Origin of the sequence: Aquimarina spongiae, assembly GCF_900141785.1 — a bacterium.
Taxonomy (GTDB): Bacteria; Bacteroidota; Bacteroidia; order Flavobacteriales; family Flavobacteriaceae; genus Aquimarina; species Aquimarina spongiae.
Window position 1 is genome coordinate 115,343 of record NZ_FQYP01000005.1, and the last position, 57,671, is coordinate 173,013.

Annotated in this window: 42 protein-coding genes (2 of these 42 running past the window's edge); 24 read left to right on the forward strand and 18 right to left on the reverse strand. The window is 35.7% G+C overall.

The window, feature by feature from the left end; all coding sequences use genetic code 11:
• Both BUE24_RS12255 and BUE24_RS12260 read left to right on the forward strand, forming a co-directional pair.
• On the forward strand, positions 1-2 hold a 2-nt sliver of the coding sequence (locus BUE24_RS12255; RefSeq protein WP_084549506.1) for an amino acid adenylation domain-containing protein. Its footprint begins 3,709 nt before the window's first position; a 2-nt sliver of its 3,711-nt coding sequence is all that appears in the window; the start codon falls outside the window, past its left edge; only part of the stop codon is in view: it crosses the left edge, with 2 bases visible at positions 1-2.
• 216 nt (positions 3-218) lie between these two features.
• Entirely contained in the window at positions 219-2,195 is a 1,977-nt protein-coding gene (locus tag BUE24_RS12260) for a tetratricopeptide repeat-containing sensor histidine kinase (protein ID WP_073316317.1), read from the forward strand.
• Between the two features lie 17 nt (positions 2,196-2,212).
• Here the strand turns inward: BUE24_RS12260 and BUE24_RS12265 are convergent, their stop codons facing one another.
• From BUE24_RS12265 to BUE24_RS12290, 6 genes are all read right to left on the reverse strand, one after another.
• Positions 2,213-3,505 (reverse strand): HlyD family secretion protein, encoded by a 1,293-nt coding sequence (locus BUE24_RS12265; RefSeq protein ID WP_073316318.1) that lies wholly within the window; start codon positions 3,503-3,505, stop codon positions 2,213-2,215.
• A 1-nt stretch (position 3,506) separates the two neighbouring features.
• Complete coding sequence (locus BUE24_RS12270) at positions 3,507-5,711, reverse strand: peptidase domain-containing ABC transporter (RefSeq protein ID WP_073316319.1); 2,205 nt, start codon at positions 5,709-5,711, stop codon at positions 3,507-3,509.
• Between the two features lie 199 nt (positions 5,712-5,910).
• Positions 5,911-7,362 (reverse strand): alpha-amylase, encoded by a 1,452-nt coding sequence (locus BUE24_RS12275; RefSeq protein ID WP_073316320.1) that lies wholly within the window; start codon positions 7,360-7,362, stop codon positions 5,911-5,913.
• A 24-nt stretch (positions 7,363-7,386) separates the two neighbouring features.
• Positions 7,387-8,535: a SusE domain-containing protein gene (locus tag BUE24_RS12280; RefSeq protein ID WP_073316321.1), complete on the reverse strand. Its 1,149-nt coding sequence runs from the start codon at positions 8,533-8,535 to the stop codon at positions 7,387-7,389.
• Between the two features lie 33 nt (positions 8,536-8,568).
• Positions 8,569-10,233, reverse strand: a complete 1,665-nt coding sequence (locus tag BUE24_RS12285) for a RagB/SusD family nutrient uptake outer membrane protein (protein WP_073316322.1) — start codon at positions 10,231-10,233, stop codon at positions 8,569-8,571.
• 12 nt (positions 10,234-10,245) lie between these two features.
• Positions 10,246-13,170 (reverse strand): SusC/RagA family TonB-linked outer membrane protein, encoded by a 2,925-nt coding sequence (locus BUE24_RS12290; protein ID WP_073316323.1) that lies wholly within the window; start codon positions 13,168-13,170, stop codon positions 10,246-10,248.
• A 329-nt stretch (positions 13,171-13,499) separates the two neighbouring features.
• Between BUE24_RS12290 and BUE24_RS12295 the strand changes: the two genes are divergently transcribed.
• The 9 genes from BUE24_RS12295 (at position 13,500) to BUE24_RS12335 (ending at position 25,627) form a co-directional block, all read left to right on the forward strand.
• Positions 13,500-14,531, forward strand: coding sequence for a LacI family DNA-binding transcriptional regulator (locus tag BUE24_RS12295; protein WP_073316324.1), 1,032 nt, complete (start codon positions 13,500-13,502; stop codon positions 14,529-14,531).
• Between the two features lie 124 nt (positions 14,532-14,655).
• Positions 14,656-16,008, forward strand: coding sequence for an MFS transporter (locus BUE24_RS12300; protein WP_073316325.1), 1,353 nt, complete (start codon positions 14,656-14,658; stop codon positions 16,006-16,008).
• A 12-nt stretch (positions 16,009-16,020) separates the two neighbouring features.
• Positions 16,021-16,683 carry a beta-phosphoglucomutase gene (pgmB, locus tag BUE24_RS12305; RefSeq protein ID WP_073316326.1) on the forward strand — a complete coding sequence of 221 codons (663 nt, stop codon included), beginning with the start codon at positions 16,021-16,023 and terminating at the stop codon, positions 16,681-16,683.
• 15 nt (positions 16,684-16,698) lie between these two features.
• Positions 16,699-19,005: a glycoside hydrolase family 65 protein gene (locus BUE24_RS12310; RefSeq protein ID WP_073316327.1), complete on the forward strand. Its 2,307-nt coding sequence runs from the start codon at positions 16,699-16,701 to the stop codon at positions 19,003-19,005.
• A gap of 100 nt (positions 19,006-19,105) precedes the next feature.
• Positions 19,106-20,962: a glycoside hydrolase family 13 protein gene (locus BUE24_RS12315; protein WP_073316328.1), complete on the forward strand. Its 1,857-nt coding sequence runs from the start codon at positions 19,106-19,108 to the stop codon at positions 20,960-20,962.
• Between the two features lie 30 nt (positions 20,963-20,992).
• Positions 20,993-22,375, forward strand: coding sequence for an alpha-amylase family glycosyl hydrolase (locus BUE24_RS12320; protein ID WP_073316329.1), 1,383 nt, complete (start codon positions 20,993-20,995; stop codon positions 22,373-22,375).
• Positions 22,376-22,647: 272 nt separating this feature from the next.
• A complete protein-coding gene (pfkA, locus tag BUE24_RS12325) occupies positions 22,648-23,634 on the forward strand; it encodes a 6-phosphofructokinase (protein ID WP_073316330.1) in 987 nt (328 codons plus the stop codon).
• 48 nt (positions 23,635-23,682) lie between these two features.
• On the forward strand, positions 23,683-24,684 hold the full coding sequence (gap, locus tag BUE24_RS12330) for a type I glyceraldehyde-3-phosphate dehydrogenase (protein ID WP_073316331.1): 1,002 nt from the start codon (positions 23,683-23,685) through the stop codon (positions 24,682-24,684).
• Between the two features lie 73 nt (positions 24,685-24,757).
• Positions 24,758-25,627, forward strand: coding sequence for a BadF/BadG/BcrA/BcrD ATPase family protein (locus BUE24_RS12335; protein WP_073316332.1), 870 nt, complete (start codon positions 24,758-24,760; stop codon positions 25,625-25,627).
• Positions 25,628-25,646: 19 nt separating this feature from the next.
• Here the strand turns inward: BUE24_RS12335 and BUE24_RS12340 are convergent, their stop codons facing one another.
• The 5 genes from BUE24_RS12340 to BUE24_RS12360 form a co-directional block, all read right to left on the reverse strand.
• The gene (locus BUE24_RS12340; RefSeq protein WP_073316333.1) at positions 25,647-27,461 is read right to left on the reverse strand and encodes a sensor histidine kinase; all 1,815 of its coding nucleotides are present in this window, start codon (positions 27,459-27,461) and stop codon (positions 25,647-25,649) included.
• 7 nt (positions 27,462-27,468) lie between these two features.
• Positions 27,469-28,053: a DUF4202 domain-containing protein gene (locus BUE24_RS12345; RefSeq protein WP_073316334.1), complete on the reverse strand. Its 585-nt coding sequence runs from the start codon at positions 28,051-28,053 to the stop codon at positions 27,469-27,471.
• 72 nt (positions 28,054-28,125) lie between these two features.
• The gene (nirD, locus tag BUE24_RS12350) at positions 28,126-28,503 is read right to left on the reverse strand and encodes a nitrite reductase small subunit NirD (RefSeq protein WP_073316335.1); all 378 of its coding nucleotides are present in this window, start codon (positions 28,501-28,503) and stop codon (positions 28,126-28,128) included.
• 10 nt (positions 28,504-28,513) lie between these two features.
• A complete protein-coding gene (gene nirB, locus BUE24_RS12355) occupies positions 28,514-31,030 on the reverse strand; it encodes a nitrite reductase large subunit NirB (RefSeq protein ID WP_073316336.1) in 2,517 nt (838 codons plus the stop codon).
• A 163-nt stretch (positions 31,031-31,193) separates the two neighbouring features.
• Positions 31,194-32,516: an alginate export family protein gene (locus tag BUE24_RS12360; protein ID WP_073316337.1), complete on the reverse strand. Its 1,323-nt coding sequence runs from the start codon at positions 32,514-32,516 to the stop codon at positions 31,194-31,196.
• A gap of 252 nt (positions 32,517-32,768) precedes the next feature.
• On the opposite strand from BUE24_RS12360, the gene BUE24_RS12365 reads away from it, so the two are divergent.
• Complete coding sequence (locus BUE24_RS12365; protein WP_073316338.1) at positions 32,769-33,458, forward strand: response regulator; 690 nt, start codon at positions 32,769-32,771, stop codon at positions 33,456-33,458.
• A gap of 12 nt (positions 33,459-33,470) precedes the next feature.
• Here BUE24_RS12365 and BUE24_RS12370 read toward each other — a convergent pair whose 3' ends face one another.
• Positions 33,471-34,298: a type IV pili methyl-accepting chemotaxis transducer N-terminal domain-containing protein gene (locus BUE24_RS12370; RefSeq protein ID WP_084549509.1), complete on the reverse strand. Its 828-nt coding sequence runs from the start codon at positions 34,296-34,298 to the stop codon at positions 33,471-33,473.
• A 381-nt stretch (positions 34,299-34,679) separates the two neighbouring features.
• On the opposite strand from BUE24_RS12370, the gene BUE24_RS12375 reads away from it, so the two are divergent.
• The 7 genes from BUE24_RS12375 to BUE24_RS12405 all read left to right on the forward strand — a co-directional run bounded on the left by BUE24_RS12375 (position 34,680) and on the right by BUE24_RS12405 (position 45,136).
• Positions 34,680-36,083 carry a CmpA/NrtA family ABC transporter substrate-binding protein gene (locus BUE24_RS12375; protein ID WP_073316340.1) on the forward strand — a complete coding sequence of 468 codons (1,404 nt, stop codon included), beginning with the start codon at positions 34,680-34,682 and terminating at the stop codon, positions 36,081-36,083.
• Between the two features lie 59 nt (positions 36,084-36,142).
• On the forward strand, positions 36,143-37,240 hold the full coding sequence (locus BUE24_RS12380) for an ABC transporter permease (protein WP_073316341.1): 1,098 nt from the start codon (positions 36,143-36,145) through the stop codon (positions 37,238-37,240).
• Positions 37,241-37,250: 10 nt separating this feature from the next.
• Entirely contained in the window at positions 37,251-38,114 is an 864-nt protein-coding gene (locus BUE24_RS12385; RefSeq protein WP_073316342.1) for an ABC transporter ATP-binding protein, read from the forward strand.
• 15 nt (positions 38,115-38,129) lie between these two features.
• Positions 38,130-38,951, forward strand: a complete 822-nt coding sequence (locus tag BUE24_RS12390) for an ABC transporter ATP-binding protein (RefSeq protein WP_073316343.1) — start codon at positions 38,130-38,132, stop codon at positions 38,949-38,951.
• 506 nt (positions 38,952-39,457) lie between these two features.
• Complete coding sequence (locus tag BUE24_RS12395) at positions 39,458-42,979, forward strand: nitrate reductase (RefSeq protein ID WP_073316344.1); 3,522 nt, start codon at positions 39,458-39,460, stop codon at positions 42,977-42,979.
• A gap of 2 nt (positions 42,980-42,981) precedes the next feature.
• Entirely contained in the window at positions 42,982-44,427 is a 1,446-nt protein-coding gene (locus tag BUE24_RS12400; RefSeq protein WP_073316345.1) for a rubredoxin, read from the forward strand.
• Positions 44,428-44,806: 379 nt separating this feature from the next.
• Positions 44,807-45,136, forward strand: a complete 330-nt coding sequence (locus BUE24_RS12405) for a hypothetical protein (protein ID WP_073316346.1) — start codon at positions 44,807-44,809, stop codon at positions 45,134-45,136.
• A gap of 125 nt (positions 45,137-45,261) precedes the next feature.
• On the opposite strand, the gene BUE24_RS12410 is transcribed toward BUE24_RS12405, so the two are convergent.
• Positions 45,262-45,774: a lipocalin-like domain-containing protein gene (locus BUE24_RS12410; protein WP_073316347.1), complete on the reverse strand. Its 513-nt coding sequence runs from the start codon at positions 45,772-45,774 to the stop codon at positions 45,262-45,264.
• Between the two features lie 145 nt (positions 45,775-45,919).
• Here BUE24_RS12410 and BUE24_RS12415 point away from each other — a divergent pair, with 145 nt between their 5' ends.
• On the forward strand, positions 45,920-46,108 hold the full coding sequence (locus tag BUE24_RS12415) for a hypothetical protein (protein ID WP_073316348.1): 189 nt from the start codon (positions 45,920-45,922) through the stop codon (positions 46,106-46,108).
• A gap of 9 nt (positions 46,109-46,117) precedes the next feature.
• Here the strand turns inward: BUE24_RS12415 and BUE24_RS12420 are convergent, their stop codons facing one another.
• The 4 genes from BUE24_RS12420 to BUE24_RS12435 form a co-directional block, all read right to left on the reverse strand.
• Positions 46,118-47,578, reverse strand: coding sequence for a S41 family peptidase (locus BUE24_RS12420; RefSeq protein ID WP_073316349.1), 1,461 nt, complete (start codon positions 47,576-47,578; stop codon positions 46,118-46,120).
• A 194-nt stretch (positions 47,579-47,772) separates the two neighbouring features.
• Positions 47,773-49,059 carry a carboxypeptidase-like regulatory domain-containing protein gene (locus BUE24_RS12425; RefSeq protein WP_073316350.1) on the reverse strand — a complete coding sequence of 429 codons (1,287 nt, stop codon included), beginning with the start codon at positions 49,057-49,059 and terminating at the stop codon, positions 47,773-47,775.
• 127 nt (positions 49,060-49,186) lie between these two features.
• The gene (locus BUE24_RS12430; protein ID WP_073316351.1) at positions 49,187-50,587 is read right to left on the reverse strand and encodes an ATP-binding protein; all 1,401 of its coding nucleotides are present in this window, start codon (positions 50,585-50,587) and stop codon (positions 49,187-49,189) included.
• A 219-nt stretch (positions 50,588-50,806) separates the two neighbouring features.
• A complete protein-coding gene (locus BUE24_RS12435) occupies positions 50,807-51,340 on the reverse strand; it encodes a hypothetical protein (protein ID WP_073316352.1) in 534 nt (177 codons plus the stop codon).
• A gap of 528 nt (positions 51,341-51,868) precedes the next feature.
• On the opposite strand from BUE24_RS12435, the gene BUE24_RS12440 reads away from it, so the two are divergent.
• Positions 51,869-53,926 carry a M13 family metallopeptidase gene (locus BUE24_RS12440; protein WP_073316614.1) on the forward strand — a complete coding sequence of 686 codons (2,058 nt, stop codon included), beginning with the start codon at positions 51,869-51,871 and terminating at the stop codon, positions 53,924-53,926.
• Between the two features lie 50 nt (positions 53,927-53,976).
• Here the strand turns inward: BUE24_RS12440 and BUE24_RS12445 are convergent, their stop codons facing one another.
• Positions 53,977-54,621 carry a hypothetical protein gene (locus tag BUE24_RS12445; RefSeq protein WP_073316353.1) on the reverse strand — a complete coding sequence of 215 codons (645 nt, stop codon included), beginning with the start codon at positions 54,619-54,621 and terminating at the stop codon, positions 53,977-53,979.
• Positions 54,622-54,734: 113 nt separating this feature from the next.
• Here BUE24_RS12445 and BUE24_RS12450 point away from each other — a divergent pair, with 113 nt between their 5' ends.
• The 3 genes from BUE24_RS12450 to BUE24_RS12460 all read left to right on the forward strand — a co-directional run.
• Positions 54,735-56,069 (forward strand): aspartate kinase, encoded by a 1,335-nt coding sequence (locus tag BUE24_RS12450; RefSeq protein WP_073316354.1) that lies wholly within the window; start codon positions 54,735-54,737, stop codon positions 56,067-56,069.
• A gap of 569 nt (positions 56,070-56,638) precedes the next feature.
• Positions 56,639-57,391: a hypothetical protein gene (locus BUE24_RS12455; RefSeq protein WP_139241989.1), complete on the forward strand. Its 753-nt coding sequence runs from the start codon at positions 56,639-56,641 to the stop codon at positions 57,389-57,391.
• Positions 57,392-57,394: 3 nt separating this feature from the next.
• Positions 57,395-57,671, forward strand: partial view of a TonB-dependent receptor gene (locus BUE24_RS12460; protein ID WP_073316356.1) — the 5' portion only. Its footprint extends 2,480 nt past the window's final position; 277 of the gene's 2,757 nt are visible here — the first part of the coding sequence; it begins with the start codon at positions 57,395-57,397; the stop codon falls past the right edge of the window.

Sequence of the window (57,671 nt, forward strand, 5' to 3'; positions counted from 1 at the left end):
AGATCAATTAAAAGATTAGTGGTATTAAATATTTATAAGTGGGTTAAAAGCCTTTCTCTTTGAAAGAAAGGCTTTTAACCAAATTAAAATTCTGTTTTTATGGTAAAACCACAAAAAAATGAAAGAATAATACTACAAAATTATAAATAATTGTAAAATTTGTGTATTTTGTGGACTAAATATGCTTTTTATCATGTTTAACCCCCAAAATGAACACAATGAAGAAGATAACTTATCTACTAATCTTGTTATGCCTTGCATGCCAATCTGGTTTCGCCCAAAACCAATGGTCTGCGGTAGACCTTTCCGAAATAGGGAGTGTAAAAGATTCCGTACTCTACGACACAGCAGTCAATAATTTACAAGAGTTTGTAACTCAAGACCAATTGGATAGAGCACAGCCTCTCGCAGATCAGCTGATTCAGTTAGGTTTTGATATCGACTATAAAAGAGGACTCGCTATGGTGTACCGACAAAAAGGACTGATTAGCGATAAACTATATAGAACTACAGAATCCGAAACCAACTTCGAAAAAGCGTCTAAATACTTTAAAGATATAAATGACCTTAACGGTTTAGCCTCGGTTCGTAATGATAGATTTATTATTGAGCAGAGTAAAGGAAACTTGGAGAAGGCTGCTGATTATCTAATGGAAGCGAAGTTATGCAGAGAACAGCTTAAAGATAGCATCGGATTATCTAGTATTTACAACAACTTGGCTATTGTATATAAGGATCTGAAAGATGTTGCTTCTTCGGAGGAGTACTACTTAAAATCTATAGCTCTTAGGAAAAAATTAGGCTTGGGAGGGCTTGGTTTGGTATTGAATAATTTAGCACTATTATACACTGAAAATGGTAAGCTTTCTGAAGCTAAAAAATTACTTTCAGAATCGCTCCAAATCAATAAAAAAGAAAAAGATCTTAAACATGAGGCTCAATCGTATAGTATTATGGCCAAAGCTGCTATGTATAGCAAAGAATATACAACAGCAAAAAAGTACTATGATACTACACTATGCGTTGGAACGCGAGCTGACTATAAGTTGATCGTAACTAATGCCAAGCAACAGTTGGGTATCATTGCTTTGGAGCAGGGAGATTTTGTAAAATCAGAAGCTTTATTAAAAGAAGCAAGAGCCAATTTTGAAAAAGCTAACATTACTGCATTAATCTTAAAAAACTATAAATATTCCTTCAAACTGGATTCTACCAAGGGGAACTTGCTAGGTGCCTTGGGGTGGCAAAAGAAATATCTGGAACTTTCGGATAAGAGAATGTATGATATCGCTGCAAAGAAGATCGAAAAAACAAAGGCGCACTACAAGGCAGAGTTAGAACAGCTTAAACTAATTGAAGAACAGGAAAAAAGAGAACGAGAAACTGCGGCCCAACTTTTTCAATTTCGTTTGATCGCATACATCGCTAGTGCAGTAGTATTGGTGGTTCTTATCTTTTTGATAATGATTGTAAGAACAAGAAACGAAAGAAAAAGACTCATAGCCAAGTTGGATAATTCTAATCAGGTAAAAAATAAACTATTTTCGATTATTTCTCATGACCTTAAGAATGAGATTAGTGGTCTGGAAGGAACCTTAAATCTTTTGAAGGAAAATTCTATTAGTGATAAAGAATTTAAAGAAGTGGTTCCGCTTTTGGCAAGTGGCGCCCATCAAACTTCTATTTTATTGCATAATCTATTGAATTGGTCAAAGTCTCAATTAAAGGAATTAAATGCTAATCCTACTACTTTTGATATTTCTGAAGTGATTTCGGATAAGTTTACGTTTTTTGAGCAAAAAGCCAAGCAAAAGAATATTCAGTTGATCAATAACTTGAATCCAACAAAGATTTATGCCGATCGGGATATGTTTGGTATTGTAGCCCAAAATCTTATTGCCAATGCTATCAAGTTCTGTAATCCGGGAGATTCGATTTCCTTACTTTCAGAAGATAAAGACAATCATTACGAGATTCGATTTAAGGATACAGGCGTTGGGATTAATCCTCAATTTATTGATAAGTTGTTTGCCGAAGACACTTTTACCACACCTGGGACACAAAATGAAACTGGTACCGGTTTGGGATTACGTATTTGCAAGGAATTAATAGAGTTAAATCGAGGTAAGATCGATGTAACCAGTGCTCCCGGAGCAGGAAGTACATTTCTGATTTCATTACCTAAAGCTGCATAACTATTGCGCGGGAGAAATTATTTATCCATTAAGTTTCTGAATTGATAGAAAAAGCGTTCTATCAATCGCAGATCCTCGGTAACAATTTCTACAACACCTCTCATTTCTTGCCTAAAAGGAATCTCCTTGTCATAAGTAGTAATGAGTTTGTCCGGCAGCGCAACATCAATAAGATATAAACCATCTTTGTCTGGCAATAGTGAAATATAACTCACTTCACCTTTTAAGGTTCCAAATTCGTCGTCTGGAAAATTTTCCAATCGAATATTGGCCGTTTGTCCGATTTTGATTTTTCCAGAGTTTTGCGAAGGAGCTTTTATCCTAGCCAAATAGGATGATTCTTCTATAGGAACTACCACAAAAACGACATCCCCAGCGGTTACGGTTTGGTTGGGATTACGGTAATTTAGAAATGAAACACGACCATCCATATCTGATTTCAGAACATATTGCAACTCCCAATCTCTTATACTTGTTTTTAATTGATCAAAAGATTGAAGTACTTTCTTGAATAAATTAATTTCTTCCTTTTGTTTGTTGATTTCCGTTCCTTTGGAATTTTTGGTGGCATTACTAATGTTCTCAGTGATTTGTGATATTTGAACGTCATTGTTTTCATAGTCACGTTTTGCTCTCAAATAATCCAATTCTTTGTTTTCATAGGTTTGCTGAGAAATCACCCCTTTGTCATAAAGATCTTTTTGTCTCCCCAAATCTTCCTTTTTTAAGTTGAGCTCTTTACCACCTATTTTCTTTTGTGCTTTAAGGCTTTCCAATCTTCTATAGGATTCTGATAGGGCTGCCGCATTGGCAATAACTTCATAATTAAAGGGTTGATACTTCTTATTTAATCTATATTCAGAATAACTATTTTCAAACAAGGCAAAATTGGTCTCGATATCCCCAAGAAAAAGTATTGGTAATTGATCCACAGGGAAATAGAATGACTGATTGTCTAATTTTGTAGTATCAATAATAGATTTTAAGTAAAAAACATCCTGGTAATTGGCTGTACTTCGTAATATAGCCAGAGGGGTATCCTTTGGAACAATTTGATTGTCCTCTACCAATATGGATTCTATTTTTCCATTGATCTTGGCATACTCTTTTTGAGGCGGGATTTGAGTGGTTACAATGGCCTCTGCGGGAATCACATCAGGATACTTGATTAACCAGGATAAAAACAACAAAAGTATCACCAATCCCAGTATCAATAGATTTCCCCATCGAATCATCCAATGAGGAACTCGAGTTAAAATTTCTTGTACTTCTTCGCTTCTTAATTGTATGTCGTCTAAGTCTTCTGGCATCTTACTTTCCGAGTTCTAATTGATTTTTAACTAAATGATAATAGTTTCCTTTGTTTTTGATCAGTTCTTCATGGTTTCCAACTTCTACTATTTGTCCTTTATCCAGAACCACAATTTGGTGCGCATTCTTTACGGTACTCAATCGATGGGCAATGACCATTACAGTTTTGTTTTCGAAAAAGGCATCGAGGTTTTCCATAATTACCTTTTCATTATTGGCATCTAGAGCAGAAGTAGCTTCGTCAAAGAATAAAAACTTGGGGTTTTTGTACACCGCACGAGCAATAAATAAACGCTGCTTTTGCCCAGTACTTAATCCAACACCTTCCATACCGATTTTGGTATTATAGGATAGGGGAAGAGACTCTATAAATTCTTGAATATTGGCCACTTTTACCGCATGCGCAAGTTTTTTCTTATCTACATAATCTTCTCCTACTGCAATATTATTGGCAATAGTATCATTAAATATATATCCTTCCTGCATCACCACTCCAAAATGATCTCTCCAAGATTTTTGTGAAACTTGTTTTAAATCATACGGACCGATAAAAATCTGCCCTTCATCAGGTTCATAGAATTTTAGTAATAGTTTCATCAGAGTCGTTTTTCCACTACCACTAACTCCCACGACCGCAGTGATCTTGTTAGCAGGGATCGAAAGGCTTAGTTTTTCTAAAACAGGTTTATCTGATCCAACATATCTAAAATCTACTCCTTTTACCTCAAAACTTGAGTTTTCGGGAATTTCTCTAATCTTTTCATCACCAACTTGTTCTTCATCTTCCTTGTTATGGATTTCTCCCAAACGTTCTAAAGAGATTTGGGCATCTTGTAGTTCTCGTAAAAAATTAATCAATTGGGCTATAGGAGCATTTAACTGACCTACAATAGCCGTAATAGCCAACATCATCCCCAAGGTAATTTCTCCATCGATGACGAGTTTGGCAGAAAATACGGTAATAATGATGTTTTTAAGTTCATTGATGAACGATGATCCAACACTTTGGTATTGCTCAAGAGCCAGATTTTCTATAGAAATTTTAAATAATTTGGCTTGTACAAACTCCCAATTCCATCGTTTTCTTTTTTCGGCATTGTGCAGTTTTATTTCCTGCATTCCATTAACGAGTTCAATCACTTTACTTTGTTCTTCACTAATTTGTGAAAATCGCTTGTAATCTAGTTTTTTTCGTTTTTTAAAGAAGATTAGTATCCAGGCAAAGTAAAACACACTACCAACTGCAAAAATCCCAAAGATAGTTAAGCTATAATAGATAAGTACAATGCTGAATACAATGAGGTTTACCATCGAAAACAACACGTTTAATGAAGACATGGTAAGTATCTGTTCAATTCTTTTATGATCGTTGATACGTTGCAACAAATCCCCGGTCATTTTTACATCAAAATAGGAGATAGGTAAATTCATCAACTTGATAAAAAAGTCAGAAATTAGTGAAATGTTAATACGAGTACTTAGATGTAATAAGATCCAACTTCGTAACACTTCAATTAAGGTTCGACCAATAAATAAGGATAACATTGCGATCAAAACTAGATACACAAAGTTGAGGTCTTGATTTTTGATACCGACATCAACTATACTTTGTGTTAAAAAAGGAGTGATAAGCTGTAATAAACTTCCGGCAGTTAATCCTAAAGCTAATTGGAAAAGAAACGCCTTGTATTTGAAAATGTATTTGGATATGAATTTGAAACCAAATTTTTCATCATTTTCATCGATATTATCACTGTAAAAATTTGGTGTTGGCTCTACCAGCAGGGCTACTCCTTCTTCGGTAGTTTCATCTGCATTGTTTCCAATCCAGGCACGGATAAATTCTTCTTTTGTATAAGTAATTAAACCATGGGCGGGATCTGAGACATAGATAGTCATTCCACCATTTCTATGGTTTTTGATTTTGTATACTACAACATAATGTACTTTGTTCCAATGTACAATGCAGGGCAGGGGAACTTCATCTAGTTTATTTAAAGATAACTTCACGCCAAGAGATCTAAACCCAATTGCTTCTACTGCTTCACTAAGTCCTAACAATGAACTTCCTTCACGAGTGGTTTCGCTTAAAGTTCTTAGTTTTTCGGTATTAAGAATTCTTCCATAATGCTTAGCAATTATCTTAATACAAGTGGGTCCGCAGTCTTTGGATTCGGCTTGTTTGTAAAAGGGAAACTTTGGCATTAAGTACTTTTAAATTAAATTGATTTTGTGTAATTCATGATCTACAAAGTAAAGTAAATCTTTTTGATTTTACTATCTTAATGAGAATAGTGGGACAAAAGTCAGGACTAATGAATAATATATCTCCTATAAAATGAATAAAGAGCGCAAAAAGCGCTCTTTATAGTATTAGCTAACTATTAAAAAAAGAATCTAAGTATTATTCTTTTGTAATGGACCAAACTGTATAACTTCCTGGAGGAGCACTCAAAGTAGCATTTCCTTGAGCATCAGCGGTAGGCGTAGCTCTAGAGTTATCAGTATAATCTACTAATTGTTTACCTGCCCAGTTGGTTTGCACAGTACGTTGTTTTGTCTGTCCACTAATATTCATGTAAAGAATCAATCCTGGATTATCTCCACTACCACTTCTTTTCATGATGTACTCATCTTTGTTGGCTTCAATAATTTCTACGTCACCAACGGCTAATGTGTTGTAAATTTCGATCAAGGTATTTAGCTGACCTTTGAATGCTTGGTAATCCAAATAGAAAACCGTAGGGTATCCATCATGAGTTAGAATATAAGAATATGCTAACAGTTTTTTACCATAACTAATCCTATTGTCTGGATTTGGATCCTTCTCTGTATCATGATTTGCGGTAAAAGTAACGGCATTGCTAGGATCCAATTTTCTTAACATATTGCCTGCGTCTCCCAAAGCGGTAAGATCATTGGCTCTATCCAAGGTTTCATCCAGTCTGTAAAAGCAAGCAAAGTCAAATGCTGCAGATCCAGAAGCATCAACCCAATCTTTTAAGACTTGCTGGTTGCCATCAAAATTTTCTCCTACTGAGAACCCTCCAACCTTATCGTTCCACGCTGTTACCCATTTTGGAGCAAAACTCTTTACGTAGTCAAAACGCCATCCGTCAAAACCAAGTGATCTATAGAATTCTGCTACAGAATCATCTCTACCCCATAACCATTCTTGTACATACGGTACAGCATGACTAAGATCTGTTTCTGGGAAAAATAGAGCTTCTTCATCAGCATCGACAACCCCATTGGGATGAAAATGATCAAAATTTCTATTGAATTTACCAGAGGCATTTCCATTTTCTTCATTGAATAATGTAAACACTTCTGCGCCACCTCTAAATGGGTTTGCTTGTAATCCTCCACCAGAATTATGACCCATAACAACGTCTGCAATAACCTCAATGTCATTGGCATGTGCTTTTTGGATTAGGTCTTCTAATTCTTGTCTTGAACCAAAACGAGTTTCTACATTTTCAGAACCTCTTTGGCTGAATTCTCCTACATCAAAGTAGTCCATTGGGTCGTATCCCATAGAAAATTCTCCTGAAGCTCCTTTACTAGGAGAAGGTAACCAGATTCTATTTACACCCGCGTTGGCCCACTCTTCAATTTCTGAAGCAACCTGATCATACCATCCTCCAATGGGTTCTACATCCCAATAGAAAGCTTGCATAAATACTCCGGCATCTTCTTTTTGAAATTGAGAGAGATCCATTTTTAAAGATTGACTGGTAATGATCGGTTCTCCTGTGTTGGGGTTATCATCATCTTCACTACAGCCTGTGAAACCAAGAACCATTCCTCCGATTAGGAGGATGGTTTTGGCTGATATGTTTTTAATTTTTTTCATTTCAACGGTTTAAATTTCTAAAATTTAATTTCTAGGAACGAAGATGTAACGTCCATCTAAGTCATTGAACCAGATGTCATACGTTCCAGCGATAACTGGAGTATCAGGAGGATTTCCTTCTGTAGTCGCTTGTCCTGTAAGTGGAGTAGAACCACCCCAGTTTCCTGGCCAGTCATTACTATGTCTAAACTTAAGTGCACCATCGAAAAGTGTTACATTTTCGGCGTACCAAATGTGAGGATTGAAAGGAGATTGGATCAAGTCTGTATCATCTCCACCCCATCCGGTATCATCTCCTGTTCTTGCAGAACCAATGAAACCGATAGTTGTATATTCTGTTGCTCCAGTAATATCAATAGCATTTAATTCGTGAGTAAGCTCATCGATATTCACGATTAACTCATAGTATCCAGAGGATCCGATAGTAAACGCTCCAGGATCACCACCAAGAATATCACTGCTGGTAAATCCACCACCATCAAGACCCCATTGTGGTTGCCAAGCTCCTTTGTTTTCTAATAACTTGAATTCGTTTTCACCGTCATTAAATTCAAAGAAACCTCTGAAATAGAAAATGTTTGAGTTATCAGGATCTCTAAATAAGTAAGTATTAGTAGCTCCGTTATTCCAGTCATCGTTGTTAGCAACACCATCTTTATTGGTGTCAACAGTATTTCCTACTAAAAATAAGTTCCTTGTAACAATTATCGTAGAATAAGGTGTTACGGTTAAAGCTACTGGATTAGAGGTGATTGAAGCTCCTCCATTAGTTCCTAATGAAGAAACAACTCTTAGTTCAAAAGAAGCTTCATTATCTGGTTCTAATTCTAAAAGGATTGCCAAACTGTTTAGCTCACCGATAGTCCAAGAGTAGAAACGATCTGTAGTTACAGCTACTTCTAATGGGTTGGCAAAATCTGTTCCTGCAGCAGCAGCTTGAATGGTATAACTAATCGGTGTATTTACATTATACTGAGCGTCTTCCCATACTAAAGTGAATCCTTGTAAGTTCTCATTCTCTTTGGTTAAGGCAATAGTAGAATTTGCAGATACTATAAGTGGTCCTTCGGTTTGTTCTTGTTCAAGAACAAATGTTGGGTCTTCATCTTCGATACATGCATTGAAGCATAATGCAGCTACAAATGCAAAGAGTAAAATTGATATCTTTTTCATGACTGTATAATTTGAATTTTTCATAGTTTAATTTTAGAATCCAGGGTTTTGTCCTAAGTTAGGATTTGCAGACCTGCTCGATTCTGGAACAGGGAATAATCTTAAGTTTTCAGAGATAGATGATCCATTTTGTGGGCCACCTTTATAAGACCAGTTATAGGTTCCACCCGTGTAAAGGCCAAAACGTATAAGGTCTTGTCTTCTGTGTCCTTCCCAATGTAATTCTCTTGCACGCTCGTCAATAAGGAAATCAAGTGTTAAATCAGCATCAGCAATGTTTCCTGAAGCATCTCCGAAGGCTCTTTCTCTTAGTTGATTTACCAATCCTAGCGCAGTAGTACGATCACCACCGCCACCTCTTAGTTGTGCTTCTGCATACATTAAGAATACATCCGCCAATCTAAATAATGGGAAATCAGTATCCACAAAAGTAGCATCCTTTCCAGGCTCTCCTGTAGAAGTAATGTTAGAAAACTTAGCTAATAAATATCCTCCGGAAGTGTCAGAAATATCTGCAATTTCAATTGGGCGTTCTTCATCGGTAACCACATTTCCGTCATCATCCAATTCTATGTCTCTAGAAACTACTGTATTTCGGCCATCATTGTTAAAAAGAGCATCATTAACGAATAACTCTCCAAATTGTCTTCTTATACGATATAAGTTTCCAAATCCACCAACACCCAGTGATTCTGGAGTAGGTTGAAACCCTGCTCTTGCATTCTGTTGTCCCTGAATAAGAATACCAGCACCTCCAAAGTTTCTAACCGATGTACCATCGGCGATTACAGGGAAAATAACTTCATTTTGAGCACCATTAGTATCGTTATCTGCGTTAAAGTTGTTCAGATATACAGGATTTAATGAATATCCACTATTGATAATTTCTTGACATGTCGTCAAACAATCTGCAAAACGTTGGTTTTCTGCACCAAGATAAACTCCTGCATTTAAGTATAACTTTGCAAGAATCATTTTAGCCACTCCTTTATTCGCTCTTCCGTATTGAGAAGTATTCCCTGGAGCAGCGTCTAATAGATCAGCATCTACAGCTAGCAGCTCAGATTCGATATAATTGAATAATTCTTGTCCAGCGATTTCCGGTACTCTTGTAAATCCAACGGCATCATCTTCTGTAGCAAAAGGTGCTCTTCTGAAAAGATCTAATAAATGATAATTAGCCAATGCTCTTAATACCCTAGCTTCGGCTCTGTAGGCTCTTATTTCATTTCTTAACTCACCAGATACTCCTCTTTCATCAAGTTTGGCATCTGTAGTTTGACGTAAAAACTCATTAGCTAAAGAAATCTGGAAAGTTGCTCTGGCCCAAAAACCAAGAACTACTACATTATTAGCATCCCAGCTATTTCTTTGTACCTGACGAATTCCTGGGTCATTTTCAAAAGTCCAGATCGTTTCGTCAGTAGATAAGTTTTGAAGGTTAAACAACCCTCTTATATATTGTCCGGTTCCTGCATCAATCCCTGCAATGTTAGACTGTCCAGGACCATCTAAACCTACTACAGAAAGGTTTGCATACACACCGGCGATAGCACGATCATAAGCGTCAGGAGTACTAAATACATCCTCTGCTAGTAAATCATCATCATCTTCTAATTCGATATTCAAATCGTCTTCACAAGAAGCGAACATACCGATGAAAAGAAATGCGTATAAAAATATCTTATAAAATTTCATTTCCTTAATTTTTTAGTATTTATAGTTAATTCCTAACAAGTACGTACGTCCTCTAGGGAAGATCGTATTATCGACACCATTGTTCTGTATTTCTGGGTCTAGACCAGAGTAGTCTGTGATTACAAATGCATTTTGTACACCTGCCCAAAAACGAAGACTAGAAACACCTTTCATAACATCTCTAAGCGTATATCCCAGAGTGATGTTATCCATTCTTAAGAAAGAAGCATCTTCTACATAAAAATCTGATAGGATTACATCTGATGTGTTTTGGAAATTAGTGTCTAACACACTCACTGGAGTATTGTTGAATACATTTCTAAATACATTTCCTAATTGCGCGTTTGAGGAAGCTACGTTATTGTAAATTTCGTTTCCTAAACTCGCTCTCATATTGAAACTAAGGTCAAAGTTTTTGTAGTTAACAGTTGACTGTAGTCCCATGGTTACGTCTGCTACTGCGTTTCCTGAAACGTAACGGTCATTGTTATTAATGACACCATCTCCGTTTAAGTCAGCATAAGCTCCTTCAATAGGTCTTCCGTTTTCATCATAAACTTGCGCAAACGTAAAGAAAGAGAAAGGATCCTCACCTTGTCTCTGGATCTGGATGGTGTTTCCAGTTCCTCCGCTAATACCAGTAGTTAAAATATCCTGACCAAATGCTAATTCTTCAATTTCTCGGTCAATGTAAGTCGCATTAAAACTCACATTCCAGTTGAAATCATTTTTTCTAATAACATCTGCGTTGATAGCAAATTCAATACCTTCTGTAACGAACTTACCAATGTTTTGGAATCCTTGGTTGGTAAAGTTAGCAGCATCTGGTACTGGTGCTTGAGAAAGTAAGTCGTCTGATTCTTTTCTAAATACATCTACAGAACCACTAATACGATCATTAAAAAAACCATAATCTAGTCCAATATTATATTCTGAAATTTTTTCCCATTCGATATCTTCATTTCTAAATTGAGCTTGAACTATGTTCACTACTTCTCCATTAAGAATGTATTGTGTGTTTGGACTACTACCTCTATATCTTTCTAAAAATTCGAAAGCAGAAGGGATGTCTTGCTGTCCTGTAATACCGTAACCTAAACGAAGTCTTAAGTTACTCAATACATTAGAGTTTCTAAGGAAATTCTCTTCACTAATCTGCCATCCAAAAGAAGCAGAAGGGAAGTAACCAAATCTATTGTCTTCACTAAATCTAGAAGTACCATCACGACGAATAGATCCAGTAATAAAATATCTATCGTTAATTTTGATATTGGTTCTTAAGAAGTATGCCAATAGAACAACATCTGGGCTAATCGTTTCTTCTGGTTCGATATTAGGATCTCTTTGATCGCCTGTCGTAAAGATTTCTGTTTCAAATTTTTGATAAGAATAACCACCAGTGGCTTCGATATCGAAAGCACCTACTTTTTTGTTGTATACTAAATAAGCATCTAATAATCTGTTTTCTGTAAGAAAATCGGTGTCCGATTTAAAACCGTTGAATTCTCCTTGTGCAGAGTTAAATGTATTCGCACTTTCTGTAGAACGTTCTTCAAATCTGTCCGTTTCACTAGAATCTAAACCTAAGTTTAATACAGCACGTAGGTCAGGAAAGAAATGCAACTGATAGTCAAATTTTGCATTACCATAAAACCTTCTTACGTTGGCTATATCTCTGGTTTGTAAAAGCTGAGCTACTGGGTTTCTTTGTACGTTTGCCTGTGCAAAACCTTCACTATTCAGGTATTCAAAAAATCCTCCATAGGGTGAAGTAGCATCAAAAACGGGTTGTGTAGGATCAAATGTAATCGCAGAACCTTCAACACCAGGTGCAAATCTGTTTTTCTCAAAACTTAAATTTGCATTCACATCAACTTTTAAATGATTATTGAACAATCTTGGGTTTAATGCAAGAGACATTGCAGTTCTTTCAAACTTTGATGTTCTTCTTAATCCTTCCTGATCAGATCTACCTAATGTGAAACGGGTAGGTAGTACCTGCATGATTGATCCACCAACAGACAAGTTATGATTTGAAGAGAATGCATCTCTGTAAATCTCATCTTGCCAATCTGTACTTGCCGATCCAAGATCAGCTAATCTATCTGGAAAATTTTCTGCAATAAATGCTCGGTACTCATCAGCAGAAAATACATCAACTACCTCGTTTGCTGTAGTAATGTTTGTTTGTGAATCCAAGCTAATTTGTAAATTCTTTTTTCCCTTTTTAGTAGTAATAATAATTACCCCGTTTGCTCCTCGGTTACCATAGATGGCAGCTGCAGAAGCATCTTTAAGAATCGAAAATGATTCGATGTCATTTGGATTAATTGCAGATAATACAGATCGTGAACCATTATTAGTGTCTCTCGGGTCGTTTAATGGTAAACCATCTACTACAATAAGTGGATCGTTTGATGCGTTTAAAGAGGCACCTCCTCTAATTCTGATTTGTGAGTTTCCGGCAGGACCTCCGTTGGTGTTAATGTTAACACCGGCTACACGACCGTTAAATAAATTTTCTGCGGTTACGTTATTACCAGTATTAAAATTCTCTGATGTAACAAGAGCAACTGACCCCGTAAGATCTTTCTTTCTTGCAGCACCATAACCGATAAGAACAACCTGTTCTAATTCCGCAGCATCTTCTTCTAAAACCATGTCTATGGTAGCTTGACCTGTATACGTCACTTCCTGAGGTATAAAACCTACATAGGAGAATACGATAACATCCCCATTGTTAACATTGCTCAAAGAATAAAGACCATCAAAATCGGAAGAAGCTCCGTTTGTGGTCTCTTTGACAATGATATTTACACCCGGAATGGGTTGACCACTTCCCGCGTCAGTAACTGTTCCCGAGACAGTCGACTGGGCAAAAAAGCTCATTGGTATCAACCACAATAAAAACAATGCGCTTTTAGTTAATGTTTTCATAAAATTAAATTAGTTTTTGATTGTTTTAAGTCTTATATTTTCACTTTCTGCATCCAAAGTATGTAAATTTTACGTTAAATCTTCAATGCCAGTGTAGTCGAAACCTTACGAAAACGTTTGCGTGTGGAAAACTTTTAAAATTCCCTTAAAATTTTAAGTTTTATTGTGCTCATATAGCATAATTTCGCCCCAAAATTTAGGGAGTAAACAAAAAAAGGAAGAAGGGATAATAAATATTAGAACGTGTTGACGCTTTTGATATCTTTAAATACGTAAATGGATTGGGATCATTTTAAAGGGGAAATAAACGCTAACAAAAAACAAAAACAATGAAACAAAAAGTTACACTAAAACAAATTGCAAAAGAACTGGATGTTTCCATTTCTACAGTGTCCAAAGCCCTAAAAGACAGTGTGGAAATTAGTTTGGACACTCGTCAAAAGGTAAAAGCTTTCGCCAAGCTGTATAACTACAAACCAAACAACATTGCATTAAGTCTTAAGAACAGAAAAACTAAAACCATTGGAGTTATCATTCCTGAAATTGTGCATCACTTTTTTACAACAGTAATTGGAGGAGTTGAAAAAGTGGCTAATGAAAAAGGGTATAACGTAATTATATGTTCTTCTAATAATTCTTTTGATAAAGAGGTTATCAATATGGAAATGTTGGCCAGTGGTAGTGCAGATGGTTTTATCCTATCGGTAGCCAAAGAAACCCAACTCAAAAAAGATTATCACCATATAGAAGAAACGATGAGTCAAGGGATGCCAGTGGTACTCTTTGATAGAATTATTGATGAAGTGGTATGTGATAAAGTGATTATAGATGATGCCAAAGGAGCGCAAACAGCCACAAATCATTTACTCTCATTAGGGTGTAAGAAAATTGCCATCTTAACTACAGTAGACTACATAAGCGTAGGTAAGCTAAGAACAAATGGGTACTTAAGGGCTCTCAGAGCATATGACATTGAAGAAAATGAAGAGCTTGTGTTGAAGATAGAGGATATTGATAATTGTGAATCTGAAATTCACGATTTTCTTGAAAATAAAGAGGTGGATGCGGTCTTTGCGGTGAATGAACTATTTGCAGTTTCGGCAATCAAAGTATTACATGCGCAAGGTAAGAATGTCCCAAATGATGTAGCTGTTATAGGATTTACAGATGGGATTCTTTCAAAACATTTTATACCAAGTTTAACTACAATTAGTCAACACGGAGAAGACATGGGGATACGAGCGGCCAAGCTGTTAATAGATAAGTTAGAAGGAGATGAAACCATGACAGAGGAGTACCGAACGGTAATTATTGATACGAGTTTGGTCCAGAGAACATCCACAAAAAAAAGTAATGACTAACGATTTATAATTAAAAAAATGTAATATCTTTGGAGCCTATCAGAACTTATATTTTCACTTTCTACATTTAAATAAGTTTTGATAAGTCTTGCGCTTATCAGTGTAATAATTAAATATTCACTTAATGAACAAGCGTAAATTAAGTTTCTGGGAAATCTGGAACATGAGTTTCGGTTTCCTAGGGATACAAATGGGTTTTGCTCTTCAAAATGCAAACGCCAGTAGAATTTTACAGATTTTTGGTGCTGATGTACATGAGCTGTCCTGGTTTTGGATTGTTGCTCCTCTGACGGGATTAATCGTTCAACCCATAATAGGATATTACAGCGATAAGACATGGACCAGATTAGGTCGCAGAAGACCTTATTTTCTTACTGGAGCTGTCTTGGCATCTTTAGGACTATTACTTATGCCTAATGCCGACATGTTTACAGCCTTTATGCCAGCCTTATGGGTAGGAGCAGGAATGCTAATGATCATGGACGCTTCGTTCAATGTTGCTATGGAACCTTTTAGAGCATTAGTAGCAGATAATTTGCCATCGGATCAAAGAACACTTGGGTTCAGCGTTCAGACGGCACTTATCGGTTTTGGAGCTGTAATTGGGTCGTGGTTACCCTATGCATTTGTAAACTGGTTTGGGATTTCTAATGTTGCCGAGGTCGGAAAAGTACCTTTTCATTTATTACTGTCCTTTATTATAGGAGCAATTGTTCTAATCGGGAGTATTTTGGTAACAGTTTTTACTACCAAAGAGTATACGCCAGAAGAACTCAAAGCTTTTGAAGAAGAATCTGATAATGAGAAGCCGGAAGAAACGTCTTCTTTACTAAATATCTTTTCTGATTTCAGAAAAATGCCTTTGACCATGAAACAATTGAGTTGGGTGCAATTCTTTTCCTGGTTTGCATTATTTGGGATGTGGGTCTTTTCTACTCCGGCTATAGCACATCATGTATATGGATTACCTATAGAAGATCATAGTAGTAAAGCTTATCAAGATGCCGGAGACTGGGTAGGTTTCTTATTTGGTGTATACAATGCGGTTTCTGCAATTTTCGCTTTTTTCTTACCTGCAATAGCCTTAAAAATAGGAAGAAAGCTTACACATTCTGTATGCTTAGTTATAGGAGGTGTCAGCTTCATATCCATGTATTTCATTTCTAACGAAATGTTATTGATCATTCCTATGATCGGAATTGGATTTGCCTGGGCCAGTATTTTGGCAATGCCTTATGCTATTTTGGCGGGAGCGATCCCAGCGAGAAAGATGGGAGTGTATATGGGGATCTTTAATTTCTTCATTGTATTACCTCAAATAGTAAATGCATTAATAGGAGGCCCATTAGTGAAATACTTTTATAATGGTAATGCCATGTACGCCTTGGTAATAAGTGGAGTGTCCTTTATTATAGCAGCCTTGTTGGTGAATAGAGTAAAAGATGTAGATGATAAAGTAATTTTAAATAAAAGCTAAGATAAAAGAAACATGAAGAAAGCATTTATTTTTGATTTGGATGGTGTTATTGTTGATACAGCAAAATATCATTTTTTAGCCTGGCAAAATCTAGCCAATAGCCTAAGTATTTCTTTTTCTGAAGAACAAAATGAACAACTAAAAGGAGTTAGCCGAGTACGATCTTTAGAAAAAATTTTAGAATGGGGGAATAAGACCATTTCAGAAGAAGAATTTACAAGATTAATGGCTGAAAAGAATGAGGAGTACCTAACCTATATTTCCAGGATGGATACCTCAGAAATTTTGCCAGATGTCCCAAGAATACTTAATTATTTGATTTCAAAAACTCAAGCAATTGCTTTAGGTTCAGCAAGCAAAAATGCACGAATAATTTTAGACAAAGTAGAACTAACCAATAAATTTAATACTATCGTAGATGGTACAGATGTATCCAAAGCTAAACCAGATCCAGAAGTGTTTTTGATCGGTGCAAAAGCTTTAGACATTGCTCCAGAGGATTGTGTGGTTTTCGAAGATTCTGTTGCAGGTGTACAAGCTGCAAATATTGCCAATATGATCAGCATTGGAATCGGAGATGCCAAAGTGCTTCATGAGGCAGATTACGTTTTCAAAGACTTCACCGAAATCAAAGAAGAGTTTTTGGATACATTACTAACTACCGAAAAAGTTTAACAATTTTAGAAGAAGATGAATCAGGATTATATAAAACCAGATAACTGGTCGATTATTGAAGAAGGATTTGATGTAGAACGAGTTAAATCCTCAGAAAGCCTTTTTAGTATCGGAAATGGTGCTATGGGACAACGAGCAAATTTTGAAGAAACTTATACAGGTCCCACTTTCCAAGGAAGCTATATTGCCGGGGTATATTATCCAGACAAAACCCGAGTAGGATGGTGGAAGAATGGGTACCCAGAGTATTTTGCAAAAGTGCTTAATGCACCCAACTGGATCGGTATTGATGTCGAGGTGAATGGAGAAAAACTGGACCTACACCAATGTAAGTCTGTTACCAATTTCAGGAGAGAACTTAACATGAAAGAAGGATGGTACCAGCGCTCATTTACCGCAGTACTTGCTAATGGCACAGAAATAGAAGTAAAAGCAACACGATTTCTTAGTCTGGATCTAGATGAGGTGGGTGCTATTCGTTATAAGGTAACCCCAATCAATCAAGAAGCTAAAGTGGTATTTACACCATATTTGGATGCTGGGATTACTAATGAAGATACCAATTGGGATGATAAGTTTTGGGATACCTATGACTTGTCTCATAATGGCAATACCGCTTATATTCTATCAAAGACCATGAAAACAGAATTTCATGTGTGTACAGGAATGTTAAATCAGTTGTTTGTTGCCAACGAACAAGTAGATGCTAGTCCTAAAGCTGAAACTAGTGGTACCTCTGTAAGATTGTCTTATGAAGCTCAGGTAGCCAAGGGACAAAGTACACATCTGGTGAAATTTGGAGGATATACAGTATCCTTAAATCATAAAAACGAAGATCTGGTCTCAGCCAGTGCAACGGTGCTGAAGCAAGCTTCAGAATCTGGTTTTGATGCTTTATTAGATTTGCAAAAGAAAGCCTGGTCCAAGATTTGGGAAATGGCAGATATTGTTATTGAAGGAGATGTAAAAGCACAACAAGGGATTCGTTTTAATATATTTCAGCTAAACCAAACCTATTTAGGAAAAGATCCTAGATTAAATATTGGTCCAAAAGGGTTTACAGGCGAAAAATATGGAGGAAGTACCTATTGGGATACCGAAGCGTATTGTCTTCCATTTTATATGGCTACCAAAGATCAGATGGTGGCCAGAAATCTGCTTACCTATCGTTACCATCATTTGAATAAAGCAATAGAAAATGCAGAAAAACTTGGATTTACCAATGGTGCAGCCTTGTACCCGATGGTGACCATGAATGGAGAAGAGTGCCATAACGAATGGGAAATTACGTTCGAAGAAATCCATAGAAATGGCGCAATGACTTTCGCTATTTACAATTATGTGCGATACACAGGAGATTACAGTTACATCCCAGAAAAAGGATTGGAAGTAATGATAGGTGTAGCACGTTTTTGGCATCAGAGAGCAACGTTTTCTGAGGAGAAGGAGAAATATGTTATTTTGGGAGTAACCGGTCCAAACGAGTACGAAAATAACATCAACAATAACTGGTATACAAACTATTTAGCCAAATGGTGTATCGAGTATTGTATAGAAAACCTCAATAAAGTAAAAGGAGAATATGCTGTAGACTACAAAAGGATTATAGAGGCTACGAATTTGCATCAGGAAGAAATTGATGGAATGTTGAAAGTAGCAGAGCATATGTATTTCCCTTACTCAGAAAAGCATCAGGTATTTTTACAGCAAGATGGATTCTTGGATAAGGAACTTATCACAGTATCCAATCTAGATGCTTCTCAGCGACCAATAAATCAATATTGGAGTTGGGATAGAATTTTACGTTCTCCTTATATCAAACAAGCGGATACGTTACAAGGGATGTATATGTTTGAGGATAAGTTTACTAAAGAAGAAATGGCAAAACACTTTGATTTTTATGAACCATATACGGTTCACGAATCTTCTTTGTCTCCTTGTGTTCACAGTATAATAGCGGCTTATCTGGATAGAATGGATCAGGCATATACATTTTACTTGCGTACATCCAGACTAGACCTTGATGATTACAATAAAGAAGTAGAAGAAGGACTACATATTACTAGCATGGCGGGAACCTGGATGAGTATTGTTGAAGGTTTTGGAGGATTAAGAATTAAGGAGGATAAGCTTTCTTTTACTCCAAGAATTCCTAAAGAGTGGAAAGGATATACTTTTAATGTGAACTTCAGAAATCAAATCTTAAAAGTAAGTGTTTCTCAAGAAGGGACATCTTTTACTTTAGAAGGAAATCAGGAATTGACTATTTGTGTGGGTGGTAAAGAATTTACCATTTCCCCAGATAGTTTAATAACGGTGTAATCAATACCAATTGATTGAATATAAAAACACCTCAAGAGCTTTGGTTTTTGGGGTGTTTGTCTCTAACCAATTACCTTAATCATTTTAAAAACTTAAAACAATGAAGAATATAGTACTAGTTCTATGCTCTTGTTTATTGTTTTCAATTACTTACGGACAAATAGACAAAATAGAACCTCCTTTTTGGTGGAGTGGAATGCATCTTGACCAACTACAATTAGTGTGTTACGGAAAAGACATTTCTAAATATGATATACAGATAGAGGGGCTCACAATAACAGAGGTTAAAAAGACAGAGAATCCGAATTATGTATTTGTTACTATAGATACAAAAGGAGTACAACCGACTACTTTTTCTATAGATTTTAAAGAAAACAATAATACTGTGTTTTCTCAACCTTATGAATTGAAACAAAGAAGAGAAAACTCCAAAGATCGAAAAGGCTTTGATAGTAGTGATGTTATGTATTTGATCATGCCAGATCGATTTGCTAATGGAGATTCCAAGAATGATTCTCATCCAGATACTGTTGAGAAGGCAGATCGATCAAATCCAGGTGGGCGCCATGGGGGAGATTTACAGGGGGTAATTGATCATTTGGATTACCTCAAAGATCTTGGAGCGACGGCTTTGTGGAGTACTCCTTTGTTGGAGGACAACGAACCCGTGTACTCATATCATACTTATGCGCAAAGTGATCTGTATAAAATTGATCCAAGATACGGTACAAATGAGGATTATAAACGCTTGGCTTCAGAAATGCATAAGCAGGATATGAAACTAATTATGGATTATGTTACCAATCATTGGGGATCGAAACACTGGATGATTCAAGATTTGCCAACCAAAGATTGGATTCACCAATGGCCAGAAGGTTTCAGAAGAAGTAATTATCGAATGACTACGCAGTTTGATAAGAATGCTGCTCAAGTTGATGCTAAAGGCTGTATGGATGGCTGGTTTGATACCACGATGCCGGATATGAATCAAAGTAATCCTTTACTGCTTAACTACATTACACAAAATGCTATTTGGTGGATAGAGTATGCAGATCTTGATGGGTTTAGAGTAGATACCTATTCTTACAATGATAAAGACGGTATTGCACAATGGACCAAAGCAATTATGGAAGAGTATCCTAATTTTAATATTGTAGGTGAGGTTTGGATGCATAACCAGGCTCAGATTGCGTATTGGCAAAAAGACAGTAAAATTGGAGCAATTAATGGCTTTAATTCATATTTACCGTCGGTAATGGACTTTACCCTGCACGATGCACTAATGGTAGTGTTTGATGAAGATGAAGGCGCTTGGGACAAAGGTATGATCAGAGCTTATGAGAATTTTACAAATGACTTTTTATATCCAGACATTAATAATATTCTGTTGTTTGCAGGTAATCACGATACCAATAGAATCAATGAGATCTATCAAGGAGATATTGATAAGTATAAAATGGCCATGACCTTGGTATTTACCACACGAGGTATTCCGCAGATTTATTATGGAGATGAAATCGGAATGTTAGGAAATCGTGATAAAAAAGGGGATGGTGATATACGCAGAGATTTTCCAGGAGGCTGGGAGGGCGATCAACAAAATGCCTTTTTGCCAACGGATCAAAATATAGGAAGAACCAAAGATCAGGAAGCTTTTCATTCATTTACCAAAAAAGTATTGAACTGGCGTAAAAATGCTTCTGCCATTCATAATGGACAATTACTTCAGTTTATCCCATTCGATAATGTATATGTGTATTTCAGATACAATAAGGAGCAAACCATCATGGTCATTATAAATAATAGTACCAAGGATCAGAATATCAATGTAAACAGATTTAAGGAAGGAATACAAGCTTTCAAAACTGGGACCGATATTATTACCGATAACAATATTGATATTACTGAGGATTTTAATATTCAGGCTAAAAAATCCATGATACTAGAGTTGAAATAAAAGAATAAACCTAATAGAATTAAAGAGATAATGAAAAAACTAGTAATAAGTTTAATCACCCTGGGAGTATTGTTTTCCTGCGGAAAGGAAAAAAAGGAGACAGTAGTAGCCAAAACCGAAGTAAAAGAAGAAGTAAAACAAGAACTTCCTCCAGTAGATAATGCAATGATGGAGAACGCGGTGATATATGAAGCTAATATTCGTCAATATTCTGAAGAAGGATCGTTTAAAGCATTTACCAAAGATATTCCTGTATTGAAGCAATTAGGAGTAAAAGTGCTTTGGGTAATGCCTATTTACCCTATTTCTACTACCAAAAGCAAAGGGCCTTTAGGAAGTTATTATGCGATTTCTGATTACACCAAAGTAAATCCAGAATTTGGAACTTTAGAAGATTTTAGAGATTTGGTAAAAACAGCACATGATAATGGTATTTATGTGATTTTAGATTGGGTAGCTAATCATACGGGATGGGATCACGTATGGTTAAAAGAACACCCGGATTACTATACCAAAGATAAAGAAGGAAATATTACTCATACAGTAGATACGGACTGGACAGATGTTGCTGATCTCAATTATGACAATCAGGAGATGCGTGAACAGATGAGAAAGGATATGATGTATTGGGTAAAAGAGGAAGGCGTAGATGGCTTCCGATGTGACGTAGCAGGAATGGTGCCTGTAGATTTTTGGGAAAAAACAGTAACTGAGCTAAAGAAAATCAAACCTGTATTTATGTTGGCAGAAGGTTGGGAACCTGAATTATTGAACAACGCCTTTGACATGGGATACGGATGGGATACACACCATAAGATGAATGATATTGCACAAGGAAAAGCAGATGCCAAAGAATGGGATAAAAGAATGGCGCAAATTGACTCTTTGTATGAAGAAGATGATATTTTGATGAACTTTACTTCCAACCATGATGAGAATTCCTGGAATGGTACTGTAGATGAAAGAATGGGAGATGCCAAAGAACTGTTTGCAGCACTTTCGTATGTTGCACCAGGTATGCCTTTGATCTATTCGGGTCAAGAATATGATATGGATAAAAGGTTACTCTTTTTTGAAAAAGATACCATTATTAAAAAGAAGGGGAAATTCTTTCCATTATATGAGAAACTAGGAAAGCTTAAGAATACCAATCCTGCATTACATGGAGGGAAAGAGGCTGCATCCTATACCAGAATTAATACCTCTGATGATAAAAAAGTGTTAGCTTTTGCAAGAGAAAAGGATGGTAACAAAGTTGTATTTGTAGCAAATATGACCAAAGAGTCTGTTTCATTTACCTCGGATTATGTGGGTAAATTCAAAGACTACTTCTCTGGAGAATCTATGGAAGCAACGGCAGACCAAAAATATGAACTGAATGCCTGGCAATATTTAATTTTGATTCAAGAGTAATCAAAAAACGAAGTGTTAATTTATCAAACGGTCTGTTTTTACAGACCGTTTTTTGTTATTTATACATTTTTGAACAAAAGTTAAGGTCTATAGATCAAAATAATAGTAAAAAACGATCCACTTTGATATATTACTTTAATCTTAACGATATTCCTGAAAATGTGTTAAAATATCCTCTTTATTGTCGGTAAATACTGAATTTATTAACCGAAAACGTTTTAGTTTTTTAGCAAATTAGGTTATTATGGTCATTAACGATAGTTTTGGCTGTAATGACAAAAAAGGTTAAAAATATCGCAGTATTAACTTCGGGAGGAGACGCTCCCGGAATGAATGCAGCCATTCGTGCAGTGGTCCGTTCTTGTAGCTTTTACCAGATCAATTGTTTTGGTATCTATAAAGGATATGAGGGATTAATTCATAATGAAATTGAAGAGCTGAATGCACGTTCGGTACGAAACATTATTAATAAAGGAGGAACTTTCCTGAAATCGGCGCGATCTGCAGCATTCAGAACTGTAGAAGGAAGACAAAAAGCGTATGACAATCTGGTAAAGAATAATATAGATGCTCTTGTAGTAATTGGCGGAGACGGAAGTTTTACCGGAGCGCTTAAATTGTCTGAAGAGTTTAATTTTCCTGTAGTAGGTATTCCTGGAACTATCGATAATGATATCAACGGTACTGATTATACGATTGGATATGACACAGCATTGAATACCGTAGTAGAAGCCATTGATAAAATTCGTGATACGGCAAGTTCTCATAATCGTTTATTTCTTATTGAAGTGATGGGAAGAGATGCTGGAGATATCGCTCTTAATGCAGGTATAGGTGCTGGAGCAGAAGAAATCCTTATTCCCGAGGAAGATATGGGGGTAGATCGATTAATAGAATCCCTTAAGAAAAGTAAAAAGACTGGAAAAACTTCTAGTATCATCGTTGTAGCCGAAGGAGACAAATCTGGAAAAAATATTTTCGAACTCGGGGAGTATGTAGAAGAAAACCTTGAAGAGTACGAAGTAAGAGTTTCGGTTTTAGGGCATATCCAAAGAGGAGGAGCACCAAGTTGTTATGATAGAGTACTTGCCAGTAAACTAGGGGTAGGTGCCGTAGAAGCCTTACTAGAAGGTAAAAGTGAAGTCATGATAGGAATTGTACACAAGCAAGTGACTATTGTTCCGTTGACCACAGCATTGGATAAAAGGCTTCACAAACATGATGGACTAATTAAAGTAGCAGATATCACTTCGGTGTAACTATATAACCACATTTAAATCAAAATTAAAACAACTAAATTATTAGATATGAGTACGTTAAAAATTGGAATTAACGGTTTCGGAAGAATTGGAAGAATTGCTTTTAGAATAGCTTCTAAGCGAGATAACGTAGAGATTGTAGCCATAAATGATTTACTAGACGTAGACCATTTGGCTTACTTATTAGAATATGATTCTGTTCATGGTAAATTTGATGGAACAATTGAGGTGAAAAATGGAAACCTTGTTGTAAATGGAAAAGAAATCCGTGTAACAGCAGAACGCAATCCGGAAGATTTGAAATGGGATGCAGTTGGAGTTGATGTAGTTATGGATTGTACAGGAATATTTACTACGCTGGGAACGGCAGATGCTCACCTTAAAGCAGGAGCGAAGAAAGTTGTGATTTCAGCACCTTCAAAAGATGCTCCTATGTTTGTAATGGGAGTAAATCATAACGACGTAAAAGATTCTGATACTATTGTATCTAATGCTTCTTGTACCACCAATTGTTTAGCACCGTTAGCCAAAGTTATTGACGATAATTTCGGAATTGAAGAAGGACTAATGACTACAGTTCACGCTTCTACTGCGACACAGTCTACAGTAGATACTCCTTCAAGAAAGAATTATAGATTAGGTCGTAGTGCTTTAAATAACATCATTCCTTCTACCACAGGAGCTGCAGTTGCCGTAACCAAAGTAATTCCAGCGCTTCAAGGAAAGTTAACCGGAATGGCATTTAGAGTGCCAACTGCAGATGTTTCTGTAGTGGATCTTACGGTAAAAACTAAAAAGGCAGTGTCTTACGACGAATTGAAAGCTGTAGTAAAAAAGGCTTCAGAAAATGAACTAAAAGGTATTTTAGGATATACAGACGAAGATGTTGTTTCTCAAGATTTTGTGGGAGAATCACAAACGTCTGTTTTTGATGCTAATGCAGGAATTGCGCTTAATGATAATTTCTTCAAATTGGTGTCTTGGTATGACAACGAATATGGGTATTCTACAAAATTAGTAGACTTGTCTACTCACGTAGGTAACCTATAGGACATAATATTTTCATGCCCCAAACCAATTTTTGGGGCATTATTTTCTTGCTAACAACAAATAAATTTTCAAAATGATTTTATTAGCCGACGGAGGTTCTACTAAATGCGATTGGATTCTGCTAGATGGATCCGGAGAAATTGTTTTTAAAACCCGAACAGAAGGGTTGAATCCAGCTGTATTCGAAAAATCTCTTCTCGAAAAAAGAATTCGAAGTAATAAAGAACTTTCTTCTAATAAAGAAAAAGTTGATACGGTGCATTTTTATGGAGCCGGTTGCGGTACTGTAAAACCAGCGGCTATGCTCAAAAAAGTGTTTGAAGAATTTTTTGTTAATGCAGAAGTTGTTGTTAAAGAAGATATGGTGGCTGCGGTCTATGCGGCTACTACAGAACCAGGTATTGTTTGTATTTTGGGTACGGGTTCTAATAGTTGTTATTATGATGGGGATGATATCCATATGTCTGTGGATTCTTTAGGATATATCCTTATGGATGAGGCTAGTGGTAATTATTTTGGAAAAAAGTTGATTAGGGATTACTATTACAAAAGAATGCCTCCAGAAGTTGCTGCAGAGTTTGAGAAACGTTTTGACTTGTCTTCTGATGCGATCAAAGAGAACTTATATAAAAGAGAAAATCCAAATACCTATTTGGCGTCTTTTGCAGAGTTTATTTTTACCAGCGAACGTAATGGATACTTTTACAAGGTGCTTACCGAAGGTATTCAGGAGTTTGTAGAGAATAGAGTATTGTGTTTCCCTGAAGCTCAAAATGTACCTATTCATTTTATTGGCTCTATAGCACATTTTAGTGAAGATATTATTCGTGCTGCGGTATGGCCTTACCATCTTACCGTAGGTAATATTGTAAGAAGACCGATTGATGGGATTATCGATTATTATCGCAACGAAGTGATCAAAACCAAAACAGATAAAGTATAGAAAGAGTATTACTTTTCTATTATAATGAAATAGGGTAGTTGAGGGTAACTCTGGTTCCTTGACCTGGGATAGAGTTTAAGAAAATGCGGCCATTGATATAATTCATGCGTTCTTTCATAAAAAATAGGCCCATACCTCCTTCAGCGTTGTTCACTGGTTTTGTAGGTACTTTGCTGATGTCAAATCCTTTTCCATTATCATCAATGGTAATACTCAATAGGGCTTCAGAATGATTGAGGTTAATCATTACAAATTCAGAGTTAGCATACTTAATAGCATTATTGACTGCTTCTTGAGTAACCCTATATAAATTGGTTTCTACTAAGGTGTCAAATCGTTGATCAAAGTTAGAAGGGTTTTCAAAAATAATGTTCTTACCAGTAAGTTTAGAAAGCTCTTTCGCCATTTTTTGTAGGGCAGTAGGGATGCCATAATCCTTCAACTCTGGGGGAGTAAGGTTAAAAGTGGCCATTCTGATTCCCTGAATCAGATCATTTGATAATTGTTTTAGTCCTTCAATTTTTTGCTCAGATTTTTCAATATTAGATAGATTGATAGACTCAATATTCAGTTTAAGAGCTGTTAGCATTTGCCCGATGCTGTCATGGATTTCTTTTGCAATTCTTTTTCGTTCTTCTTCTTGTGCCTCTACGATTTGACTGGCATTCGATTTTTGAAGTTCTTCTTTTTCTTTATAGCGGGACGCGTTAAGCCTTTCAATTTCAATTTGAGCTTCTTTTCTTTTTGAAATATCAGAGCATAATACCAATCGTTCAGAATTTCCAGATTCCTTAAAGACGGTAAGTATGGAAACATCTAACCAGATTTTTTGTTGGTTGTAGGTTTCGAATTCAAATTCTTCATTGAAGACACCTCCTTTATTTTGAGCTATAAGCCGTAATAATCTATTTTTTTGCACTTCATTTAGTCCAATAAGATCTGCTAAGTTTTTCTGCGAACTATCTTGTTCGACGCGTAAAAGTTTGGCAAAGCGATTCCCTATATTTTTGACCATACCTGATTCATCCGTTCGAGCATAGAGTAAGGTTTGATCAATGGCTTTGGTAAGAGAAATTAACTCTTGTACATTCTTCTCTTGATTTTTTCTCAATTCCTCTGCTCTGGAAGCCATCTCTTCAGATTTTTTTTGAGATTGCAAAAGTTTTGAAATGGTATTTTTTATGCTAAATGTGGTTGGCCTGAATAACAAGAAAAATTCTGAGATAAGGATGAAAATAATGAAACCGAACAAGATATATTCAATTCGCTTAAGACTGGATACTTTTTGTTGAGCTTCTTTTTCATATTTAAACACAATAGCATCCATTTGCTCTAAAAAGAGGGGCTCGTTAGTAACAATAGCATTGAGGTGATTTGTGAATTGATCAGGTTGTATCGAATCTTTTCTAGCAAGATCAATGGCTTGTATGCTATTGATATAAATGGTCTCAAACGAAGGCTGTAAACGAGCGAACATTCTTTCAATTTCGGTACTGTCGGTATTTTTTTTGGTCACAGATGCATTATACTGTGTCAGTATTTCATGAGATTGTCGCCAGAGTTCAAGAGTAGATTCTAGATTCTTGATATGTTCGCTTCTAGAGTTGGACTCTTCTATATTAGAGAGTATCAACGCCTCTTTGGTCAACTTCTGACTCAACATTCTCTGTCTTCCTGAGATATTGATGATTCTTGAATCATCGATCTGCGAGTTGAGATACTGTTGAATAAAAAATTGCCCTCCAATTGTAAACAAAGCTATCGCTCCTAGAGCAATAATATAAATTTTACTTAGGCGATTAAAAGTTTGATGATCTAAAGAATCTCGTTTCAACGGTAAATTAGGCTATAGCTTGTTTAACCAAAGCTAAGGCTTTTTCTGAATATGATAGTTTTAATGCGGCTTCATGGCCTTTGTCAGACATCTTTCGCCACGTTTTTTGTAAAATATCGATTACCTTTTCATTAGAGTGCTTTACCATAAAATCCTCATAATAATAGGATAAGAATACCAGGCAAATCACATCTTCCAGGGTTTGAGTACCTTCATCTTTCTTGAGTTTTTTCTTTTGAAGTAAAAAAGAAACTCTTTCTATGACTTCTTCATCATAACCTACTTTGGTTAAAACTTGAGAAGCCTTTTCTGCATGAAATTTCTTAAGTTCCTCTCTCCATTTCAAATATCCAACACGATCCATAGGGTAGCTGTTTCTGGGAATTTCCCATCTGCAGATGTGTTGTGCTCTAGCTGCTAATTGTAGCGCTTCAGAAGCATTAGGATCAAAGCTATCCAAGGTGGTGGACATACGTTGTCCATAGATTAGTTCTTTGGCAACCCATTGTCCATTTACCTCTTCCTGGTTAGGGTCTTTGGCATTGGCTTCATCAAATAGAGAAAGTGCTTCGGTTAATTTATTGGTCGGCATAAAAGTGATGTGTTATACTACAAACAAATTTATGTTTTTTCTGAATTAAACAAGCATTGTTCCCCAATATCTTTATTCTGAAAAGCCAATATAAACAAAGCCATCTTCTATTTTTACTGGATAGGTAGCAATAGGTTCCAAATCTCCATTTAGATTTTCACCACTTTCCAAAGAAAATGTCTTTTTATGCATGGGGCAGGCTACTTTGGGAACGCCACCTTGATCCCCGATCATTCCTCTGCTCAATACCATTTCCATTTTGTGAGGGCAAACATTTTGGCAAGCATACCATTCTTGCTTTCTTTCAAAATTGAATACGGCTATTTGTTTGTTGTTGTATTTGATACATGCACCTCCGTTTTTAGGAAAATCGCTTACTTTGGCTGCTTTGAACCAAACCGCGACTTCGTTGACAGTGGTGGTTTTATAGATTTCTAAAATTTCTTCCATGATACTTTTTTTATTTCCAGGGCTCAGGCATTTTTTGATCTCTTAAAGGAACAAAAACCAGGTTATCATCAGTTTCTTCGCTATTTACAAAGTGATTGAAGCGTTTCATAATTTCTTCATCTTGTATGGCTTGTGTCCATTCACATTGAAAAGAGCCTACCAATCCACTCATTTCTTTTTCCAGGTCTTCTGCCAAACTTAGAGAGTCTTCAATTACTACTTGTTTTAGATATTCAATACCTCCTTCTAATTTATCCAGCCATTTTGCGGTTCGTTGCAATGGTGCTGCCGTTCGGATATAGAACATTAAAAAACGATCCAAGTATTTGATCACAGTTTCGTTATCGATTTGTTCTGCCAATAATTCGGCATGCTTTGGATTAGCACCACCATTACCACACACATATAAATTCCATCCCCCTTCTACAGCTATTACTCCAAAATCTTTACAACGGGCCTCTGCACATTCTCGAATACAACCCGAAACTCCACCTTTTAATTTGTGTGGCGACCTAAGGCCTTTGTAACGCTCTTCTAATTCGATAGCAAAGCTTACGCTTTCATCCATCCCATATCGACACCAGGTAGATCCTACACAACTTTTTATCGTTCTCAATGATTTCCCGTAGGCGTGTCCGCTTTCGAAACCATGATCGATAAGATCTTTCCATATTTTAGGCAATTGATCCAAACGCGCACCAAAAAAGTCAACGCGTTGTCCACCTGTAATTTTGGTGTATAGCTCATATTTCTTTCCGACTTCTCCCAGTACGATTAATTTTTCGGGAGTAATTTCTCCTCCTGGAATCCTTGGTACTACAGAATATGTACCGTTCCTTTGGATATTTGCTAAAAATCGATCATTAGAATCTTGAATAGGTGCTTCTTCGTTGGCTGTATCTGCATAAATACTTGCCATAATAGAGGCAATCACTGGTTTACAAGTTTCACATCCATCACCTTTTCCAATATGATCGAGTACTTCGTCGTATTTTCTGTATCCTTTTAGTTTAATAATGTCATACAGTTCTTGTCGATTATATTCAAAATGTTCACAGATCGTATCTTTTACTTCTTTACCCAGAGATTTTAAAGTAGCGTCTACTAGGTCTTTTACCATAGGCTTACATCCACCACATCCGGTTCCTGCTTTTGTACAAGAAATAACATCTCCTAGATCATTACAGCTTCCATCTTGTATAGCTCCGCAGATAGCACCTTTGCTTACACTTTCGCATGAACAAATCTGCGCATCATCTGGTAAATCCATAACATCTCCTAGCAAAGAATCTCCATCTCCGCCACGACTACCTAGAATCAAATCCTCCGGATTTTCAGGAAGAGCCATTGCCGTATTGTATATCTGAAATAAAGCATTATAATCTGAAGAATCTCCGACCAGAATACCTCCCAACAAATGAGTGCCATCTTGAGATACATTTATTCTTTTATAGACCCCTTTGCGTTTGTTTTCGTAAACAATAGTGTCAATATCTTCATTTTCGGATAAGGCATCACCAAAACTTGCTACTTCGGTCCCGATCAATTTTAACTGAGTAGACATATCGATATGATCGGCCATGTATTTCTTTGTATCCGAAGTGATATGAGATACTGCCACATCTGCCATGTCGTATCCAGGTGCTACCAGTCCGTATATCATATTATTGTATAAAGCTACTTCACCAATGGCAAAAATATTATCATCAGAGGTTTTCATGGTGTTATCGACAATCACACCGCCTCTGATACCCGTCTCGAGTTGACATTCTTTGGCTAACTCGTCTCTTGGGCGAATTCCTGCAGAAATGACTAACATGTCTACATCGAGTTCGGTACCATCGATATATTTGAGACCTTCAATAGCCTTTTCTCCTTTAATATATTCGGTTTGTTTGTTTAGATGCACTTCTAACCCAAGTTCTTCAATTTTGGCTTGTAACATATCGCTTCCTCCCTGATCAAGCTGTCTGGGCATCAATCTAGGAGCAAACTCTACCACATGTGCGTCCAAACCAAGTTCTTTTACAGCATTTGCAGCTTCTAAACCTAATAAACCACCGCCAAGAACCGCGGCTTGTGTTTTTCCTTCTGATTTAAGTTTTTTGGTGTACGCCGCAATGGCTTCAAGGTCTTCGATAGTACGATATACAAATACTCCTTCTTTTTCTACTCCTGGGATTGGAGGTACAAAAGCTGAAGAGCCTGTAGCTAAAATCAAATAATCATAAGCGTATTTTTCTCCTCTATGATTGGCGACCGTTTTTTCTTCCCGGTTGATTTCAGTGATCATTTCAGAAATATGAAGATCAATGTGATGTTCTTTATACCAGGTAGCAGAAGACATACTTAGATCTTCTTCGGTTTTTCCAGCATAATACTCGCTTAAATGTACACGATCGTAAGCTCTTCTGGGTTCTTCTCCAAAAACGGTTAGTTGAAAATCACTGTAATTTTCAGAGGCTACAAATTTTTCGCAAAACTTATAACCAACCATTCCATTACCTATAACTACTACCTTCTTCATAAATTACGTATTTAAAGATCAAAATTAAGTATTAATACGTATTTTATTAGTAGGAATTACGTAATTATCCGTAGGTAAATTTGAAAATTCCAAAAAAATAAACACCAATCCCTGCCAAAAATATTTTTTGACAGGGACTGGAAACTGTAACAAACTTGAAAATTTATAAGTTTTCGGGAGCAGCAGGTTTAGGGCTCCACTTTAATAAGTTTGGTTTTACAACTAGCATTGCCCATGCCCAGTTTTGCGTGCTAGCGGGATCAGCTACACCTTTTAGGATTTCCATTGAGTCTGAAGCAAACATATGAGAGTATCCTATCTTCAAAGTAGCAAAAGGAAGTACTTTTTGAGTGTATACCAGATCTACTTCTGTTCCCAGGTAGTCATCAATTCCTTCACCCAAACTTTCTGCAGCTGCAAAATAGTGAGCTTTGATCAAAAGACTTGATTTTTCTCCGGTTTTGATCACTGTTTTTCCGTAGAGATCATTCAATCCTACATTATTGGCATGATTCCCTACAAAGAAGTAATCCATATACCCATTGAACTTGTGGTTGGTACCAAAAATTGGAAAGAAAGATTCTATTTTTCCATCGGTTCCTCCATTTTCATCTCCACTCAAGGTTTCAAACCCAAGTCCGAATAATGTTTTTCCTGGCTTATAGGTAAGTTCTAATAATGCATTATAAGCAGATAACTCAATATCTTCGGTAAAATCTCCTGTTTGTCCATAGATATTGGCAGCAATAGAAAATCCTTTTGCAGGTTTGGCTACCAAATGGGTACCAAAAGTTTGTCTGCGTACCGTACCATCTACAGGTGTTTGTCCATCATTAGGATCTAGATTTTGGTAAGAGTTATTAGCAATTAACAAACTTCCAGAGAATTTCTCCCAGTCCTTATGCAACCAGGCATAGATCATTCCTTTGTAATCGAATACCGCTCTTACATTTCCTCCATTATTAGGATCAAATAGGGTAGTTTGTGTTCTCACACCATTTTGGTTAAACGCAAGACCTATATCTAGTTTTAGCCCTTTGTCATTGGCGTATTTTAATAAGGCCGCATCATGGAATCGACCTTGCATTGCCCAATCCAATCCTCCAAAGATTCGTTGATCATCATAGGATAAGGCTTGTCTTCCTAGTTTGGTAGACCATCCTTTTCCGAATTTAAAATCAATCCAGGCTTGTGCCAATGAGAAGCTATCATTACCATCGGTAGGCGCAATTTGTGGAGTATCTCCCCAGATACTCACATCTTGCACACTAACAAAGGCAGAGAATTTTTCTTGTTTGTAGCCTAGTTTTAATCGAGTACGTTGTTGTACAAATGTTCCGGCATCCACACCATCAGGAATTAACGTACCAAAACCATTTAAATATTCTAATCGAGGTCTGATATCTGCGTCGATACTGAATTCTTGTGCTTTCCCCTTTGTTGCCAAAATGAATAATAATAAGGCAAAGTATAATTTGTTTTTCATTTGAATAGTTTTTGTTGGCATACTATATAAGATATGCAATTGTTGTTCTGTTAGTTCTATTAGCGGATTATATTATCATTAAAAATACAATGTAAAACTAAGTATTAATACTTAATTTTTGAGTTTTTATTAGATAAAAATACGTACTTTTAATTTTCATTTTTCTAATTTTTTGTATCAACTTTTGAAATATTCATATATTTGATTTTACGTTTATTGAGGTAAACGCGTAAAAGAAATAAGTCAAAGTTTATGGTTAAAATAGTTTTAGTAGACGACCATTTTATGGTAAGAGATGGGATTCGTGCCATCCTTGAAGAAGAGGATTTATACGAAGTGGTTGGCGAGGCCGCCAACGGCTCCGAAGCTCTTACTCTAATTAACTCCTTACAACCGGATATTGCCATCTGCGATATCCGAATGCCAGAAATGTCGGGTATTGATATGGTGCAACAAATGGTGTCGAAGGAATTACCTACCAAAACTATTATGTTATCTATGCACGACTCTGATGAATACATTTTGCAATCTATTAATGCCGGAGCAGATGGATATTTGTTGAAAGGAGCGAGTAAAGAAGAGTTCCTTAAGGCTCTTACCGTGGTTAGCAGTGGTGAAAAGTACTTTAGCGGTGATGTCTCTTCTATTCTGGTTAAAAAGATTAAATCTGAGGGTATTGTAGATGCGATTCCAGCAGAAGAAGGAGAAACATCGTCGAATACTACAGAGAAGGCCGATAACAATCCTTTTGAACTTACCAAAAGAGAGCGCCAGATTCTGCAGCTGGCAGTATCTGGTAAAACAAATAAAGATATTGCAGAAGAGCTTAATATTAGTAAACGTACTATAGAAGTGCATCGATTTAATTTAATGAAAAAAATGGGAGTCAAAAATGTGCTTGAGTTAAGTAATAAGGCCAGATCTTATGGTCTGATTTCTTAGAAACTTCATATTTTATTTTCCCGCTATTACTTCATAAGTTCCTGTAATTTTATTGAAACTTTTGGTTAGGTCGTTGGTAGTGTTGTATACCTCTTCAAGAGGAAATCCACCATCTAGAAAAGATCGTTTATTTAATTGGAATTTTTCCCATACAGACATTACTAATCCCAATTCTTCTTCAATTTCAGAATTATTATAACTACTAATTAACAAATCTCCTATCACACTATCGAATTCATCAAACACAGAAGTCAATGTTCTTCTGAATTCTATCTTTTTATCGGCAAACATGGTAAGACCAGTATAATATAAGCATAATCTTTGTGAAAGCATACGCTGTTTACCAGATACATTAATGGTGTTTGTTAACTCTTGGCTCTTGTTCTTGAAAAATTGATTACTATAATTTGAACTGGCTTCTATACTAAGTACCAGATCATGGCAAGCTTTCAATAATCTAGTATTAAGATTCATAATCTGCAAAGAAGTGGAAGTACTAGGAGCAGACTCAATAAGTGGTTTAAATTCTGTCCATATCTTTTGAACATTCTTAATAGATAGTTTTACAGCCGATCCAGTAGCATTTTGATTGAGAATGGAAAGCTGTTTTTCAAATATAAATTTACTTGAATTCAATTCCTTTTTAATACTCTCATTAACAATACCCTTTGCAATGAGTAAGTATGCTTTGGACATTTTTTGGGAGAGCATGCGCTGTTTACCGGAAACGTTAATGGCTTTATTGTAAGTAATCGATCCAAAATTTTGGGATTGAGAAAAAAGAAACAATGGGGATATTAATGTCATTAACAGAACAATACATAAAACTTTTGTTTTCATAAGCAGTAATTTAATTTAAGGGTTATAGCTTTTTTTAAGTAGTAATACTTATTTTGTTTGAGGTAAGTAAATACTGATGTCTTTGTCAGAATTTGGAGGCAAATTAGGAATTTATCTTCAGATACCTTGATGTGATAACCGCATTATTTTTATGTAAATAGCTTATTAACAATAATTTAATGATTGTTCTTGTTTTCGTATTTCAATATACATAATTTTTCAAAGTTAAAATTATTGAATCTGTAATTAATGATATTGATAATTTATATATACGTAATAATTTGTTAAATACTTATTTTTTAAAATTAAATTTACTTTTAAATAAGTAATAATACTTAGTTTTGAAATGTTCTATTAGCGAATTTTACAAAACACAGAGTTATGAAAAAATTACATGTCAATATTATGATGCTCGCTGTAGCCATGTTTATGGTAGCATGCGGAGGTAAAAAAGAAAAAAGTATCGCAGTTAGTGATACTAGTGAAAAGGAAACTTCTTCCGAATTACTTATAGAGAAACCTCAATTAACATTTGGATTCATTAAACTAACGGATATGGCACCATTAGCCATCGCCAAAGAAAAAGGGTTCTTTGAAGACGAGGGACTTTTTGTATCTGTAGAGGCACAATCTAACTGGAAAAATGTTTTGGATCGTGTAATAGATGGACAATTAGATGGGTCACATATGCTTGCTGGTCAGCCTATTGCTGCAGGAGCTGGCTTTGGAAGACAAGCAGAATTGGTAACTCCGTTTTCTATGGACTTAAATGGAAATGGAATTACAGTTTCTAATGATGTTTGGTCAAAAATGAAGCCTAATGTACCCGTTGGTGAAGACGGAAAACCAATCCATCCTATTTCTGCAGAGGCGTTAAAACCTGTAATCGATGGATATAAGAATGATGGAAAACCATTTAAAATGGGAATGGTATTTCCGGTATCTACACATAACTACGAGATTCGTTATTGGTTGGCGGCTGCAGGGATTCACCCAGGAATGTATTCCAAAGATAATATACAAGGACAGATAGATGCAGATGTATTGCTTTCTGTTACTCCACCACCACAAATGCCAGCAACTCTTGAAGCTGGAACGATCTATGGATATTGCGTAGGGGAGCCATGGAACCAACAAGCGGTTTTCAAGGGTATAGGAGTGCCAGTAACTACAAATTATGATATCTGGAAAAATAACCCAGAAAAGGTTTTTGTAATGACTAAAAAGTTTATTGAAAAATATCCTAATACAGCTGTGGCTGTAACTAAGGCGTTAATTAGAGCAGGTAAGTGGTTAGATGCTCCTGGAAATCGCAAGGAAGCAGTCAAAATTTTATCGATGCCAGAGTATGTAGGAGCAGACGAAGTGGTACTCGCAAATTCTATGACAGGAACTTTTGAGTTCGAAAAAGGAGATAAAAGACAAATGCCTGATTTCAACGTGTTTTACAGATATGATGCTACCTATCCTTTTTACTCTGATGGAATCTGGTTCTTAACACAAATGAGACGTTGGGGTCAAATACCAGAAAGTAAGCCTGCAGAGTGGTATCACGAAAAAATAAAAGAAATCTACAGACCAGATATTTGGACCAAAGCGGCAAATCTATTGGTAGAAGAAGGGCATTTAGAAGCTTCAGAATTGCCAAAAACAGATGGGTATAAGCCAGCTACTACTGATTTTATAGATGGTAAAACGTATGATGCCAAAGATCCGGTAGGATACATCAATAGCTTTTCAATAGGAAATAAAGAGAACAGTGAAGGAGTAACAAGTGTTCAGTAATAAAAAGAGCTTCGGCTCTTTTTATTTTCCTTCAGAAGAAAACATTAAAAATAAGACGGATGAAAGATAAATCGATTCATATACTGAATTTTGTAGGACTAGGTTTTTTTGAACCTGCAATACGTTTGGCTGCTGGAGAAGAGGTCAAGAAAAATATAATTGCACTGCTTAAAAAGGTATTATTACCTATAGTGTCTGTTGGGTTATTCCTTATTATTTGGCACTCTGGAGCAACGTATTTATATAATGTTGAAAAAGATGCCCGAATCGAGAAAGCTTTGGCAGATAGAGGAGAAGCGGCTGCTCTGGAAATGGAAACCTGTATAGATTCTGGTGATATCAGTTGTCAGCCAAATACATTACCGTCTCCCGCTCAGGTATGGACTGCTTATAAATCTTTATTGGTAGATCATAGAGTGATTTCAGAGAAAAAAGATGCTTTTTCTGAAAAAGTAGCGGCCACCAACGCAAAGAGAAAAGCTCAAGGATTGGCGCCGATCAAATATACGGGTAGGCCTTCTTTTGTGGATCAGATTTTTACAAGCTTAAAAACGGTGTTCGCTGGTTTCTTGTTAGCGTTTTTGATTGCAGTACCTATTGGTATTATGCTGGGACTGAGCACTACATTACGATCTTCAGTAAACTGGCTGATACAGATTTTTAAGCCGGTGTCTCCTGTAGTATGGTTGTTGTTGGTCTTTATGATCGTTAAAACACTAACAAAGAATTCGGATTCTGATAGTTCTTTTATTATTTCATTTATAAGTGTTGGCTTGTGTTCTATGTGGGCAACTCTGGTCAATACAAGTATGGGAGTGTCATCGGTAGATAAAGACTATATCAATGTAGCCAAAGTGTTACAGTTAAGTGTTGGTCAAAAAGTTTTTAAAATCATATTACCGTCTTCTTTTCCACTGATTTTTACAGGACTACGTATCACCCTTTCTGTAGCTTGGATGGTGCTTATTGCGATCGAATTATTGGCACAAAGCCCTGGATTAGGATCTTTCGTTTGGGAAGAGTTCCAGAATGGGGCTAACGACTCTAATTCAAAGATTATCGTAGCCATGTTTGTTATCGGGATCATTGGATTCTTGTTGGATCGCCTAATGTTGACGATTCAGAAGTTTGTGACATTTACAGAAGAAACCGCATAATCTTATTGTTATGGCGTATATAGAATTAAGAAACGTATCCAAATCATTTGGTACAGGTAAAGATAGAACAGAAGTTCTGTCTAATATTAATCTTGAAATAGAAGAAGGAGAGTTTGTTGCCATTGTTGGATTTACCGGAAGTGGAAAGACAACTTTAATCAATTTGATTTCAGGATTAATGATGCCAGACGAAGGACAAGTACTGTTCAAAGGAGAACCAGTTACAGGTCCAAGCCACGAACGCGGAGTAATCTTTCAGAATTACTCGTTACTTCCTTGGTTAAATGTGAGGAATAATGTTGGGATGGCGGTAAAAGAAGCGTTTAAGAAGATGACCAAAAAAGATCGCTCCAAAAGGGTAGAGGATTATGTAGAGATGGTAAATCTTTCTCCGGCGATTAATAAACTTCCAAAGGAACTTTCTGGAGGAATGCGGCAACGGGTTTCTGTTACCAGAGCTTTATCAATGAGTCCAGATGTGATTCTTATGGATGAGCCGTTAAGTGCTTTGGATGCACTAACTAGAGGGAATCTGCAACAGGAAATTCTAAAAATTTGGAATCAGGATAAAAAAACCGCACTACTTATCACAAACGATGTAGACGAAGGTATTTTGATGGCGGATCGTATCATTCCGTTAAAACCTGGTCCAAAAGCAACCCTCGGTCCAGAATACAAAATCAATTTGGATCGCCCTAGAGATAAAACCGCTTTAAATCACAATGAAGAATATAAAAAACTTCGAAATGGTATCATGGAGTATTTGATCCAAATAGGAGAGCAAAGAGCTTCTAAAAAAGAGAATACTTACACCTTACCAGATATCAGTCCAAAGATTAGATTTAAGCCTTTCAGTAAAATTAGTTTTAGCTAAACAAAAGAATGTAGCATGGAAACACTAGAGAAAAATAGCATAAGACGAACAGATAATGGGCTGTTTGAAGACAAATATATGTTGGATATATCAAAGCTTACAAAGATTTATCCAACTCCAAAAGGAGACTATGTGGTATTGGATGATCTGGATCTTAAAATTAAACATGAGGAGTTCATCTCTATCATAGGTCATTCTGGTTGTGGAAAATCTACGTTGCTTACCATGATCGCGGGCTTAAATCCAATTTCTAGAGGTACTATAGTGGTTAATAATCAAACTGTTCGGGGTCCTGGTCCTGATCGAGGAGTGATTTTTCAGTCACCAAGTCTTTTACCATGGATGACCGCTTACGAAAATGTAATGCTAGGAGTAAAGCAGGTTTTTGCTCATGGGAGCAAAAAAGATCGGGATGATATTGTTAAATATTACCTGGCAAAAGTGGGGTTAGAAGATGCTATGCATAAAAAGGCAAAAGAGTTATCTCAAGGAATGCAACAACGTGTTGGGATTGCTCGAGCATTTGCTATCAAACCCAAGGTGTTATTACTTGATGAACCTTTTGGAATGTTAGATTCTTTAACTAGAGGAGAGCTGCAAGATGTGCTTATAGAAGTGTGGAATCAAGAAAAGATAACGGCTATTATGATTACTCATGATGTTGATGAATCCATATTTTTGGCAGATCGGGTAATTATGATGACAAGCGGGCCAAGAGCCAAGGTGGGTGATATTCTTGAAATTGATTTTGAAAGACCTCGCTTGCGAAAAGATGTTCTGGATCATCCTGATTACTACAAGTATCGGGAACATTTGATTAACTTTTTGGAGCACTAGTATTGATCGACTAACAAATTCGTTACTTATTTTTTTACTAATTTTTTCCCCCTTTCTTATACTATTTAAGTATTATTGGTATATTTAGAATAGAATTGGGGAAATATTTGTATTTGAAGCTGTACACATTTATATTTTTTGGATATGAGTGGTTGTGTGTGGCTTAATATAAAACCCGCCCCAAATAGCATTAAATAGACAATAATAGCTATACTATTTTTTTTACCCTGATAGCATAAAAATATTTTAAGACTTAGTGTTGAAACCTTAAAGAACAAAGTAGCTTTAAGTGTTTCTTGTGTTGCCGGTTACAATTTTATTGTAACCGGTTTTTTTAATGTAATTTGACAAAATACGTTAGCGGTTTTTTGAAAATCAGTTTTTTTGAGTGTTGAATTTTGAAGAATTCATAATTCTTTTCCCGGAATTACAGAAAGAGCTTTCTATGTTATGAAACATACGTATTAATACTTAGTTTTGGATAAAATCTTTGTACAAAGTGTTTTATGTCGAAGTATAAATCTTACAAAACAACTTGTTCTTATTGTGGGGTAGGTTGTGGTATCATTGCAAAAAAAGATCCTAAAGGGGTAATAACAGTTGAGGGAGATAAAGATCATCCCGTTAATCGTGGTATGTTGTGTACCAAAGGGATGAATTTGCATCATGTGGTTCAGGATAAAAGTGATCGAATTTTGTATCCTGAGATGAGATGGAGTAAAGGGCATGAGCGTCAAAAAGTGTCTTGGGATCAGGCAATGAATAGAGCTGCTGCTGTGTTCAGAACGATGATCGACAAATACGGTCCGGATAGTGTTGGTTTTTATGTGTCTGGACAGTGCCTTACTGAAGAGTATTACTTGGTAAATAAGTTGGCAAAAGGTTTTATAGGGACCAACAATGTGGATACGAATTCGAGATTATGCATGAGTTCTGCCGTGGTCGGTTATAAACAGGCGCTGGGAGAAGATAGTGTGCCAATCTCATATCAGGATATTGAACTTGCAGATTGTTTTATGATTGCTGGAGCAAATCCAGCATGGTGTCATCCTATTCTGTTCAGGAGAATCGAAGCACACAAAGAAAAAAATCCAGATACCAAAATTATCGTTGTTGATCCAAGGAGAACGCAATCTTGTGATATTGCTGATCTTCATTTGCAGATTCTTCCTGGGACCGATGTGGTGTTGTATAATGCTATTGCCAAAAGATTGATTGATAAAAGGAAGATTGACAAAAGTTTTATAGCTAACCACACGGATAATTTTGAAGCGCTCAAGGCATCGCTTCAGGACACTAGTCTAAGTGAAGCTGCCAAAATCTGTGGAATTTCAGTAGTAGATATCAAAAAAGCGGCATCTCTTATTAGTAACGCAAAAGGATTCATTACGCTTTGGGCGATGGGACTGAATCAAAGTTCTATAGGGGTGAATAAGAACAACGCGCTGCTTAATCTGTCCTTGTTAACCGGACATATCGGGAAACCAGGCTCAGGTCCTTTTTCGCTTACGGGTCAGCCCAATGCAATGGGAGGAAGAGAAGTAGGAGGTATGGCTAATCTATTAGCAGCTCACAAAGATTTGGCTAATGAAACCCATAGAACTGAGGTAGCAAATTTTTGGGGAGGAAAAGAAATATCTCCTAAACCTGGATTAACCGCTACCGAAATGTTTGATGCTTTGGAAAGTGGTAAATTAAAAGCAGTTTGGATAATTTGTACTAATCCATTAGTGAGTTTGCCTAATGCGAATAAAGTAGAAAAGGCTTTAAAAAATGCAAAGTTTGTGATTGTACAAGATATATCTTATCGATCAGAAACAACAGAATATGCAGACCTTCTCTTACCAGCAGCAGGTTGGGTAGAAAAAGAAGGTACAATGACCAATAGTGAGCGAAGGATTACACATTTAAATAAAGTAATTGATCCCCCAGGAGAAGCACAAGCTGATGCCGAAATTCTTTGGAACTTTGCACGAAAGATGGGGTATCATGGATTTGATTACAACTCCGTTGAAGAGGTGTATAAGGAACATTGTGCGCTAACCAAAGGAACCAATATTGATGTTTCTGGATTGAGTTATAGTCGTTTGAAAGGAGAAGGGAGTTTTCAGTGGCCAGTACCTACAAATAATCATCCAGGTACATCGCGTTTGTTTTTGGATAAAAAGTTCTACACCGATACCGGAAATGCTAAGTTTGTTATTCCTCGATTTACAAAGCCTACGTCGGAGTTACTTACTGAAAAGCATCCTTTAATTTTAACTACAGGTCGTGTAAGGGATCAGTGGCATACCAGAACCAAAACGGGTAAGGTAAATAGATTGCTTACACATATTCCTGATCCTTATCTGGAAATGAATCAGGTAGATGCTTTTTTGCGTGAACTTAAAGATGGGGATGTTGCCGTTGTAGAAAGTAAAAGAGGGAAGGTGCAAGTAAAAATAAAAGTCAGTGATAGTATCAATAGAGGTGTTGTTTTTCTTCCGATGCATTGGGGAAAAGTACTAGGAAATGACTTTGGCAGAGCTAATAATCTCACTACAAGTATTGTAGATCCAATATCCAAAGAGCCTGATTTCAAATTTTCGGCTGTGCAGGTTTCTAAATATATCAAACCAAGACAAAAAATATGTGTTGTAGGAGCTGGTACCGCTGCATACCGCTTTATACAAACCTATAGAGAGCATAATAAGGAAGATGAAATCGTAGTGTTTTCAAAAGAGCCGTATCCTTTTTATAATCGGGTGTTGTTGCCAGAGTATGTGAGTGAGGAGTTAAAGTGGGAACAACTTCAGAAAATGAGGGAAGGGAGTATGGAGTCTTTGAATGTGACCTTGCTTACAGGTAATCCTATCGAAGAAATTAATCGGGGGGAGAAATATATTGTAGATGGTAATGGAGAAAAACATACTTATGATGTGGTGTTGATGGCTACAGGAAGCAGAGCGTTTGTTCCCAAAGAAGTGCCGATTCATCTTCCAGGGAGGTTTACGATGAGAAATAGAGGAGATGCGGATCAATTGAAGAATTATTTGGACGAAACCGGCTTGCCAGAAAATCAACAGCATGTTACCATAGTAGGAGGAGGGCTTTTGGGATTAGAATTAGCTGCTGCTCTTCGGAAAAAAGATATCAAGATTACCATTGTGCAACGAGGAAATCGTTTGATGGAGCGTCAATTAGATATTGTAGCTAGTAGGTTATTGGCTGAAGATGTCATAGAAAAAGGGATCCAAATTCATTTTGATAATGAAGTTGATACCGTGTTTAATCTCGAAAAAGGAGATTTGCAGGTCAACTTAAAATCTGGGAAATCATTTAATTGTAATGCGGTAGTGTATTCTATTGGGACTATCCCTAATATTGATTTGGCCAAAAAGATAGGTGTGGATTGCAGACGTGGTATCCTTGTAAATCAGTATTTGCAATCTAGCGATCCAAGTATTTTTGCAATTGGAGAAATCGCAGAGTTTGAAGGTAACTTGTATGGTATTACTGCTGCTGCCGAGCAACAAGCAGATATTGTTGCCAAATATTTGTTGGGAGATTATGCTGCTATTTACAAAGGTTCTGTGTTTATGAATATTTTGAAGTTCGAGGATCTTGATTTATGTAGTATTGGTAATATCGATATGCCAAAAAATGATCCTCAATATGAAGAGGTAGTTTTTATGGATGTTAGAAAGCGGTTTTACAAAAAGTGTATTGTAAAAGATGATCGACTTCTTGGAGCCATTTTGATGGGAGATAAAAACGAATTTGCAGATTTTAAACGTCTGATTGAAGAAAAAATAGAACTCTCTGAAAAGAGGGAAGAATTGCTTCGTTCTACGCATTCTGGAGAGCCTGTAATCGGTAAATTAATTTGTTCTTGTAGTCAGGTGGGAGAAGGTAATCTGGAGGGAGCTATAGCTTCTGGCTACTCTAATTTTGCGGATCTTTGTAATCAAACAGGAGCTGGGTTAGGATGCGGAAGCTGTAAGCCTGAAGTAAAACAGGTGTTGAATGGTATGTTGCAAAATGCATAATTATGGGAGAAAAGGTGTTATTAAATAGAATTGATGTAAAAGGTGGTGTATTGTCACCAGTAGAGTTACAGCATATTATAGAATATGCTGAAGAGCTGGGTTTGGATATGTTTCATTTTGGGTCAAGACAGGATATTATTTTTCCATTAAAAGATAAGCAAGGAAATTTAATCAGTGCTCATACTTCCTTTGATGCTGCTTTTTTTGCGTCAGAAAAACAACAAAATATTAGTTCTTCATATGTGTCAATGGATGTTCTGAATGCCACAGTCTGGTTAAGAGGAACTACTTATCTGTATATCCTTGAGGAGTTCAGGTATACTCCTGGATTAAAGATCAATATTGTTGATCCAAAACAACAAATGGTTCCTTTGTTTACAGGGGATTTGAATTTTATAGCCTCAGAACACGAAGATTATTGGTATTTGTTTTTGAAGCTTCCAGGATGGGAGGAAGTATACTATCCTGCACTTATTTACACCTGGGATATTGCTAAGATTGCAAAAGAAATAGAACGTGTTTATGAAGAAGTGGGTGAAGTAGACGCTCTTTTTCAACAGCTTAATAGTACCGTAAATACCAATAATAGAATCATAGAGAAACCTTTACAAGTGCAGTTTAGTCCTTTTCCGTATTATGAAGGAATGAATAAAATGGGGATCAATCAATATTGGTTGGGCTTGTACTGGAGAAATAATCAATACGATCTTAAATTTCTAAAGGCGCTTTGTGAGTTCTGTGTAGAACATAAGATTGGTAAAATATGTCTTACACCCTGGAAATCTTTTATAATAAAAGGAATACCTCGAGAAAGTAAACTGACCTTAGAAAAATTATTAGGACAATTTGGAATTAATGTTCGTCATTCAGCTTTAGAATTGAATTGGCACTTGCCTGTAGATAATGCTAAGGCCTTTGATCTTAAGAAGTTTTTGGTCATGAATTTTGATCAAAATGACATTAGTACTTATGGCTTAACTTTTGGCATTACCGCAGATAGAAATCAAAGTCATTATTTTACTTCTATTATGATAGAAGAAAATAAAACACCGCAAAATTTGACAGATTTTGTAGTGAGGCCTACCTATAATGTATTGCATGCCAAAAACTTTGATCCAAATACCAGAAAATATATCGCATATGCCCAGGGGATAGACCAAATGGACTTGCCTGGATTGTTGTTAGAGCTTACAAAAACTTATTTCCGAAACCTGGGAGTTCCTTCTTCAGAACAATCTTCCAGTTCTGATGCTAATAAAGAGGTGCTAGAAATAGAAGTGTATCAGTGTAGTAATTGCCATACAATTTACGATCCTTCTGTGGGGGATGTGGTTCAGGAAATCGATGCGGGAGTAGCATTTGATGATTTGCCTGATGAGTATTGTTGTTCGGTTTGTGAATCCCCGAAAACGTATTTTAAAAGCATGATCCTGGCGATAAATGCCTAAAGGAGCGTGCTGTTGTTTATTTCTGAAAAAAGAATAGTTTTTGCTTTTCTAATTGTTTCTACCTCTAATTTTTAATAGCTATTTGTTTGAAAAGAATGAAATTTCTGCATTTACAAATTAGTAAATGCATAATTTAGGGTATTTATTTTTTTTCAAAATGTAATAATTTGATGTATGCCCTATATTTGTTAGGGTATTTTTTATAAATAACCTTTAAATCTATAAATTTGCTATGTAAATAATAGGGGTCTGGTCTGTAAAAAAATATTTTTAAGTAATAACCCCTAAAATTTATAGGGTATGTTTTTTTTGAATAGAGTATGGTTTCAATAAAAAAACATAGTAATCAAATACAAATTAGTAACCAAATTTTATGCTTATGAATTTAGAAGAAGTTATTATGGCATCAATCGCAGAGTTTTTAGATGTAGAAGTTCATAGAGATACTGAAACATTGGATTTATCTTCCAAAATAGAAATTGTGCAGAAACGAATGGTCGATAAAATAAAAAATAACCCCAATTTACCCTTTGTCGGAACTACTACCTCAAACTATGAATATGAGATGTTTTTCAGCAGTAACCCAAATGATATGATTAAAATCGATGGTTGGATACCTATCGAAACAGACAAAATTGGTAAAGCCGATAAGATATCAGAATATATCGAAATAGGATTATTACGAAAAATAGAAGCAAGTTATAGCTAACAAACATTAGTTATGCCGGTTTCTGAAAGGCATGCAGTTTTACATTATATCAACCACAATAAATATTAAATTGCATAATTAGTTTTTAAGTTTTAGGTCATAGTGTACACTATGACCTTTTTTTATTACCAATGAAAATCTCTGTCTTTTACAGTGATGTTTTCAGGGACAAAAGTATCTACAAAGGTGCTGGTAGTAGAAAATTGCTTGTGTCTAAATTGAATTTTTAAAGTATCGTCTTCTAATTGCAGAATTTTAAAGTATTTGTAGTTTTTATCAATCTTTAGGAGTTCAGGAAATTGCTTACTTGTCTGTTTGATATACGAAATCCCTTCTTTGTTTTGAACGAATTGCCACTGCCCACTCAAAGTTGGACCGCAATTTTCTTGTTTACCGTTGTTATCTTCAAAGGTTTTGTTGGACTGGTAAGTAATTCGATAAGTTAAGAAACAACCTGTCATGTTCATTCGTACCCCATCGTTATAGCGCCAGGCAAGTTTCCAGGTCTTTTGGGTTTCTCCAGAAAGCGCTTGCATCGCATTATCAGGCAAGATAAAAGATTTCTGCTTTGAGCAGGAAATAAGGCTTAAACTCACAGCAAGTAATAGGAATCTATATACAAAAGGATTTTTTTTCATAGAGATACAATTAGATTATGTTATGTAAGGATCAGATAGGTGTTTTGGATATACGAATTGTTAATACTTCTGTGTAAAAGTATTCTTCATTTACCAAAAATCAAATCGGTAATACTTTATTTTAGCAATGAAAAAATGATCTCATATGACAGAATATGTGCTTTTAACCGAGGATCAAAATTATTTTGTGGAATATTTAATCGGAGAATTAGTACTGTCTAACAGTATAAGTGAAGCTATGAAATTTGATGATGAACATCTGGCATTACGCTTTAAGCAAATGTTACATTCGTCTTGTGAATTGGTAACCAGTGTAAATACCTATATAGGGTAAATCATCCTTTCAATATCCTCTTACTAAGCGACAGATATAGTCCAAAATGCGATCTTTGCCTTCTATAAGATCTTCCAAAGTAATACCTACGTATTTATCTGGTGGCGTACCAGAACCTTTGGGAACGGTTTTATCGATTACATAATTGTCAATTTTTTCCATAAAGAGCATAAAACTGATTTTAGAATTAGGAAGCTCATAGTATACCGGAAACTCTCCGTTATGTGAATAATAACCGCCTCCCATTTCTTCTCCTATTACGGTAATATCCGGATCATTTTTTGCATTTAGCGCAAATGCGGCTGCACTAGAAAATGTAGTCCCGCTGGTGGTTACATATACTTTTCCTTTAAAACGGTTTTCGCTTGGAACCATAATGGTTTCTAAATCGTCAAAATCAATTTTCCAGCCATCATAAATAGGATGATTTTTGAATTTATAGGTTAAAAACGGCTTTTCATCCAAAAACCTTCTACTTACGTATTTCTTCTCTGGAATCGTGATCGAAGTAACATATTCACTAGTAATTTGTTTGAAAGGCTTGTCCGTAATAAAAGAAAACAGATGAATCGCATTGGGCCTGAAGCCTCCTTCATTTTGCCGGATGTCGATCACCAAATGCTTAATTTTTTTCTTGTTGATCTCTTTAAATATAGAAGTAAGATCTGATTTGAATTTTTGAATTTCTCTTCCGAAGGAATTAACTACCAATACAGCCAATTGTATATCATCTTTGTAATACACAAAAGGAGCTTTGCTGCCAATATATTGATCAAAAAAGTCAAACCCATTTTCTCTATTATGGTAGTTGGCAAAATACGATTGACGTTTAGTATTCCTCAATTTTACTTTTACAAAAGATTCGGCATCAACGGTTTTTGTATGATGCGCTCCATTGGGTTCGAGATATTCGATTTCAAATTTTCGGGTAATTCCATACTCATAGATATAATACAGCCCGAATTTTAATTCGATATCTCTATATTTTTTGGTGAGATTAAATCCATCTGTAGCAGGATACTTTTTAAAATCTTCGAGAATTTTGGTAATGTTTTGATTGTTGATCGCAATGATTTTTGATCCAACGGGAATATCAAAATCATCGGTATCTGTATAGAATTCGGTGTTTATAATTTTAAGAATTAAGGGGAAGTAGTATTGGTCACTCTTCAATGTATTGGGAGGAAAAAGAAAGAGGTGCCCATCTTTAATTCTATCGGTTATTCCCAGCATGTCTTTGAACAAGTCAATATCTGTAATCGAGTCCTTCAAATGCTCTTTAGTATCTTCAAAAACAAATTGTAAAGAATCTTCAGAAACGTAATCATAAAGGCTAGGGTGTCCTTTTTTCAAAATTCTTTCAAAGATATTGAGATCTTCTTTTACATGATCAGGGTCCAGTTGTTTCTGAGCAAATAAGGTATGCACAGAGATCCAAAAAAATACAATAAACCATGTTTTTGGTATCATTAAATTCTGAAATCGAAAATGTATTCTCGTACTAATGACTAATTCTAAATAAATATTGTTGCAATACCTTTGTTTTCCCTAAAGTAAAAGTAGCAAAATTACAACGTTCATCAGTAAATGAATATTATAAATTATCGCATAAAAAAAAGAATGCACATCGTGCATTCTTTTTCATTATTCTGTAAAAAGATGTATTAGTTCAGTTTTCTAAGTTGTTTCTGAATTTTTTTGATTGCCGTTTCTATTGATTTTTCGGGTTCTATTACATTGTATTCTCCCCAAAATCTTGGGTCAGAAAATCCAGAAGCCTCATCATTAATTACCACTGATGACTTTAATCGATCTTTCACTCGTATAGTTTCATTATTGTTGTTCTTCTTCCAGTCTGTAATGGCCATCTCAACATTTAATTTATAAACTGAGTTAAACAGTTTCTTTTTCCAGTTGATTTTGATAGCAAGATCAATTCGGCCGTATCCATAGTACCACTTCCCATCTTTTTCTCGATAGTCAATGTTGTACGAAGCTTCTGTGGGCTGCACCTTAGCATTTCTTGGTTTTTTTCGTACAAACATTTTACGCACTTCTTCTTTATTATCCATATTAAGACTGAAAACAGCCTTGGTCATTGCTAGAGTCTCGGCATCGATATATAATTTTCCACGATAAAGCGGCTCCGCAATATGAGGTCGTTGCTTAAATTTTAGAACATAAATATATTTGTCATTAATCTTGGTAGATTTGTCGAAACTAAACTCATAGGTTTCGATCATATTATCTGTAAAAAGAATTTCAGGATTCTTCATGACATCGATATATAATGTACTGGTTGGTCCTCCTTGTAGTTTTACAGTAAGTGTATCCAGTTTCTTATAGTCTGCACTTTTTCTCGCTTTATACAATTTTATAGCATCTGTTCTGGCAGATTTATAAGGGTTTTTGTATACGTCTACAACGGCTTCAGAAAGAGAAACATAGGTTCTTCTTTTTTTGATGGTTTCCCGATAAAAGGCAGTCATTATAGTATTGTCACTTAGATAATTGGTGCCTTTCTTTTTCATCACGGCCCGTATCAAAGCTTCCGGGTCTCTAGGGTCGATATTGACTTCAGATAACTCGGTAACCGTTGGATCCAATTCGATGGTTAGTAATTGACCATTAAAGGCTGATAATTGAACACTTTGGTCGTTGTATCCCAAGTGAGAAACGGTAATTTTACCATCAGCTTTGTCTTTTGGTACTTTTAAAAGAAAATCTCCTTCGTCATTGGTGATTGTCGAAATGTTGGTGCCTTGCAAAGATATCGTGGCAGAAGAAATGGGTTTGTTGGTACTTTTGTCAACAACCAATCCTTCGTACTCATTGTAATTTGCTTGATCAACTTGATAGGCTTGTATATTTGTTGAATATCCAATAATCAAAAATATAAACAAGGAAAAGGTCAGGTAATTTTTACGTATAAGCATACTTTTTTTGTTCATAGCTCCAGTTTTTAGGTTCTACATACTCGATCATGATTGAGATGACTCTCCAAGATACGCATTTTTGAGGACCTAAAGTTTTATAAAATAGTTAAAAAATACCTTAAAAGGAATGCTATTACTGGGATTAATGGATGTTATGGTGATTGCCAAACCAGTTTTTTAGCTTGATATTCAGAATTTCGGTGGTAAAAGGCTTGGTAATATAATCGTCCAACCCTTTTGCTATAAACCGTTCTGCATCACCAGGAAGTGCATTGGAGGTAAGTGCAATAATCGGAGGAACTTTTTTGTAATTTTTTCGAAGCTGCTCGCAAGTTTGTACTCCATCCAAATCGGGTAGGTTAATATCCATCAGAATTAAGTCGTATTTATCCTCTTCAAACATTTCTACTGCCTTTTTTCCACTTTTGGCAACATCTGCGGTACATCCTAAATACTTTAATATCTGGTTGGAGACCAAAATACTGGTTTCAGAGTCTTCTACCAATAACACATGAAGATCATATTTTTGATCCTCGTTATCTATTGAGGTCTTGTTAAGCTTCTCGGGATCAGCATCAGAAATTTTGGTTTTGAAAGTAAACCAAAAATTACTTCCTTTTCCGAGCTCACTTTTTACGCCTAACTTCCCATCCATAAGGCTTACCAATTTTTTGCTAATAGTAAGTCCAAGACCGCTACCTTCACCAGCCAAAATGGCTTCATCATGAAATTGACTAAATCGATTAAATAAAGCTTCCTGATCTTTTTTGCTAATTCCAATACCAGAGTCAATGACCTCTATCTTAACATGAATTTCTTTTCCCTTTTTTGCGTGTAAAGAGGAAACTATTTGGATAGTACCTTCGTCGGTAAATTTAATAGCATTACCTATTAGATTAGATATGATCTGAGTCAATCGGTTACCGTCGGCAATAATGTGTTGTGGTAACTTTTCAGAATAGTTCTGTACAATTTGAATCCCTTTTGCTCTGGATGTAGCAAGAAAAAGATCAGAGTTTTGTTGGATAAGTTGTTGTAGGTCGATATCCTTTGGAAGTAATTTAAGTTTGCCTTCTTCTATTTTGGATAGATCTAAAATTTGGTTCAGAATTTCAAGTAGATTTAATGAAGATTGATGTATGGTATTTACGTATTCCTTTTGCAAATTATCCAATTGGGTGTTTTTAAATAGAAGATCGATCATTCCAACAACACCTACCATAGGAGTTCTGATTTCATGACTCATATTGGCTAGAAAATCCTGTTTGAATTTTGAAGCTTTTAAGATTTGATTATTCTTTTCTTTTAGTCTATCAAGATTTCTCCCTCCAAACATGGCGAATAAACCCAGAAAAAAGGGTGCAGTATCAATAATATAATGAATAGGATAATTTTTTTGAACAAAGACTGCAGATTCCCATGAAAAATCCAGACCTAACTTTGCAATATCTAGACACGTAGCTAAGACCGGGAACAGACATCCAAAGAATATCCCGTACAACGTATATTTAGTGGTTTCAGTTTTCAACCAAGAGGTTTGCATAGTACAACTTTTTGGTTTAGTTCTTTACTTTAATAACTCTAAAATTATTACAGGTATCAGGGGGTGTCAATAGAGGATTACGAGCTAAATATAAGTTTTTTTTTCAAACCTAGTCGTTCATCCCAATTTGTAAGTCTTTTAGAGAAAATATAAACAACAAGAAAAGTCCGTGGTAACGCATTACCACGGACTTGTATTACCTTACTTTTAATGATTGTGTTATCCTTTGAAAACGTATTTTTTAAGCTTATATCCTTCCACTTTGATTAAATAAGTTTTAGGATCTACCAAATAGTGGATGTAATCATCCACCTGACCTTTATCAAGAAGTCTTCCATCCAAAGTATACAGAGAATACTTCAAACCTTGCGGTACCTCTATGATATGTCTGAACGTTTTTTGATCTGTAGTTTGTTGGCAAGTGTTATCAGCCAAAAATCTATTGATAAAAGTTATTCTTCCTTCTTCGTTTCCTTCAAGGGTAACTGTAGCAGAACTGTCTACATCAATAACTCCATTACCGGTTAGGTCTCCTAGAATTATTAAACAAGCATTTCTGATTTTAATCCGTGCTCCATCTTCAATATGCAGACTCTCCGTGATGAAAATTACGCCCTCGTCAGTATTTTCATCCAAACCATCGATTACAGTATTTTCTGTAACAGACATCAACTTATAAGAGATGTCAATTTTTGTATTCGCGAATACAACGCTTGTTAAGAACAAGGCAATTAGGGGTAAAAGTGTTTTCATAAAGTTTTGTTTTAGGGTTAAACCACTGTTTAGGTAAGTAAAAACTTACAAATAATGATTTTTTTTCGTTGTAAAACACAAAATCAACGACAATATACAACATTTTGAGTTAAAATCATACTTTTGGTCGGATTAAAATTGAGTTTTTTAAAGGTGGTTTAAATATTGTTACGGGAAAACCGCATTGTTACTAGGATTGTTAGTAGTGACTTTTTTTAGATTTTTTTAACTTTTTTTTAGTGGTTTGGGCTTATTAGGTTGATTTATAGTAGTCAAAGTGCTTCAAAGGGCATTGTTTCGAAAAAATAAAAAAAGTGCATTTTTTTTGGACTTTTTGTCCTAAAATACTGGTAATGAATACTACAACTTCATGAATCAAATCTTATTTTTTCGTTAAAACTTCAGTCAATAGCATTGAGGGAATAGCATTTTGTATAAATTACGCGCCATAAAAACGTAACGAATTCGCAATTCTTACGTCATATTTTAGATAACTAATCTTAATTTACTAAAAGAATGAGTGTAAAAATGAAAAATGTTTATTTTTTGGTAGCATTTGCAATTGCCTTTGTGAGTTGTAAAAATGAAACAAAGCAAGAAGAAGAAGTTGCCAAAGTAGAAAAAATCCCAGGTATTGTTCTTGAGAATATGGACACTACTGTAAACCCCAAAGATGATTTCTACAATTATGTAAACGGAAATTGGATGAAAAACACTGAAATCCCTGAAGATAGAACCCGTTGGGGAGGTTTTGGTGTGCTTCGTAAAAAGACAGATGATGATGTTTTGGGTATTATTAAAGAAGCTAAGGAAAGCGGAAAATATGCAGCTGGAACAGATCAGAACAAAGCGATCTTGATTTTTGAAGCAATAATGGATACTGTAGCCAGAGATAAAGCTGGTATAGAACCTTTAAAACCAGTATTGGCTAAAATAGATGCTGCTAAAAGTGTAGAGGACCTTGTTAATGTACTTACAAGCGAACCCGCAGCTTCTTCTCCTTATGTTGGCTTTACTTCATTTCCTGATTTAAATAACAGTGAAATCAATGCTCCTTATGTGTCTACAGGAGGACTAGGATTACCAGATCGTGATTATTATTTGGATCAGGATGACAAGTCCAAAGAAATAAGAGGGCAATATGTAGATCATATCACTCGTATGTTGCAATATCTAGGAGATTCTGAAGAAGATGCACGTAGAGCTGCAGAAAAGGTATTAGCTATTGAGACTAAATTGGCTGAGCCTAGGTTAGATAAAGTTCAAAGTCGTGATGCTAGAAACTTTAATAACCCAAGAAGTATAGCACAGCTTACAGAAATGACGCCTGCAATAGATTGGAATAAATTCATAAAAGATCTTGGGGTTACCAAACAACTAGACACTGTAATGGTATTACAGCCTAAGTACATGACAGCGCTACAAGAGGTGATTACAGGAACTGATATTGAAGACCTTAAAACAGTAGTAAGATGGTCAACCCTTAATAGTGCGGCAGGAGCTCTATCTACAGAAATTGAAAAAGCAAATTGGGATTTCTATAGCAAAACCCTTAGAGGAGCTTTGAAACAAAGACCGCTTAATGAACGTGCTTTGGCTAGAGTAAATGGTTCTGTTGGAGAAGCAATAGGACAGCTTTATGTAGATGCTAAATTTCCGCCAGAGGCAAAGGCTAAAGCGGAAAAAATGATAGCAAATGTTATCAAAGCTTACCAGAAACGAATTGAGAAATTAGACTGGATGAGTGATAGTACCAAATTAAAAGCTATCGAGAAACTGGATAAATTTACAGTTAAGATAGGATATCCAGATGAATGGGAAGACTACTCAAAATTAGATATCAAAGAAGGAAATTCGAATTTTGATAATATGATTGCTGTCAACAACTGGAATTTCAAAAAGAGTATGGCAGAGATAGGTGAACCAGTTGATAAAACTGAGTGGGGAATGTCTCCACAAACGGTAAATGCATATTTCAATCCATTATTTAACGAAATTGTGTTTCCTGCTGCTATTCTACAACCTCCATTCTATAATTACACTGCTGATGAAGCTGTAAACTACGGTGGTATTGGAGCAGTAATTGGTCATGAGATTTCTCACGCTTTTGATGATTCTGGAGCACGTTTCGATGCTGAAGGAAATCTTAAGAACTGGTGGACGGATGCAGATTTAGAAGCTTTTACAGAAAGAGGGAATTCACTTGCAGAACAATACGATGGCATTGAGGTACTTGATAGTGTATTTATCAATGGGAAATTCACTTTAGGAGAAAATATAGGTGACCTTGGTGGTGTTCTTGGTGCATTTGATGGCCTTCAGTTGCATTTTGCAGAAAATGGAAGACCTGAGCCGATAGATGGATTTACTGCAGAACAACGTTTCTTTATGTCTTGGGCAACAGTATGGAGAACTAAGATTCGAGATGATGCGTTAAGAACTCAAATCAAAACAGACCCTCACTCTCCTGGAGGTGTTAGAGCGATTCAGCCTTTACTGAACGTACAAGCGTTTTACGACGCCTTCGATATAAAACAAGGAGATCAAATGTATCTTGAGCCAGAGAAAAGAGTTAGTATTTGGTAAGACAGAGCAATAGAAATAAAAGCAAAACCCCGTCATCACGACGGGGTTTTTTAGTTCTCTTTAATTTCATTCATCAACAAGAAGGCTTTGTTTACATAGTCTTTTTCCAGAAAAAGTGTAAAGTAATTAGAAGTTGATATAACTTCGAATACCGGAATACCTTCATAAGCCAATAGCTTAAAAATATAGAAATAGAGTCCTATCACCTTCGAGTTGTCCTCGGGAAGAGCAATAGACATGGAAGATAAGTTGTCAGCAACAGAAATACAGGTTTCTTTTTTAAAATGTTTTTCTACAGTCTCTTTCAAAGATGAAGAGACCAGAATATTGCTCTCCTGAAAATTACTCGAATAGGTAAAATAGGCTTTGGTTTCGTCTTTCACACTATTAAGTAGATTAGATTGACTCGTTAAAATGGTATTTGAGTTCAAAAAAGTATATTCGGTAATTCCAGATCTAACTACAATATCTCCAAGATTCCTTAAATTATCGATATGTTTGATACGCCTGGGGTGGTAACGGCGCAAAGCCATTACTATCGATCCCGGTTTTACAGGTTTTCTCATTATTTTTTCTACTTGCGGCAGAAGATCAACCGCAAGAGAACTAAAGTTGATGATATCTCTGGAAAGCGCATCCTCTAAGAAAGGTTGATGTCGTAGTATATTATGAACGCAATCTGTAATAGTCTTCATTGTTATATATTTAACATAATGTACAAATTTATGCTTTTTCTTTTAAATTATTTACACTGTGTGCTGAATTAACTAACTATGCACTGTTAAACAATTTACAAAAAGAATAGACGATGAAAATTTTAAAGTTTGGAGGAACTTCTGTAGGATCTGTTGAAAATTTGCATAAGATCAAAAACATCCTTACTTCAGATGAAGATGAAAAAATTGTGGTGTGCTCTGCAATGTCAGGGGTGACGGACCATTTAGTGCGTCTAGTAGAGAGTGTAAGGTTAAAGGATACCGAAGCTATTACTAGAAGCTTACATCGTCTAGAGAGCAAACACAGTGATGTGATTGATGAATTGATCAAAAATCAGGAGGTTAAGGATGAATTAAAAGAAGGCTTGTCTTCTATGATTACCGAGCTTTTCGAAATTGCTAATCAAGATTATTCTGAAATTGTAAATTCTCAGATCATCACTTACGGGGAGACGATACTTACCTTTATATTTTCGGGTTTTTTAAACCAAATAGGAGTTTCGAATGTGCTGTTGGATGCTAAGCAATTTATGCATGTAGGTGCTGTAGAAAATCCCGATATCGCTTTGGTAGGTAAGAAGATCAACAAAGTGCTATCGGATAATCTTCAATCCGGCATTTATATCACGCAGGGATTTGTTTGTATTAATGAAGAAGGTAATTTGAGTCATCTGAAAAGAGGAGGGAGTGATTATACGGCTACGATTATTGGAGCTGCTATAAATGCATCAGAAGTTCAGATCTGGACCGATATTGATGGGTTACATAACAATGACCCTAGATATGTTGATGAAACACATCCAATATCACACCTTACTTATAATGAAGCAGCAGAGCTTGCTTATTTTGGAGCCAAAATTTTGCATCCTCAAACGGTTTCTCCGGTAGTAAATAAGGATATTCCGGTTTTGCTGAAAAACACTTTTGATCCTGAAGCCCCCGGAACTATTATTTCTAACAAAACATATAGAAAAGGACTGAAAGCCATATCTGCAAAAGATGGGATCACCGCCATCAAAATTAAATCCAACAGAATGCTGATGGCTCATGGGTACTTGAGAAGAATCTTTGAGGTTTTTGACAATTATAAAACCTCTATTGATATGATTACTACTTCAGAAATTGCAATTTCTTTGACTATTGATGATACCACTAATCTTGATAAGATCGTGAAAGAAATTGAGAGTTATGCTGAAATAACGGTGGAGCAGAATCATAGTATTATATGTATCGTCGGAGAATCTGTGATTAATGATAAGAATTCGTATAAACTATTCGAAATATTAAACTACATACCTGTACGTATGGTTTCTTATGGAGGTAGTAATAACAATATTTCAATTTTGGTAGATACCAAAGACAAAATACCAACATTAAGATTTTTGAACGAAAAACTATTTCAAGTTCAACATGAAATAGTTGTATAATTGTTTGTTATGTAATTTGTATAAAAGCAAGGTAAAGGTTTTGATATCCATACGTAATATAAAATTCAAAGCTTGATCCTTGCTTTTTTACTCTTTTTCTATTCTTCCTACCTGTGTAGCAACTTAATGGTAGTAATATTTAGGTTTTATATCGATTGATTACAAAGGTTAATATTTATAAATCTGTACTACCTTTTGTTGTATCTTTTCTCAATCTACGTTTCCTTTGTTAATGATAATTATGATGTAGATTTTACTCGTAAAAATCGTAAAGACTGAAATCCTGGATTTTTTGATTTTCTTAAGAAAATTGTAGGCAACCTTTTTCATTTATAAGGTCTTAAGGGTAATAAAAGCGTTGAAATCAATTCTAGATTACAAATTTTACTTGTTAAGGTTATGTTATTTTAATGTAGTGCGGGTTTTAATCAAGCTTTATTGAACTATATTTAAAATTCGAATAGTCAGGGAACAACCATAGTCATAACATTTCTTTTCTCTTGTATTGATACGTATAGTAGATGTACAATGATAAGTTTGTTGGACTACACCAAATCAATTTTATGTGCGTGAATAATACTTACTCTTTTCTTATCGGGCTACTTTTTTTTTCATTGTTAACTCCTGGGCTTACCACTTTGCAAGCACAGACAGATTCGGAAAAAAAGTCTTATTACAAATGGTTTGATAATTCTGTAGGAAATCAAAACACAGATCTGTACAACGGTACTATTTTTATCAATAGATATCGTACCATCGGAGAGAAACATCGATTTTTTGAAGTTGAAGACTTTTTAGATGGAAGCGTCACCTATGATGGAAACAATTACTATGACTTACCCATGCAGTATGATGTCTATCAAGACCAACTCATCGTAAAGTTAAAACAAGGATATGCTAATATTGCTTTACAATTAATAAAAGATAAAGTAGAAGCTTTTGAAATTGGTGATACTCCATTCGTTAGAGTAACTAATGATAGTATGAAACAGGTAGGGTCAGATGGGTTTTATGAAGTGTTAGTGCGAAGCCCCAAACTTACGCTACTCAAAAAACATAGCAAAAGCCGGCAAAAGAGGGTAAGGAAAGGACAATCCTATTACGATTTTGTAAGTAAGGTGAATTATGTGGTCTACTATAAAGAGAAATACTATCCCGCAAAAAGTAAAAGTGATGTTTTGGATATTTTCCCAGAACTGAAAGAAGAAGTGAATGAGTATTATTCTTTATCAAGAAAACTTCTTAAAACAAACCCTGATGTCTTTCGCTCGGCATTGTTCAAAAAATTGATAAGTCTAATTTCTAACACAAATAATTCTTAATTTATGAGAAAGTTACTATACACTTTAATTTTTCTTTTATATCAGGTAACCTTCTCACAAAATCAAACTACAATTTCGGTAAATTTTACCGATGCTAGTATAGGAGAGGTGATTCAAGAGATTGAAGCCAATAGCAATTATCATTTCTACTTTGTAGAAGAGTGGCTTGGAGATAAAAGAGTAACCGGAAACTATAATAATGTACCTGTACAGGAAGTATTAAATGCTATTTTCAAGGATACAGTGCTCAATTATTATCTTCTGGATAACAATGAGATTG

Coding starts and splice junctions, on each gene's coding strand:
- BUE24_RS12260 (WP_073316317.1), top strand. CDS start 219: ATGAAGAAGATAACTTATCTACTAATCTTGTTATGCCTTGCATGCCAA.
- BUE24_RS12265 (WP_073316318.1), bottom strand. CDS start 3,505: ATGCCAGAAGACTTAGACGACATACAATTAAGAAGCGAAGAAGTACAA.
- BUE24_RS12270 (WP_073316319.1), bottom strand. CDS start 5,711: ATGCCAAAGTTTCCCTTTTACAAACAAGCCGAATCCAAAGACTGCGGA.
- BUE24_RS12275 (WP_073316320.1), bottom strand. CDS start 7,362: ATGAAAAAAATTAAAAACATATCAGCCAAAACCATCCTCCTAATCGGA.
- BUE24_RS12280 (WP_073316321.1), bottom strand. CDS start 8,535: ATGAAAAAGATATCAATTTTACTCTTTGCATTTGTAGCTGCATTATGC.
- BUE24_RS12285 (WP_073316322.1), bottom strand. CDS start 10,233: ATGAAATTTTATAAGATATTTTTATACGCATTTCTTTTCATCGGTATG.
- BUE24_RS12290 (WP_073316323.1), bottom strand. CDS start 13,170: ATGAAAACATTAACTAAAAGCGCATTGTTTTTATTGTGGTTGATACCA.
- BUE24_RS12295 (WP_073316324.1), top strand. CDS start 13,500: ATGAAACAAAAAGTTACACTAAAACAAATTGCAAAAGAACTGGATGTT.
- BUE24_RS12300 (WP_073316325.1), top strand. CDS start 14,656: ATGAACAAGCGTAAATTAAGTTTCTGGGAAATCTGGAACATGAGTTTC.
- pgmB (WP_073316326.1), top strand. CDS start 16,021: ATGAAGAAAGCATTTATTTTTGATTTGGATGGTGTTATTGTTGATACA.
- BUE24_RS12310 (WP_073316327.1), top strand. CDS start 16,699: ATGAATCAGGATTATATAAAACCAGATAACTGGTCGATTATTGAAGAA.
- BUE24_RS12315 (WP_073316328.1), top strand. CDS start 19,106: ATGAAGAATATAGTACTAGTTCTATGCTCTTGTTTATTGTTTTCAATT.
- BUE24_RS12320 (WP_073316329.1), top strand. CDS start 20,993: ATGAAAAAACTAGTAATAAGTTTAATCACCCTGGGAGTATTGTTTTCC.
- pfkA (WP_073316330.1), top strand. CDS start 22,648: ATGACAAAAAAGGTTAAAAATATCGCAGTATTAACTTCGGGAGGAGAC.
- gap (WP_073316331.1), top strand. CDS start 23,683: ATGAGTACGTTAAAAATTGGAATTAACGGTTTCGGAAGAATTGGAAGA.
- BUE24_RS12335 (WP_073316332.1), top strand. CDS start 24,758: ATGATTTTATTAGCCGACGGAGGTTCTACTAAATGCGATTGGATTCTG.
- BUE24_RS12345 (WP_073316334.1), bottom strand. CDS start 28,053: ATGCCGACCAATAAATTAACCGAAGCACTTTCTCTATTTGATGAAGCC.
- nirD (WP_073316335.1), bottom strand. CDS start 28,503: ATGGAAGAAATTTTAGAAATCTATAAAACCACCACTGTCAACGAAGTC.
- nirB (WP_073316336.1), bottom strand. CDS start 31,030: ATGAAGAAGGTAGTAGTTATAGGTAATGGAATGGTTGGTTATAAGTTT.
- BUE24_RS12360 (WP_073316337.1), bottom strand. CDS start 32,516: ATGAAAAACAAATTATACTTTGCCTTATTATTATTCATTTTGGCAACA.
- BUE24_RS12365 (WP_073316338.1), top strand. CDS start 32,769: ATGGTTAAAATAGTTTTAGTAGACGACCATTTTATGGTAAGAGATGGG.
- BUE24_RS12370 (WP_084549509.1), bottom strand. CDS start 34,298: ATGAAAACAAAAGTTTTATGTATTGTTCTGTTAATGACATTAATATCC.
- BUE24_RS12375 (WP_073316340.1), top strand. CDS start 34,680: ATGAAAAAATTACATGTCAATATTATGATGCTCGCTGTAGCCATGTTT.
- BUE24_RS12380 (WP_073316341.1), top strand. CDS start 36,143: ATGAAAGATAAATCGATTCATATACTGAATTTTGTAGGACTAGGTTTT.
- BUE24_RS12385 (WP_073316342.1), top strand. CDS start 37,251: ATGGCGTATATAGAATTAAGAAACGTATCCAAATCATTTGGTACAGGT.
- BUE24_RS12390 (WP_073316343.1), top strand. CDS start 38,130: ATGGAAACACTAGAGAAAAATAGCATAAGACGAACAGATAATGGGCTG.
- BUE24_RS12395 (WP_073316344.1), top strand. CDS start 39,458: ATGTCGAAGTATAAATCTTACAAAACAACTTGTTCTTATTGTGGGGTA.
- BUE24_RS12400 (WP_073316345.1), top strand. CDS start 42,982: ATGGGAGAAAAGGTGTTATTAAATAGAATTGATGTAAAAGGTGGTGTA.
- BUE24_RS12405 (WP_073316346.1), top strand. CDS start 44,807: ATGAATTTAGAAGAAGTTATTATGGCATCAATCGCAGAGTTTTTAGAT.
- BUE24_RS12410 (WP_073316347.1), bottom strand. CDS start 45,774: ATGAAAAAAAATCCTTTTGTATATAGATTCCTATTACTTGCTGTGAGT.
- BUE24_RS12415 (WP_073316348.1), top strand. CDS start 45,920: ATGACAGAATATGTGCTTTTAACCGAGGATCAAAATTATTTTGTGGAA.
- BUE24_RS12420 (WP_073316349.1), bottom strand. CDS start 47,578: ATGATACCAAAAACATGGTTTATTGTATTTTTTTGGATCTCTGTGCAT.
- BUE24_RS12425 (WP_073316350.1), bottom strand. CDS start 49,059: ATGAACAAAAAAAGTATGCTTATACGTAAAAATTACCTGACCTTTTCC.
- BUE24_RS12430 (WP_073316351.1), bottom strand. CDS start 50,587: ATGCAAACCTCTTGGTTGAAAACTGAAACCACTAAATATACGTTGTAC.
- BUE24_RS12435 (WP_073316352.1), bottom strand. CDS start 51,340: ATGAAAACACTTTTACCCCTAATTGCCTTGTTCTTAACAAGCGTTGTA.
- BUE24_RS12440 (WP_073316614.1), top strand. CDS start 51,869: ATGAAAAATGTTTATTTTTTGGTAGCATTTGCAATTGCCTTTGTGAGT.
- BUE24_RS12445 (WP_073316353.1), bottom strand. CDS start 54,621: ATGAAGACTATTACAGATTGCGTTCATAATATACTACGACATCAACCT.
- BUE24_RS12450 (WP_073316354.1), top strand. CDS start 54,735: ATGAAAATTTTAAAGTTTGGAGGAACTTCTGTAGGATCTGTTGAAAAT.